Here is a 53,690-nt window from a genome sequence, read left to right on the forward strand (position 1 = left end):
GGAATTGGTAGACGCGCTGGATTTAGGTTCCAGTATCTTCGGATGTGAGAGTTCAAGTCTCTCCTTCCGCACCATGTTCTCGATAAGAACTAAAATAATTGACTACCTAGTTGGAGTATCGCCAAGCGGTAAGGCAGCGGGTTTTGATCCCGCCATTCCCAGGTTCAAATCCTGGTACTCCAGCCAATTATCTTCTATAGATAATAATTAAACATTGCGGAAGTGGCGGAATTGGTAGACGCGCTGGATTTAGGTTCCAGTATCTTCGGATGTGAGAGTTCAAGTCTCTCCTTCCGCACCATGTTTAAAATACTTTTATCTCTTCCTTTTTATATCTCTGTTTCATTCTTTTTTTATCCATTCAATTGCAATTTAAGCCTTCTATCTCAGCGTTAAACTATTTTTAATTACCAATCCTAATAACAGATCAGAAACAATAAAAAAGGAAGCACTGTGGCTCCCTGTTATTTTGTGTGGTATACCATTAAAAACTGCCACCCATTGCATGCTTTAAGACTTCTCTTTTAAGTGGCCCTGCATTATTCGCCAGTTTCAATGCTAAACTGCGAAGTGACTTAAGCGGTTTTAACTCGTTAGAAAATCCAAAATAACACGCATCCATCATGCTCATCATAAGTAAGTTGTCTTTACGCCGCATTTTTTCATATTGGTGTAGTCTGGCAAGTTCACCCACATCATCACAACCTAACAAGCACCCACCCAGTGCAGCAACGTCTTTAAAACCGAGATTAACACCCTGCCCCGCTAACGGGTTAATTGTGTGTGCAGCATCCCCAACCAACACTAACCGACCTATGCTATATTGGTTGGCATGCTGTCTCGCAAGTGGAAATACGGCGCTGTGTTCAATCTCAAAGTCTCCTGGTAGCTCAAAAAAGTGTTCAAGTACAGCTTCCTTCAGCTCAGCTTTTGATAACCCTTGTAAGCGCTTTAGCTCTGAACTGTGGTGATACCAGATTAAATTCGCGTAGGGAGCTTGCATCGGCAAAAATGCAATTGGACCTGTTGGTTTAAACTCCTGCCAAGTTTTTACCTGCTGTGGCGCATCGAGTTTTATCAAAATCCCCATACAGTGCTGCTGGTATTGCCACCCAGTTACACCTATCCCTGAGAGACTTCTTAGCTGCGAACGTCCACCATCTGCCGCAATGAGTAAATCGGCAGAAAAGCGCTGTTCGGGGTATACTAATTCGATACTGCTGAGATGCTGTTCAACGGCAATAGGGGCATCGCTGACTTTTACCACGTTAATCATGTGCGCTTCAAACTGTGCCCACAGCGCTGCCTGAATAATATTATTCTCGACTAAATGTCCCAAATGCGATGCAGACACTTCGTCTTTATCAAACAATAGATGTTCACTATTTTGCTCATAAGCTTCCAATTGGTGATATGGAGCATGGCGACTTGCTCTGATTAAAGGCATTGCACCGAGCTTATCAAGTAGCGCTTCCGAAAAACGGTTGATCGCCGATACTCGAATATCTACTTGGTCGCCCCCAAGTATCGCGCTTGCTTCTATCGGATTATTTTCAATGATGGTGACTTGGCAACCTTGGCGAGCTAGTTCAACCGCAGCTGCTGCGCCGACCATGCCACCACCGACTATCAACACGTTATTTTTCATAAATTTGCCTACATTTTTTGGTGTATATACATTGTATCGTAAATCCCACAAAAAAGATCTCTCACGTCGATTGTAGCCGAATAATTACAGCCGTCATTGATCCCTATTTTGAAAGATGAAATCTATACTTGGCTAGTGACTACAGGTCATATAAAATACGCCTCTTTTTAAGCTATTTTAGTAAGTGTAAGTCGGTTGTTGGGGTATTTTCTAAACTGACGAGGCGTTGTGCTGATCATCGAATTGAAAACGAGGCTTTATTTCAATGGGTAAAAAATTGCATATCAAAACCTGGGGCTGTCAAATGAATGAATATGACTCCCAGAAAATGGCGGATCTACTTGATTCCACCAATGGCTATCAGCTAACAGAAGAAGCTGAGCAGGCGGATGTGATCCTACTCAATACCTGTTCAATTCGTGAAAAGGCACAGGAAAAAGTATTTCACCAATTGGGTCGCTGGAAGTTATTAAAAGAAGATAATCCAGACTTAGTAATTGGTGTGGGTGGCTGCGTTGCCTCACAAGAGGGTGACACAATCCGTCAACGTGCACCATTTGTTGACATCGTATTTGGTCCACAAACATTACACCGTTTACCTGAAATGATAAAGCAGGTGCAAAGCAAAGAAGGTTCAGTTGTTGATATCTCATTCCCTGAAATTGAGAAGTTTGACCGTTTGCCTGAACCAAAAGCGGAAGGCCCAACGGCATTCGTGTCAATTATGGAAGGCTGCTCTAAATACTGTACTTTCTGTGTTGTTCCGTACACCCGTGGTGAAGAAGTGAGCCGCCCTCTAGATGATGTTATTCTAGAAGTCGCACAACTTGCTGAACAGGGCGTACGTGAGGTAAACCTATTGGGCCAAAACGTCAATGCGTTCCGCGGTGAAATGCACGACGGCGAAATCTGCTACTTCTCAGATCTATTGCGTTATGTTGCGGCAATTGATGGTATTGACCGTATTCGTTATACCACCTCGCACCCTGTAGAGTTTACACCAGATATTATCGAAGCATACAAAGATGTACCGGAACTTGTAGACCATTTACACCTGCCAGTTCAGAGTGGTTCTGATCGTGTACTTAACTTAATGAAACGCGGTCACACTGCGCTGGAGTACAAATCAACCATCAGGAAATTACGCAAAGTTCGCCCGAACCTGAGTATGAGCTCAGACTTCATCATCGGCTTCCCTGGTGAATCTAAAGCTGACTTCGAAGAAACCATGAACCTTATCAATGCAATTGGCTTTGATATGAGCTTTAGCTTTATTTATTCTGCACGCCCGGGTACACCCGCAGCAGACCTGCCTGACGATGTACCAGAGCAAGAAAAGAAAGAGCGCTTATATATCTTGCAAAATCGCATCAATCAAATGGCGCAAGATATTAGCCGTAAAATGTTTGATACAGAACAGCGCATTTTGGTAGAAGGCCCGTCTAAAAAGAACCCTATGGAACTTCGTGGTCGTACCGAGAATAATCGCGTAGTTAACTTTGAAGGTCCACACTCAGTGATCGGACAATTTGTAGATGTACGTATTACTGAGGCACTACCAAACTCCCTGCGTGGTGAGTTGATCAGAACAGAGTCCGAAATGGACTTGCGCCGAGATGTCGCACCATCCGATATTTTAAATCGCGCACCATCGGAACCTGAAGCGAATGAGTTAGGTGTTGCGACCTTTACGCCATAGAACGAACGTTTTGCGCCAGCTCCTTGCTGGCGCATTCAATCTTAGGAAGTCATTTTGAGCAACCAAGTAAAAAATATTGAGTTTTATCTAGAACCTGCCGACAACAACCGCCTTTCTTCTCTTTGTGGCCCTTTTGACGATAACTTAAAACAAATTGAGCGCCGACTTGGGGTAGAGGTTGCTCATAGAGACAATTGGTTTAAGGTGACAGGTAATCAAGTCACAGCGAAGGCTGCGGTTGATATTTTAAAGTCTCTATACGTTGATACTCAGCCAGTAAAAGGCAAAGCACAAGATATTGAGCCCGATCACGTTCATTTAGCGATCACTGAAGCAAATTGCCTTGAGCAAGATATGCCAAACGTTTGGGAAAAAGAAGTGTTTATCAAAACACGTCGTGGTGTTGTTAAACCGCGAAACCCGAACCAGAGCCAATACGTGGCAAATATTCTGACTCATGATATCAGTTTTGGTATCGGCCCAGCAGGTACTGGTAAAACCTATTTAGCGGTAGCCGCCGCTGTTGATGCATTAGAGCGTCAAGAAATTAGACGTATTCTTTTGACACGTCCCGCGGTCGAAGCAGGTGAAAAGCTGGGCTTTTTGCCAGGTGACTTAACGCAGAAGATCGATCCATACTTACGCCCGCTTTACGACGCATTGTTCGAGATGTTGGGTTTTGAAAAAGTTGAACGTTTAATCGAAAAAAATGTCATAGAAGTTGCCCCTCTTGCTTATATGCGTGGACGTACTTTAAATGATGCCTTTATCATTCTTGATGAAAGCCAGAATACGACAACAGAGCAAATGAAAATGTTCTTAACCCGTATTGGTTTCAATTCTAAAGCAGTGATCACCGGAGACATCACACAGGTAGATTTACCGCGTGGTGCCCGCTCGGGGTTACGTCATGCAATCGAAGTGCTCAGTAATGTAGATGAAATTTCGTTCAACTTCTTCAAGTCACATGATGTTGTGCGTCACCCTGTTGTGGCACGAATTGTGGAAGCGTATGAAGCGAAAGAAGAGCAAGAGCGTCAAGAAAAAGTGGCCAAACAAAAAGCTAAACAACAAGCTGTAGAGCAACAAGGTCCGGAGTCATGAGTGTCGATGTCGATTTACAGCTTGCTTGCGAGTTCAATGACTTGCCGACAGAGAATCAGTTTCAGAACTGGGCCGAAAAAGCATTGCTTCCGTATAGAGAATACGCTGAAGTCACAATTCGCATCGCAGATGAGACTGAAAGCCAAGAGCTCAATAGCCAGTACCGAGGAAAAGACAAACCAACGAATGTTTTGTCATTTCCTTTTGAAGCGCCACCAGGTATTGAGTTACCGCTCGTTGGCGATCTAATTATCTGTCCTCAGGTGGTTTTTCATGAGGCACAAGAACAGGAAAAAACTTTCCACGATCATTTTGCACATATGGTCATCCATGGTTGCTTGCATTTGTTGGGCTTTGACCATATAAATGAACAAGACGCCATGGAAATGGAAAGTCTAGAAAAAGAATTTTTAGCCGATTTGGGTATTGCAGATCCGTATCGGGACGATATTAATTAATTGGAGTATAAGACTACAATGAGCGACGATAACTCGCAAAGTAGCCAGGGTTCTTCTAGCAGAAACTGGCTTGGACGCATCACGCAGATGCTGCAAGGGGAACCCCAAAACAAAGAAGAGTTGGTAGAAGTCATTGCTGACGCTCAAGAACGAGCACTTATCGACCCTGAGACGAAAGACATGATGGAAGGCGTTTTAAGCGTTTCTGAGCTTAAAGTGCGCGATATCATGATCCCTCGCTCTCAAATGATAACGCTGGATGTTGAACAGGATTTAGAATCTCAGCTACCAGCTATGGTCGAGTCGAGTCACTCTCGTTTCCCCGTGGTGTGTGAAGACAAAGACCACGTCGAAGGGATATTGCTAGCAAAAGATCTTTTACCGTTGATACTCAAGCGCAATGGCGCACTTCCTGCTATAAGAGAGTACTTGCGCCCGGCTATTGTAGTACCCGAAAGTAAACGGGTTGATACTCTACTGAATGAATTCAGACAAAAACGCTACCACATGGCTATCGTCATAGATGAGTATGGTGGTGTATCCGGTCTAGTAACTATCGAAGATATTCTTGAAACCATCGTTGGTGAAATTGAAGACGAACACGACGACGAAGACGAACAACAAGATATTCGACAGCTTTCAAAGCATGTGTTTAATGTACAAGCACTCACACCACTGGATGAATTTAACGAGTTCTTTAAAACAGATTACGACACACAAGAAGCCGATACTATCGGTGGCATCATTCTGCACGCGTTTGGTCATATGCCAAGCAAGGGGGAAACGATAGATGTCGAGCCTCTTCAGTTTAAAGTGACTAACTCTGATAACCGCCGCATCTTGCAATTGCAAGTGACGGTACCTAAAACTGAGCATGTTGAAGACACAACTGAATAAGCTCCTTACCCTATGTAAAGATAAGAACGCATGGCTGGCATTGTTCGCTGGCTGTGCGCTTACTTTTGCCTACGCGCCTTTTGGTTTATGGCCTTTAACGTTTATATGCTTCGCCATTGCGGCCTATGTCACCGATCAACCTTCCCCCAAACAAGCTGCTAAATATGGTTTTTTATTTGGCTTTGGTTGGTTTGCATTAGGCATTAGTTGGGTACATGTTTCCATTGCGCAATTTGGTGGGCTACCGATTGCCCTTTCTTTACTTGCAATGGCCCTACTCTGTGCTTATTTAGCACTGTATCCCGCTTTAGCGTTTGCATTCGCTAACCGCTACAGTAAATCTCATTGGCAACGGCTGGCTTTACTCATCAGTGGTTTTGCTACCACAGAATATCTACGCGGTGCCCTATTGACAGGCTTTCCCTGGCTCAGTTTTGGCTATACCCTCACCGATTCTCCTTTCAATTATCTTGCACCTTGGGTAGGTGAATTTGGCCTAACCCTGCTGTGTGTTACGCTTGGTTATATCGGTTATTGGTTATTTAGATACAAACACTACAAAAGCGTGTTCGCTGCTCTCACTCCCGTCGTGATACTGTGCCTTTACAGCACGCACAATACAGATACTCGATACAGTGGTCAGCAGCTTAAAACTTTGCTCGTGCAAGGTAATATTGCACAGAGTTTGCGCTGGGCCCCTGAACAATTTTGGCCCACCATGTCAAAATACCAAGATATGACTAGGCCTAATTGGGCCGATGTTGACTTGGTTGTATGGCCAGAAGCCGCGATACCTGAGATTGAAGACTATGCGTTTGACTACTTAATCAATTTAGATAAGGCCGCTGCATTTAATAACACGGCTTTGATTACGGGTATTCCGGATTACCAGTTTGATACGCGCAATGTTTACAACACCCTTATTGTCCTTGGCAAAAAACAGCATGATGACAAAGATGGCCAGTATCGTTACCTTCACCGCAATCGCTACCAAAAGCACCAGTTACTTCCCATCGGTGAATTTGTCCCGTTTGAGGATTTACTGAGGCCACTCGCCCCACTGTTTGATTTGCCAATGTCTTCATTTTCACGCGGTGATGCGGTGCAAAGTAACTTGGTAGCAAACGGGATACATGTGCTACCTGCTATCTGCTATGAAATTGCTTTTAGCGAACTTGTACGTGGTAATTACACCCAAGAGTCAGATATTTTATTTACGGTGAGTAACGATGCATGGTTCGGTGACTCGCATGGCCCGCATCAACATATGCAAATAGCACGAATGCGTGCGTTAGAGCTGCAAAGACCGATGGTACGCGTGACCAACAATGGTATCAGTGGCGTATTTGACCCGCTATCTCAACAACAAATTACGATTCCGCAGTTTACTAGCGAGGTGCTCAGTACAGAATTAAAACTGATATCCGGCCATAGTTTCTTTAGTAAACACGGACATACACCTGTTTGGTTATTTGTGGGCTTACTGTTAACGTTGGTCTTTGTTAGCAATGTCAGAAACTACCTGTCTTCTAAAATGGAAAAAGCATTCTTCTAACATGTTGTTTATGGGCAATACCACATTGCCCATCCCCTATCAAATTCCCCATTTTGGTGCAAGTTTAGAAACACAGCACCTTTATGACCCAAATCAGCATCAACAAAAAACCTAACAAACTGATTTTAAAACGCATTTATTCTTGGCACTAATCTTTCTTCTTGTGATTATTCTAACAAGTGAAGAAGGGCTTCCCATGGATATAGTGACCGCAAACATGCCAGATAATTTACTCCGCGCAATACATATGGTCAATGAAAAAGGGCTCAGTATTAGCGAGAGCGCCAAGTCATGCCATATTTCTCAACAGCGCTTATATAAAGCCATTCGGGTACATAATGCGACCCAAGCACAACAATTGGCTCAGTTACAATTAAAGCGCAGTCATCTATTTAAGCAGCTCACTGATGTTGATGCACATATAGCCGTATTAGAGCGCAAGGTGACAAAGTGATAACCATTAAACGTATTGCATGCATCGACGCCACGACCCTTCAAGTGCTGCACAATTTATTAAAGGCTTGCATTGAACAAGGGGCATCATTGGGTTTTTACGCGTCCACAGCGACAGGTTTGCTGTGTTCCTATTGGCACACTGTTGCAAAAGAGGTCAGTCACAACCAAAGACTGTTATATATTTTATATGACAAAGGAGAAGTACAAGCCACTGTGCAGTTGGCATTATGTCATAAACAAAATGGTCGTCACCGTGCTGAAGTCGAAAAGCTGCTCGTCCAGCCAAGCTCTCATCGCCAAGGATATGCGTCAAAGCTGATGGCATATGTTGAGTCAGAAGCACGACAACAAGGCATTCAGCTTTTAGTGCTAGATACTCAAAGCGGCGACAAAGCTGAGCGCTTTTATCATGCAATTGGGTATAGCAAAGTTGGACAAATTCCCTATTATGTATCCGATGAATCAGGCAAACTCTTTAGCACAAGTTATTACTATAAATACCTGATAGCCCATTCCCAATGACTGCTTACTACCAGGGGTTAAGACCTAAAGCACTGAAAATGGGCTCGTCTAGAGCCCAAAAACCAGTGTACTTTTAACAGTACAGCGTTGTACAACATGCTCAGCATAGTGAGTAAATTAACGATGAGTTTGATGAGAGAGCAATCATATTCAAGCTTTCCTTATTACTTTTTGCTACTCAATATTTGCAGTTTACTGTTGGTACGAACATAAATTACGACCTCGTCATCGACCACCTCAATATGTTCCCCTTCACGTGTATGGCTAAAATAACTTCCAGGGGCAAGCGTAGACTTTTGCTTAACATGCTTTAAATAGCCTTGGATAATCACAGCATGAAAGATACTGCCTTCACTTTTAAGTTGTCCTTCAAAGCCTGCGGGAAGCTTAATAAAACTGCCATTTAATTGGCCATTAGAGGTACTCCCCCATAAAAATGCTCGCTGCACATCTTGTTGAGCATCAATCCACTTGATGTCATTCGCATCAAGCCAAACTAGATTTGACTGATCAACATTAACTGCACGTTCGCCATTATCAAATGCTTGTGATTTTGGGTGTACAAGATAAGGGCCGCTGTCTATCTCAATGTACGCAATATTCTCTTTGTCTTTCGCCGCGGTAATATGCGCTTCGCCTGCTGGCTGTGTCCAAAATGAGCCTGTCGGAAGCCACATGTTTTGTGCATCTGGATCATCATTATGTACTAAGCCTTTGATAACAACTCCTCTATAGCTCACATTATGAATATGAGGAGGTGAAATAAAGCCGGGTTTAAATTTGACTAAAAAGCCTGTGCTTCCACTTGTTTGACGATCTCCCCACAAGTCGGCTGCTTGCGGGCTAGCCTCTCCACGTAAGGGGTTCAGTGGCGTCCACTGGAGATGGTCTACAGTACGTATGCCTGACTCTTTACTACTTGCAATGTGACTATTGAATAAAAACAGACCAATTAAAATTAATTTACAATGACTTACCACGCTTACTCCTGTGTATTGAGCTGATGAGAGCACATTGGCTTTTTCCAAACTTAATAGTAATTCTCATCGCAAAATTTGATAACAACCACAAATGAGGAAACATAATTAAGATTTTATTGATAATGATGTATAACCTTCACGCCATAGCTTATTATGGCCACAATAAGCTATGGTAGATTTGGTGCCCAAGATAGACCAAATCATTACTCGCTCTGATCAAAAAGACAAAAAAGATGATACAACTAAAACGACGTGAATAAGCCTCAACAATTGCGGGGGTGTTAAAGTAAGTGAGGGGTTGAGCCTATATTAGCCCGCATTGCTTAACTGCCCTAAAGTTAAAGATATCCGAAGGTCACAACTGACATTTTAAATTTTAAAACGTGTTCATAAATACACTACTTCAATTTGTTTATGGCAGAAGGTCACCACTTCAAATGTAACGCATACACAGTACAACAAGAATGCTATAGAAAGCAGCTAGCTTGGTCTTAAACTCATACAAGTACAATGCGAAACAAAACATCGCTAGCGTGAGGCATATCATTGTAGGCACTTTCAATGATAAAGAAAAAAGTATAAAAACAATGGTAAAATAGAGTACTGCCAGTATTTGATACAGGGCTTTCATTACATGTAACTCACAACTTTATTAAAGCACTGCTGATGCCCTGCCACAACTATTACACAAGGTCTAATTTTTGTATCTGGCACTAAGTCTAATTTCATTGTGAACGCTCTACTGATGTATCGTTCAACGCTCCTGAGTTGCAATAACTTTCTCACAGTCAACATACCTGCCTTCTATTTCTGCCTGCGTATTTGCATTAACTAATGAGCATCAATGCAAAACCTACATCAAGTACAAGATTGGTTAATGCAATAAAGTTTGCAACTGGCGTAATCAGAATACGCCTTATCCATTTTTGTTTAACTGACAATGGAGTACCGCTTTCTTAGAGCACTATCAAGCTACACCTCATCCTCTTTCTATTCCACCCCATTGATAGTGATGCAAACTGAAGGTTAGCCCCTGCTCTCGAGCAAATAAAATAATCTCAATACTTACTTCCCACCCGCTAAGTCGATGAATGTACCCGTCGCATAGGACGCCTCATCACTTAATAACCAAGCAATCGCATTGGCAACTTCTTGTGCAGTACCACCTCGTTGTAATGGCAGCAACTTAGCAACCCTATCAACTCTGTCTGGCTCTCCGCCATCCGCGTGAATATCTGTATAAATACAACCTGGACGCACACCATTCACACGTATCCCTTCTGGCGCAAGCTCCAATGACAACCCCTTGGTGAAACTGTCTACGGCACCTTTTGCAGCGGCATAATCTACATATTCATTTGCGCCTCCCAAGTAAGAAGCTGCAGAAGAGACATTGACAATGGCACAACGGGTTGCTGGATAACTTGCGTCCCGCATATGCTTAATCGCCTCCCGTGCACAAATAAAATACGGTGTCACATTTTGTGTCAACATCCAATTGATGCGCTCAGCGCTCATTTCCTCGACGCGCATTTGCGCTTGCAATACACCCGCATTATTAACGAGGTGTGTGACCCGCCCCAATCGCGTTTCGATCGTCTTGAACATTGCCACGACCTGTTGCTCATCGCTAATATCAGCCTGAAAAAGCGCAGCTTTTCCACCAGCAGCCAAAATATCATTTTTTACTTCCTCAGCAGCTTGATGATTCGACTTATAGTTAATCGCAACCGCATACCCTTGGGTAGCTAAGCATCTTGCACTCGCAGCGCCAATACCGCGACTTCCCCCAGTGATCAATACTATTTTCATGCGTGTTCCTTAAATAAAAAAGGGGGCTATGCCCCCTTTGTAATGATTTATTTTATTAACTGACTAAACGGCCTTAGTCAATAAACTTCGTCGGTGCTGGCGGCACAGTGAGTTCCTTTTTCGGATTCTCTTCAAGCTCTTTTAATAGCTCTTTAACCGCACGCTCAACAGATGGATCTTTACCCGCTTGGATAAGTTCAGGACGATCGATTACCTCGATGTCAGGTACCACACCTTCATTTTCGATGATCCAGTTACCGTCGTTATCAAGAATACGGAAAGTCGCAGCAATGACCTGGCCGCCATCAACCAAACGTGGGTTACCAGAAATACCGATTAGGCCACCCCAAGTGCGTGTGCCGATCAACTTACCTAACCCTGCTTGACGGAAATAGTAAGGAATCGCGTCACCACCTGAGCTTGAATAGCCATTAATTAACATGGCTTTCGGTCCATCATGTGCAAACTGAGGGGTTTTCGTTGGTGTTACGCCACGACGTTTCCAATAGTTAAGCGGTTTACGAGCAAGCCATGTGATCACATGTTCAGGAATAAAACCACCACCGTTGTAACGATCATCGATGATCAGCGCATCTTTGGTCGTTTGAGGCATGAAATTCTTAAACATTGAACGGTTGCCTTCGTACGCCGTGTTGGGCAAGTGCACATAACCTATGCGGCCACCAGAAAGCGCTTCGACGTAAGCTTTACGAGATTCAACCCATTGTAAGTAGCGCAGACCAATTTCGCTTTTCACAGGTTTAACGCTGACTTTCCAACTGTCTTCAAAACTTGGAGATTTACTTAGGATAAGCTCGACCTGCTCACCTTGGGTGTTTTCCAGTAGTTCGTAGAAGTTGCTCACTTCATTGACGTTACGGCCATTGACGGCGAGGATGAAATCACCTTCACTTGCACGCACGCCCGTTTCATTTAGCGGTGAGCGGAAGTCCTCATGCCAATTTTCACCTTTGAAAATGTGCTGAATAGTCACAAAGCCTGAACGATGACTGGCGACTTCTGCGCCCAATAGACCGTGTTTCTTACGCTTACCCTTTGGTTCATCTCCAGATTGCACATAGATGTGACCTGCGTTGATCTCACCCGCAATTTCACTGAGTACATAATCAATATCTGTACGGTGTGCCGCGGCATCCGCCATTGGCTGGTAGCGCTTTAAGATGGCATCCCAATCCTGACCGTGATGATTTTCGTCATAGAACCAATCACGCAATGTACGCCACCCTTCAGTGTACATTTGTGACCACTCGATACGCGGATCGATCTTCAAGTTCATTTTGCTTAGATCAAGCTGGTTCGCTTTCAAATCTTGCTTGGCTTTTGGTTTGATTACGCTGTATTTATTTCCAGCGCGCACAATAACATGCTCTCGATTTGCAGATACTTTATATGCGCTGACGCCTTTGGCAACCGTTTTAACTTTGCCATCGATTTTGTTTTCAACCAGCTTAAGTGCGCCGCTTGACAGGGTTAGTACACCGCCTTTAACGCCCGTCAATGCTCGGTAGTTACCCGCAGGAGCGGGCAGTGATACCACGCGGTCCATAAATCCATCAACTTGAATGCTGGTATCTAAATCGGCTGTGTCGGTCTCGCTCTTGTCATCACTAACAATGCGCGTTTCATCACTTTTCGGCGTATTAATTGGGTCGATCGAATCATTCACCGCCACTGAGTAAATACGTGTCGCTTTGTTAAATAAATAATCAAACTCGTATGAACTGAATGCCAGATTGTAATCACGCTCAGAGGTAAAATAGATATACTGGCCATCTTCAGAGAACGTTGGGTTTCGCTCCGAAGTCATATCATCTGTCAGACGGCTTAATTTTTTACTTTCAATATTGTAGTGCCACAGTGAGGCATAGCGGTTCTCGTTATTTTTAACGAAAACTAGGTCTTTACTGTTTGGTGACCACGTATATTGAGTGATGCTGTTCTCGTCATGCAGGCCACGATCAATGTTAGTCAACTTACCTGTTTTAACGTCTAATAACCAAACAATGTGATCTTTATCTGCAAATAAGAGTTTGGTGTTATCTGGCGACCAAATTGGCTCAAAGCGCCAAATTGTGCCATTGTCTGTAAGCTGTTTAACTTGGTTATCGTTGGCACGATCTTTTAGGTAGATCTCGTACTCACCTGTGGCATCACTCAAGTAAGCGACATAGCGTGCATTTGGCGACCAAGATGCAGCAATTTCACGGCCGTTTGGCGTATGGGATAAATTGCGGGTTGGGCCATTTTTCACGGGCACTGAGAATATTTCACCACGGGCTGTGAAGATCGCGCGCTTACCATCATGAGAAATGTCCATTGAGTCGATAAATTTACTGACATTTTTGCTGTAGGGCATCGCATACTTGCGGACACCGTCAATGTTAATAGTCAGTTTTTCAGTCATCTTATTCGCTTCATTAAAACGATATAAGTAACCGCCATTTTCATACACAATCGCATCTGGACCGGCAGATGGCCAAAGCACATCAAACTCGGTGTGATCCGTCATTTTTACTGGCTTTTTTCCTTCACGGTATTTGTAAAGGTTGAGTGTATAGTCTCGGTCTGACACAAAGTAAATACTGTCATTAACCCACGTTGGTTGCTGATCAGTTGCACGGTGAGTTGTCAGCTGTTTAGAGGTGTTCTGCTCTAGGTCATACACCCATACATCTTGCGCACGACCACCGCGTGAGCGCTTCCAAGTTCTAAACTCTCTGTCAATCGGCGTATAAACAAACTTACTGCCATCCCCAGAGAGCATACCGCCGCCCCCTTCAGGGATCGCAAGTGGCTGCTCTAGGCCGCCTTCAACAGGCACCATGTATGGGCGCCCCATGCGCTTACCCCAAGGAGTACGGTTGGCGCGAAAAACAATGTGCTTGCCGTCTGGCGTCCAGTCAAGTACACGGTAGTCAAAACCACCTCTTGGCGGCATTGGGCCCACATCATTGTAGTAAGTTAGCTGCTTTAGACCTGAACCATCTCTATTGATCACATAAATCTGGCGACTGCCGTTATATTCGGCTGAAAACGCGATTTTTTCGCCATCAGGAGAGAACTTTGGAAATGTTTCAAAGCCGACATGATCGGTTAAGCGTGTGCTTTTACCTGTTTCTGTGTCAGCGACATAAATATCGCCTGAATATACAAACGTAACATGCGTTTTGTGAATGTCAGGAAACCTCAATAAACGGGTATCTTCCGTGCTATAGGCATTTGCCATTGGGCTCGCTAATGGCGCAAGCACCGCAGCCACCGCTGCAAATAAATGCTTTATTTTCATTATATTCTCGTGTTTAGCTAGTACTGTTACATAATAACAAGTTCAGAGATAATGTCAGTTTCATGCGATAAAAAGCAAAAAACCGCTATTAAGTGATAGTAAGGAAGTGGAATGGCCTTGTAGATGGCTTACATAGATCGTCGTAAGCCATCTCAGTGGTGTTAATTTCTACGCTTTATCAAAAAAGCGAGTCACGCTAAATGGGGTTAAATCTAGGGAGGTGGGCTGGCCGGTCACCAGTTCGGTCATTAATTTACCTGTGATGGCAGACGTTAAAATCCCCGTTCTAAAGTGGCCGCACGCATTAAGGTATCCCTCAATACCTGGTACTTTTCCCAAAATAGGCAATTCGTCTGGCGTACCCGGTCTAAGTCCAGCCCAGCAGCGCTTGATATTAGATTCATTTAAGATAGGCAAACACTTCATCGCCCCACGCGATAATTCTTGGATCTTGTCTAGGCTATTGGTGGTATCAAATCCCTTTTCTTCTGTGGAAGAGCCAATTAATACTTCTCCATTATCTTTTTGCGCAATATAACAATCACTCGTACTGATACAGCCATTGAGGATCTTAGGCATGCGCTCAGAAAGTACGATCTGGCCCTTGACTGGATAAACAGGCATATCCAAGTCTGTTGCTTGCTTAAATATCGTGTTTGCCCAAGCACCTGTCGCATTGATCACAGTATCACAGCGTAGCTCCCCTGCCGCCGTTTTTAACCCCAGTACTTTGTTCCCTTCACGTATGACCTGCTCAATTTCAGTGTGTAAAAACAACTCCACACCATTTTGTCTTGCAGCTTCCGTATACGCTTCGACAAGACGATAAGGATTTACTTGATGATCACACTTAAAATCAATGGCACCAATTGCGTCAGGTGTGACGTAAGGTTCTTCCGCTTTTAGCTGCTCAGCATTCAGCCAACGGATCTGATCACTCAGGTGGGGGATCCCACTGACAATCTGATCGGCGTATAACTCATCATCGCGGTTATACATAATAAACTTGAGCCCTGTCCGTTCAAATTTAAAGTCGACATTATGCTTAGTACGAAGTTCTTCATAGAGGTCTGGATACATCGCGTTAGATTTCAATGCCAGTTCAAAGAAGCAATCTGGTAATTGGTGCGGACGCATTGTGGGTATTTCTTCACCTTGCGCTTCACTTTGGAGCTTTGATAAGGTTTTAAAAAATATCACACCACAACCGAGTCCAACAGACTCCCCTATCGCCCAAAGCCCACCAGCAGAGGCACGGGATGCATTACCCGGCTTCTTTATGTCAACTAAGGCAACCTTAAGCTCAGTATCACGGCTTAAAAAGTAGGCACATGCAGCGCCGATAGCGCCGCCACCAGCAATAATGACATCATATTTGCTCATCTAATATTTCTTCCATAAAAGTAAAGGGGATTGGGTCCAAAGGGAATCGAGGTTTTATTACCCCTGTTTTTGAATTTTGTTGATGACCGGCTTTGTGCAATAAATCTAACGCATAACTACTGCAAGTCTTTCCTTGGCAGTCACCCATACCAATTCGCGTCCGCATTTTTAACGTCGTGAGGTCTTTTACCCCTTGCTCAATTGCATCATCGAGTTGCTTTTTGGTGGCTTGCTCACAACGGCATACCACGGTGTCATCTTGTGCCAAATTAAGCAAACCATCTTGTCGTTCGCTAAAGCGATCAAAACCAAATCTAAATCGTGCGATACGAGCATGTTTACGCATCACCTTGCGCTTCTCTTTTAGTGCCACACTCGTCGTGACAGCTCCTCGCTGTAAGGCAATATCAATTGCCGCAATCTGACCTTCGCAAATAGCAGCATCAGCGCCCAGCAAGCCACTGCTGTCTCCCACTACATACAGGTTGTCTTGGTTACTGAGAAAGTTACTATCTAGCTTAGGTACGTAACCACTTACTTTTGTATATTTATGCTCAACACCAAGTAACATGGCCAACTGCGTACGTGCAACAAACCCATAGCCTACGCCGATGGCATCCACATCTATGGTTTGCGTATGGCGATGATCTGCTTGCCACTGCTCATCATAAGGCGCAACGGTGATGCGCTCTAATTTCTCGCTACCTTGCGCATTAACAATGCCATGACCATAATAAAAAGGGATTTGATGCTTTTTAAGATACCCCATCATACTCAATCCAGAGAGCGTTAATTTAGGCTTATTAAGCAGTGCAACGGCTTCCTTGGCGAGCTTATTAAATGAGCTCGCCTCAAAGACACCTACAACATTAACGCCCGCTTTGTGTAATTGACATGCAACAAGCGGCAGCAATGGGCCAGTGCCTACGATCGCCATTTTTGCTCCAGGCTTCACCAAACCACTTTTGATTTGCAGCTGTACACCCCCTAACAGCATCACACCTGGTAACTGCCAACCGGGAAAAGGAACACTGCGCTCGTGACAGCCTGTCGCCAGTATCAACTCATTGTATCCTTGCGTGGTAAGTTCACCATTCTCGCTTAGTAATAATTGCTGCTTACCTTCAGGACCGAGCACTCGAGTCTGTAATTTAAGATCTATCAAATGCCGATTATTTTCATATCGGGTGCGTAGCGCACTCATTGCACGTTGCAGATTGTCATCTAGATGAGGTACCGAAGCCGTTTTTCGCAGTGGGCCCCGATAAATCACGCCGCCTATTTTTGGCGCCTCTTCAACAATGATCGATGGGATTTGGTACTTTCCGAGCATCGCCGCGGCCGCAGTCCCAGATGGACCCCCCCCGACGATTACGACTGGGTTAGATTTCACCATTACCCAACCCCTCTTCTTTAAAGCGATTGCTGAGCGTCTCAATTTGCATATTTGGCTGTACCAAAGTTTGACAAGCCCGTTGTTTGTGTTGCTTGTTAACTTTTACATGACAGCAATGACAAACCCCCATAGAGCAATAAGCGCCAGTGACGACTTGTCGATCGTTTTCACTGATGCGCTTCATATTTGTCGCTTGCAATACAGACAGGACTGTTTCACCTTCGCAGGCTGTGACGGGAGTATCATCGATAAGTACTTCAAATTGGATTGAGTCTAAAGGCGTAATATCCTTTGTACGCGTCGCTGTTGTCATTTTTTTACCTTACTTTGCCAAATTCTATAACAGATTAGGGTAAATAATTGCCAAAAAAAAGCCCAAATTTAACAATAGTTAAACTTTTGTTGATCCAAATTAAGCTAGTAATAAAATAGGTACAACTGTAATGCGCTGTAATTTATTTTTATCAGTTTTTATGATCTAGGAATAATAAAAACAAATAAAAAACGAATATATACATACCCTTAAAAAATAAACTGGTAAGAAACAGGTACTTAACGCCCCATCATCAGTACTTTATTGTATAGTGAGTACTATTAAATAAAACATGATAAAAAATGGATTTTTCATAAATAAAAAGGATAAACAAGAATTAAATGTTAACAATTTGGCAAGATTTTTACACCTGCATCCTGCTTTACATGCTCGATAACCATATAGGTATGATTAGTCCCTACTCCGGGTATTTCCACAATTTGACCCAAAACTTCTCGATATTGATGCATATCCGATACACGGATCTTTAATAAATAGTCAAATCCCCCAGCAACCATGTCGCAAGATACGACATGCGGTATTTCAATTATATGCTGTTTGAATGTGTCAAAAACTGACTCAGTTGAACTTTTCAAGGTGATTTCGACATGCGCAACTAACTTCTGACCTAATTTTTCCGCATTTAACCGTGCTGTATACCCTTCTATGTACCCTTCGGATTCTAGTTTTTTTACTCTATCAAGACAGGGACTGGGGCTTAAATTAACCGCTTTTGCAAGGTTAACATTTGAAATACGGCCGTTTTTTTGCAGCTCTTCTAATATAGCTACGTCGATGCGGTCTAAAACTCGAGTCTTAATTGATGTGGTCATACAGCATAAAGTTCTGTGTGAATGTGAATATACCCACAAATTTACCGTAATTAGTCAAAATAGAACAGCATATTCTGCTGGTTCTTCTATACAATGCTCTCAAATTCTATGGCGTTCCTAGGATAAGGGCAAAGTTGTTTCTTATCATTGAGGGACTAAAATTTAACCACCGAAAATTTACACAGCAGCTTGCTCTTTGAGCTGTAGAAGACACGTGCTGTCTTCGTAGTACTTAGGTTTTTATATTGAGGGTTTAACCTATGCTATTTCAAGGCGATTTAACAACCCAGTGTCCGATCCGTCAAAAGATCCGTGACTTCTACCGCATTGATGAAGAAACTGTCATCGATCACATTTTACCGCTTGCTGAAGTCGGTGTTTCTGCTCGTACTCGCGCATGGGAACGTGCTCGTCAAATGGTTTTAAATATCCGTAAAGACCAACATGGTCAAGGCGGCGTAGATGCATTATTAGAAGAGTACTCACTGTCTTCTGAAGAAGGTGTTGTACTGATGTGTTTGGCTGAAGCACTTTTGCGCGTACCAGATGCACAAACACAAGACATGTTAATTCGCGACAAACTTAGCAAAGGTGACTGGAGCTCGCATTTAGGTAATAGTGATTCACTATTTGTAAACGCGTCGAGCTGGGGCCTGTTACTCACTGGTAAAATGGTCAACTACGCTGATAAAAACAAAGAAGAGCAATTTGGTTTACTAAAACGCACGATGGGCCGTATTGGTGAGCCAGCTATTCGTAAATCAGTGCAATATGCGATGAAGATCATGGGCCAGCAGTTTGTAATGGGCACCACCATTGAAGCTGCACTTGAGCGCGCGAAAGAGAAAGAGGCCACAGGCTACGCATATTCATACGATATGCTAGGTGAAGGTGCACGCACAATGGCTGACGCCGAGCGTTACTTCAACAGCTACATGACAGCTATTCACGTGATTGGTAAAGCAGCCAACAACCGTGGTCCAATTAAGAGTCCGGGTATTTCTGTCAAACTATCTGCCATTCACCCTCGTTATGAGTTTACGCACCGCGACCGTGTGATTGCGGAGCTTGTGCCTAAACTTAAAGAATTAGCACTGGCTGCAAAACAGTACGACATTAATTTCACAGTAGACGCTGAAGAAGCCGATCGTTTGGATATCTCACTTGATATCATCGAAGCGGTATTCTCTGATGATGCGCTAGGTAACTGGAATGGCTTCGGTCTTGCTGTGCAAGCCTATCAAAAGCGTGCTATTTGGGTCATTGATTGGCTTGAAGCACTATGCCGCAGAGTTGGTCGCAAGATGATGGTACGTCTTGTAAAAGGGGCTTATTGGGATACTGAAGTTAAACTCACTCAAGCTGATGGCCTTGAAGACTTCCCTGTGTTTACGCGCAAAGCAACCACCGACGTTTCTTACAAAGCATGCGCAGTCAAGCTCATGAACGCACGTGATGTGATTTTTCCTCAGTTTGCAACACACAACGCATATTCTGCTGCCACTATCCTTGAGCTGGCCAATGGCGAATTCAATAACTTTGAGTTCCAATGTTTACACGGTATGGGTGACTCACTGTACAACCAAGTTGTCACAGAAGATAAAGTACAATGCCGTGTTTATGCACCGGTTGGTCAGCACGAAGACTTACTTGCTTACCTCGTTCGTCGTCTCCTTGAAAACGGTGCAAACTCATCATTCGTAAATGCGATTGTTGATGAGTCTATGCCTGTTGAGTCACTCCTTGAAGATCCGGTAGAAAAGATCCAGCGTGTTAAGCATAAACGCAACATGCAGATCACACTGCCTATCGACCTTTATGGTGAAGAGCGTAATAATTCTAAAGGGTTAGATTTAACCAATATTAATCACATCACGCCAATGCGAGACAACTTACAGAAGTGGGTTGAGGACAACTTAATGACGGCTTCAGATGTCCCAGCAGGTCATGAAGCGGTGTTAAACCCAGCCAATCACGATGAGGTGATTGGTTCTATTCGCCATCAAGACGCTGACGAAATGAAGCAACTTGTGGCAAATGCTGAATCTGCTTTCGCGACATGGTCGCAAACATCAGTCAATGAACGCGCTGAGATTTTGCGTCGTACAGGTGATGTGCTTGAGCGTCATCGTGACGAGCTTATCGCGATGTGTATCAAAGAAGCGGGTAAAATCACGCAAGACGGCATCGATGAAGTCCGTGAAGCCGTTGATTTCTGTCGTTACTACGCAGCAAAAGCTGAAGAGCTTGCTCTTGATGAGCGCTTTAGTCCGCGCGGTGTGATCTTGTGTATCAGCCCTTGGAACTTCCCGCTGGCCATCTTCCTAGGCCAGGTTGCTGCCGCTATTGTGACTGGTAACACCGTTATCGCAAAACCTGCTGAGCAAACATCATTGGTTGCGCTTCGCACAATCGAACTAATGGAAGAGGTAGGTTTACCAAAAGGCATCGTACAGCCAGTTATCGCACGTGGAAGTGAAGTTGGTAAGCACATCGTTCCTGATACACGTATTCAAACAGTGATGTTTACCGGTTCGACTGAAACGGGCACACGTATTTCTCAAACATTGGCTGAGCGCGGCGGTGATCAAGTACCACTCATCGCAGAAACCGGTGGTCAAAACTGTATGATCGTTGACTCAACAGCACTGCCTGAGCAGGTTGTTGATGACGTTATCTCTTCCGGTTTCCAAAGTGCAGGTCAGCGCTGTTCTGCACTACGAGTACTGTTTGTACAAGAAGAGATCGCAGACAAAGTGGTCAACATGATCAAAGGCGCAATGAAAGAGCTACACATCGGTGACCCAGCGCACCTATCTACTGACGTAGGCCCTGTGATTGACCAAAAAGCGCTAAATGCGCTCAATGAGCACGTTGAATACCTAAAAGGCAATGCAACACTGCATTATGAGTGTTCACTGCCTGATATGGGAGATACGGGTCACTTCTTCTTTGCACCACGCTTATATGAAATTAGCGACCTTTCCGTGCTGAAAAAAGAAGTATTCGGCCCGTGTGTTCACGTGATCCGCTTTAAAGGCAGTGATATCGATAATGTGATTGACCAAGTAAACAGCACAGGCTTTGGTTTAACAATGGGTATCCACACGCGTATCGAAGAGCGAGCAGAATATCTAGCTAAGCTATCTCGAGCAGGTAACATCTACGTCAACCGTAACATGATTGGTGCCGTGGTAGGTGTGCAGCCGTTCGGTGGTCGCGGTCTATCTGGTACAGGTCCAAAAGCAGGTGGTCCAAACTACATTGCCCGTTTGGTAAAAGAAAACCAAGCAGAACAAAACGTCCAAGCGACGAATGTTAAAGCTGATAACGAAGAGATCGCAGCTTATCAAGGCGCACAAGAGCAAGTTTCACGTATGATGAATGTCTCAAAACGCGACGAAAAAGCGTGGCGTGCCATGCCGTTAAACAGCCGTGTATCTGTAGTACGTCAGCTCCTTGCTAAGCTCGCCAAAGTTGAGATCCTTGATACGCTTGCTGATGACTTAAACAAAACGCTTGCCGATGCACGTGAGCAACTTATTCGTGTTGAAAAGCGTTTAGATACGGTGATTGAATTACCAGGCCCGACAGGCGAATCAAACACGCTTCGCTACGAAGCTCGTGGTTGTGTTGTCTGTTATGCAGACAAAGATACCTCATTTAACTTCTGGGTATTGTCTGTCATTACTGCCCTAGCAGCCGGTAACACCGTAATCACCGTTGTTTCTGACTTATTCCATGAAGAGGCAATTGCATTTAGAGACAAGCTATTGAGCAGTGGTGTGGCAGAAGGCGTACTTCAGGTTGCTAAGCTTAACCAGCTTCCAGCACTGCTTGCACACGAACACCTAGCAGGTGCTGTCGTAGGAAATGGCTGTGAGCGTAAAGGCTATGTCAGCACACAGCTTGCCGCACGCAGTGGTGCAATTCTGCCTGTTATTAGCGCAGAATATTACGACACGTTACTGGGACGTCTTGTTACCGAAAAGACAATCAGTATCGATACAACGGCTTCTGGCGGTAACACATCGCTTATGACGCTAGTCGAAGATGACGCGTAAACCCCAGTACAGCCGAATCGTACACTAAATTGAAAGCCAGCCTTTGCTGGCTTTTTTATTTTTAAACTAAATCAAAACCGCTCCAGAGAGCGCCATATCTAACAACAAGTTATCTTCACTAAAAACAAAATAAATTAACTTTTGTAAGACATAAATTACAATCCTTTACTTTGATTTTCGGTCAAACTATTTCAATTTTGTTCAGACCGTTATATTGTGCCTGTTTCTCTCACAAATATAGGGGCAATTTGTGCTTAATAATAAAACACTGGGCAGTATGCTGATTGTCGCAGGCACCACAATTGGTGCAGGTATGCTCGCTCTGCCAATTGCATCCGCGGGGCTCGGATTCACCACTTCGCTCATTTTAATTATCGCAACTTGGTTGTTAATGACTTATACCGCCCTGCTCATGCTTGAAGTCCACCAATTTGCAAATCAGGAAGCCACATTAAATACCTTAGCCAAACAAATATTAGGGACCAAAGGGCAATATATTGCCAATTTCTCTATGGTGTTTTTATTTTATGCCCTGTGTGCCGCCTATATCGCTGGTGGCGGCTCCCAATTAGGAGAAAAACTCAGTAACCTAGCCGGTGTGAAAATAGCGCCGCAAATAGGCTCAGTTGTTCTCGCCGTCGTTGTCGCAACCATTGTTGCGCTAGGAACCAGCACCGTAGATAAACTAAATAGAGTATTATTCACAATTAAAATTATTGTGCTTGCGAGTTTGTTTTTCGTTTTAACACCTTATGTTCACGGTCAACATTTATTAAATATGCCAATTGAACAGGGGCTTATCTTGTCGGCCATCCCGGTCATCTTTACCTCATTTGGCTTCCATGGTTCCATTCCCTCTATCGTTAAATATGTCGGATTAGACATTAAAACCTTACGTCGCGTGATGATCGCCGGTGCCGCGTTACCGTTGACTATTTACGTTTTTTGGCAGTTGCTGAGTCAAGGTATCATGGCTCAAGAGGCACTGATCCAAAGTGAAAACCTACAGGGCTTAGTTAACGCGATTTCAGGTATCGCGCATAGCACTAGAGTACATACCTTTGTCACGATTTTTGCTGATTTAGCACTCGCAACATCCTTTTTGGGCGTGAGTCTGGGGTTATTTGATTTCTTTGCCGATGCTTTCAAACAAAACAATAACGGCATGGATAGAGTGAAAACGGCATTGATAACGTTTATACCACCACTTGGCTTTGCACTTTTTTACCCCCAAGGATTTATTATGGCGCTAGGGTACGCGGCCATTGCATTGGTTGTGCTCGCTATTTTCCTACCTGTTGCCATGGTCTGGCAGCAGCGTAAAGACAATACTGCGGGGTATCAAGTACGTGGCGGCAACATTGGGCTCGCCTGCGCCGGTTTATGTGGCGTACTTATTATTTCTGCACAATGCCTACAGATGTTTGGGGTGATACCCGCGCTAGGCTAATAGTATGCCTGTTTAAGCGCCTTTATAAGGCGCTTAAACTCCGCTGTTACAACTGTATTTTTTGTATTTCTCTTCACCGAGCTTCTCCGACGAAAACAAACCAATTGCGACTACTTTCTTACAAATCTATTCTCGATTTTCTCTTTCACCAATGTATATAATGTGGCTAGTCATAAAGGAGTGAAGTATGAAACAGGCGACATTGGCAATTGTGCCATTACTATTTCTCACGGCGTGTGGCGGTGAGAACGACACACCGCTGCAGAGGGATAACAGTACGACACCAGACACACCCGATACTCAGACACCAAGTTCAGGGAGCGATTGTGGTGCCAATTTTAGCGCCGAACGTTCACTCAACAAGTTCGAATTCTCCAGTGTGTTTTGGCAAGTAGAAGGCGAACGACTACAATCCAAACCCGAGCTCCGGTTTTATTCGGACAATCGTTCGCTGGGCGCAACCCATACACTTACCTCTGACAAAACGCTTTGTTTATTAGCAGCCAGTGTTTTTGGTTCACTTAACGCCGAAACATGGGAAGGGGATGACAATGCGTCGTTTAAAAAGGGGGAGCTTTATTATTACTCGCCCGAATTTAAACTTAAGGCTGGGCTACCTGACATAGCTTCTTTGACTGACTGGCGTTCTAAAGGCCAACCAGAAAAAGTATCTATGCCACTGAACAATGCAAATCTCACCATTCATTATCGAGATAAAGACAACAACCTTATCACCCTTGGTGATGTCGAGACGAATTTAAACCCAATCATACTGAATTGTAATCAGAGCGAATTTGATATTTCACTATCACTACAGCAGGTTGCCAGCTCGGCATTGGCAACACTAGACCCGTCATACTGTGAAACACAAACTGTGGGCATTAATACAGAAACATTTTGCCTAACGGCAGGATTCAGCCAAGATACGGGATTGGAAAGCTGCAAGTTTGACTTAACAAAAGTGTCCCTACCAGATCAAAGAGGAAACAAAACCTCAGTACAGGTATCTGGATTATTGACGTTTTCTGACTCAAATGCCCAATTACAAATATCAGACATCGACTTGTAAACTCGCAGGTGGGTATACTGGCTGCATTAGCTCTTGAGGGACCTATCTTTCCACTTGAGCTTTTGCCCAAAATGCCATAATAAAGGCACAAAACACAATGCCACAGTGACTGTATTCACAATTGGTAACACTGATTTATATAGATAAGTAGAGTAACTCAGATCCATTAAATGTCTGTCGACCAAACGGAACAGTTGAAGAAGAGGCGCTGGTAATACGACAAGCTGAACCATAATACTTTGCCACATGTACATTTTGTCTTTTAATGCCCAATACGCCACGATAGCAATAAAGATAATGTCATTAAGTGCCCAGAGTATGTAACGGTAAACCTTGTCGTCATCAAATGCTTTTATTGGTTCAAAGGTAAAAGCACCGACAATATAAAAAACGAGACACAAAAAAGAGTACCTAAAGGCCTGCTTGTCTTTAATAACAACAAATGCAACACAGGCCAAAAAGGTAAGTAGAGTAAGCGAGTCATCTAAGATAGCTATAAAAGAAGCATGGAACTCATAGCTATTCAAATACGATGATAAATCAGAGGAATTCAATTCGATTTGCTTATCTAATAAAGAAGAAACTACTTGTCTTCTTTGTCATTGTCACCATCACTACCTGAACCGTTACCACCAGGCATATCTGCAAATTTGTATAGCTTAGACATAATAAACTCCCTTAAAATTATAAAATTAAAAGCCAACATACGTTAGCTCAAAATTCCCAATCACGCAATGTTTTCTAGTTATTTTCCCTTCTAACTTCAATGGGATCGGATTCTTTTGCTTTACCTTGTAGAATTGAGATTTCAACGCGTCGATTGCGTTTTCGGTCCGTATCGTTAGCATTTGGTACTAAAGGACGAGTACCTGCATGACCTACTACTACCATCCGAGTTTTGTCAAAACCACTGACCGTTTCCATTTCACTCGCCACAGCGACAGCACGAGTTGCTGACAAGTCCCAATTATTGTAATAAAGCTCATTAGACACCTGAAAATCATCCGTGTGTCCAGAGACAGTGATTTCACCTGGCACATCTTTGAGCAAATCAGCTATATCACGAATGATCGGTTTAAACTTCGGCTGTAAAAATGCACTGCCCGACGGAAACGAGCCATTCTCTTGGATTCGAATAATAATTTGCTGTCCAAGTGACTCTAACTCAATTGCCCCGTCCATGATTTGCTTTTCAAGTTGCTGAGATATCTTTTTCACAAGCTCATTCACTTGCTCTTGATCTGCAGCAGCAACAGCTTGGGTCATGGATTGCTCTTGCGCGGTACTGGCAGATTCCCCGCCGCGTTTGTTGCCTCGCTGCTCTTGCCTGCCCCCCGCGGAACTCTCTTCACCGGCTTGAAACTCAAGCATTTGTTGCGTCATCTCAACGGTTTGCTGTTGAATTGTTTCTATTGGTGTCGGTTCTGGTTTACCCGGCGTAAACTCCATCGCAATAACACTGGTACCTTTGGGAATATCTTTGACTTCTATTTTATTTTGTACACCAAAGGCAAACTTCATCGAGCCCGCAATTTGCTTGAACTTAAGCACGTCCATTTCTGAAAACGCCAAAAGTAACACGAAAAAGCACATCAAAAGTGACATCAGGTCCGCAAAAGTCCCCATCCATGCAGGTAAACCTGGGGGGGGACATTTACATTCATTTTCGTCAGCCATAATCTACTCCTCTGCGCCGTCACCACGTTTTGACTCAGGTAAGTAGTTTTTCAAAATACCTTCAATGACTTTTGGATTTTGACCATCTTGAATACCCAGAATTGCATCGAGAATTAAGCGCTGATTACGTTCTTCTTCATCCTTTCTCAGTTCTAATTTAACTTGGATAGGGATAGCCACTACGTTTGCCAAAAACGCACCATATAAGGTTGTTAACAGCGCAACCGCCATCGCAGGACCAATCGCTTTGGGGTCATCCATGTTTGATAGCATCGCAACCAAGCCAATCAAAGTACCAATCATCCCCATTGCAGGGGCAATGTCAGCCAGCGACTTAAACAGTCCAGCACCCAGTTCATGTCGATTCGCAGTCAACGCAATGTCTTTTTGCAAAGTCGCACGCACCACATCAGCATCATGACCATCGACTAACATATCAACCCCTTTTCTCATAAATGGGTTTGGTATTTCAGCCTCTTCCAAAGCAAGAAATCCACCTTTACGCGCTGAGTCTGCTAGTTCTACAGCCTTTTCGATAAGCTCTTCAGGCGTTTCAATTTTAAACATGAACGCCTTTCCAGCGACTTTACCAATGCCTAAAAATTGCGCCATTGTAAAGTTCGACAGCACGATAAATATTGAGCCACCAAATACAATGACCACAGAAGGGGTATTGTAAAACATGGCAAGTTGACCATCACTACTTAGAACCATTGACATGACGATCAAACCAATGGCACCAAGGATACCTATAACGGTTGCTAAATCCACACACCCTCCAAAGGTATTTATCCGTGAAATATCACGCAGTTATTGTTATACGTTGAGTTATCGGCAGGTTTTGCAATAACTTAATTCAATTATATTAAAAACCCTTTAAATTGCGAGAATATACGTAAAGTTTCAATTCAATTTAAGCTATTAGGTTAATAAAAAAGTCTATCAGATACTTTGACCTCTATCTTTAATAACCATAAAATTGGGACCTTAAAAGTTTTGCGTGAAAGTGAAGAGAAGATATGGCAGTCAAAAAACCTGAAAATATGAGCTTTGAAGAAGCTGTCACTGAGCTAGAAACCATCGTACAAGAGATGGAGCGCGGTGAATTGACTTTAGACCAATCCCTAAAGCAATTTGAACGAGGAGTGAAACTGGCCCAGGCATCTAATCACAAACTTCAACAAGCAGAACAAAAAGTGTCAATACTGCTCGCCAATGACGATACAACCACGCCAAGCGAGTTTGCGGATCAAGTGGAATAATTGCGTGGACTTACAACAAAGACTTAGTATCGCAAGACAAGATGTCGAGCAAACAATTAGAAATTACTTTGAGCAAGATTTAAACACAGATCCAACTGCGAAAGCCGCGGCACTTTATTCTGTCAGCAATGGTGGTAAACGACTAAGGCCATTTTTAGTTTACATCACTGGTGAAATGCTAGGCGCATCTAAACAAGATTTGGATGTGGCAGCCGCTGCTGTTGAGTGTATTCATAGTTACTCTTTAGTACACGATGATTTACCCGCCATGGACGACGATGATCTTCGACGTGGAAAACCGACTTGTCATATTGCATTTGATGAAGCACAAGCAATTCTGGCCGGCGACTCGTTACAGACTTTGGCATTTGAATTATTATCATCTCATCAATTCGTTGTTTCTGCTTCCCAACAAGTTTTGATGATTAAGGCATTAGCGCAAGCCTCTGGCTTGCAAGGAATGGTCGGCGGTCAAGCGCTCGATATTGCAGCGACAGATAAGTTGATCGACATCGACCAGTTAGCGCGTATTCATAGGCTTAAAACTGGTGCATTACTCAATTGTGCGATTGAATTGGGGGCATTGTGTGCACCCAATGTTTCAGAATTAACGCGAAGTCAATTGCAAGAGTTCGGTTTAGCTATTGGACTGGCTTTTCAGGTGCAGGATGACATTCTCGATATTGAGGGTGATACAAGTACTTTGGGTAAACCACAAGGCTCAGACTTACAGCATAATAAATCTACCTACCCAGCTTTACTTGGCATGGAAGGGGCGAAAAACAAAGCTCAAATGCTGATAAAACAGGCTTTGCAAGCTTTAGAAAAAATAGACGCTGACACACAGTTACTGGCAGAACTTGCAAAGTACATCATCGCCAGAGACCATTGATTTTGGTCCTGTTCAAAATGACTAGGTAATGACAAGTTCCCTTTAAATTTATAAAACTATTGGCAAGCTTTGTATATAATTCAGCAAGGTTTGCTAAGGATATTACAAATAATATGACTCTTGATAGTAGCAAGTACCCTTTACTGGCATTAGTTGACCAGCCTCAACAATTACGCCAATTGCCGCAGCAAAAGTTAAATGACTTTAGCGCGGAGCTGAGAGGTTATTTATTAGACTCAGTTTCCCAAAGCAGTGGCCATTTTGCCTCAGGGCTAGGCACCGTTGAATTAACTGTCGCACTTCATTATGTATACAACACGCCGATCGACAGATTAGTGTGGGACGTGGGCCACCAAGCTTACCCGCACAAAATTCTGACTGGTAGAAAGAGTCAAATGCACACAATCCGTCAAAAAGACGGACTTCACCCATTTCCTTACCGTGAAGAAAGCGAGTTTGACACCTTTAGTGTTGGGCATTCCAGTACCTCTATTTCTGCCGCATTAGCGATGTCAATTGCCGCAGAGAAAGAAGGCAAAAATCGTAAAACCGTTGCAGTGATTGGTGACGGAGCAATGACTGCGGGTATGGCTTTTGAAGCCATGAACCATGCGGGAGATGTCAAATCTGATATGCTCGTTATCCTCAATGACAACGAAATGTCAATTTCTGAAAATGTCGGGGCACTCAATAATCACTTTGCGCGTATTTTATCTGGTAGCTTTTATACCAATATACGTGAAGGTGGTAAAAAACTATTGTCTGGTGTGCCCCCCGTCAAAGAGCTTGCCAGTAAGATGGAAGAGCATTTAAAAGGCATGGTGATACCTGGCACCTTTTTTGAGGAACTCGGTTTTAACTACATTGGCCCAATTGATGGTCATGATGTCAATATGTTAGTGGATACGCTCCGCAATATGCGTAACCTCAAAGGTCCCCAATTGCTTCATGTCAAAACCCAAAAAGGTAAAGGCTATCAACCCGCAGAAGCTGACCCTATCGGCTTTCACGCAGTACCAAAGTTTGACCCAAGTGTACACACCTTGCCAAAGTCTAAACCCAGTGCACCGACGTTCTCAAAAGTATTCGGCGACTGGCTGTGTGATATGGCAGAGCAGGATAAGCATCTGATGGCCATTACACCAGCTATGAGAGAAGGCTCTGGCATGGTGCGGTTTTCTAAGGAATACCCGTCTCAGTATTTTGATGTTGCGATTGCTGAGCAACATGCTGTCACACTCGGCGCGGGCTTCGCATGTGAAGGCCTAAACCCTGTCGTGGCAATCTATTCTAGTTTCTTACAACGCGCTTATGATCAGCTGATTCACGATGTTGCCTTGCAAAACTTACCGGTGCTATTTGCCATCGACCGAGCTGGCATTGTGGGTGCAGATGGAGAAACGCACCAAGGCGCCTATGATCTGAGTTTTATGCGCTGCATTCCAAATTTAGTGATCATGACACCCAGTGATTTAAATGAGTGTCGTCAAATGTTATTCACGGGTCATTTATTAGACAAACCTGCTGCTGTTAGGTATCCGAGAGGCTCAGCTGGCAGCGCTGAAATAGACGCGACGATGACACAGCTTCCTATCGGTAAAGCAAACACCATTCGTGAAGGACAAAAACTCGCCATCCTAAACTTTGGTACATTATTGGAAAATGCACAGCATGTCGCTGAACAATTAGACGCCACGCTAGTTGACATGCGATTTGTAAAACCTTTAGACACAACGCTATTACAAACGCTTGCTAACACTCATAGTCACTTTGTTACATTGGAAGATAATGCGATTGCTGGTGGTGCAGGTAGTGCAGTCAGTGAGTATTTCGCTGCAAATCAGATCCCACACCCAGTGATGCATTTGGGTATACCTGATGAGTTTATCAAACATGGAACACAAGCAGAAATGCACAGTGAAATGGGCTTAGATAGCGATGGTATATTAGCCAGTGCTAAAAAGTGGCTTGATGCCTAATTTAAAATATAAGCGCTGCCTTTATTTGGCAGCGTTTGTTATTTATTGCTTTCATAAAATTAATTACACAGTTTTGAGCATATCCAGTCGATAACTTCTTATTAAACTAAAACAATTGCACAATTCACAACAAAAAACCCAAAGCTTGCTCATTTTATGGAAATACTTATATTCGCTGGTATAACCAGATGATAAGGTATGATTTTACATACCATTTAAGCAAAGACGTAACCGAAGCAATTAAATAAATCATAAAAAACCCAGCACTATCATTAAGATATAGAGAAAAACTGATACTTACGCTTGCGACGCAAGGCTATTTCCCCCTTACCTAACCGATAAAATAATTGCGTAATTTATGACTCACCTTCGTTTATAAATGATATTTTCAGGGAATAACATTAGAGCTATGAAACATTTCATATAGTTGAATGAACAATAGACAGTATTAATTTTATGTGATAAAAATCTGTGAAAATTACAATCTATATACGAATTGATTTTTAATACCGTACGCATTTTAGGTTGTAGTTATTCATCATTGAAGCAAACATTTATTCTAAGCAATGCGAATGTCTTACTTAGCTATTATCTGGAATAGCAAGCAACGACCGATATTGTGACCTTTAATTTATGGCTTCAAAATAAACTTTCGTCTTTAAAATGTTGTAAGTTGGTAACGGATTAGGTATTAAAGTAAGGGGAATATAGTGGATTTTTTTGCAAGATATATCACAGGGGATGACCTTAGAGCGCTGCGTAAAAAGAAAGGTGTTACAACGGCAATCATGGCGAAACATTTAGGCGTATGTCGTAAAACATACGAAAACTGGGAACGCGATGTGGGGCAGCCAAAACTGAATCAATTCTTTGCTATTTGCGCATACTGTTCTATTGATCTAACAGACTTAATTGCAAAAATCCGGGGTCAACAAAGCTCCTAATTTAAAGGACAGCTTGCGGTGAAAGATTTTCATTTTCAGTATTCGATGCAACGCTATGTTTAGCTCGAAAAGACTCTATGAAAAAGGGCGAATAACCCCTTCAAGAAACAGAGTGTCATACTGGCTACACCGCGCTTTTAAAAACTTAAAGGCAAAGCAAGTGATCCTTTTAGGTAGCCTACTTAATAAGTTTTAGCAATGAAAGTTTTCGCAATTCTGCTCTCGGCTACGCTTATCATGTATCTAACTACGAATGTATTGGATGCAGTGAAAGCAGAGATACTCTATGTCAGTGTTATTGCATTTATTGGCGCTTGGTATCGAGAAAATATTAATATCGCTCATATTTGCGCGTTGTTAGCGGCTCAGCACGTTATTTCTATCGTTATTTTTCATTTTAATTTTTTCTCCGTTGCACCTGATGCTCCCGCGGTTTGGCACAACGCGCGTGCATTTGCTATCCACTTTTTTCTCGACCTTACCTTATTTTTCGCGATTGGTCTGCGGCCCGCGATCTCTAGATGGATTACGAGACGCCAAAATAATGTGAAGCAGACTATCTGTATGACTAATGCTGATATCACATTACTCAGTATCTTTGGCTTATTTATACTTGCAGATAGCCTTGCACTCATTGAAAACTTTTTACGAAATTTGAGATTCTTAGGCGTAACAGGCCCACTTTCGACGATGTTCCAAGGCTGGACAGGTATTTATTACAATTACGTATTAATAAAGTCCTTTATTCTTGGCTTAGAAATGATAGCGGTTCTTTCAATAGTGAAACCCTCGGTACGTAAAAAGTCGCATGTCAAACTTCCCTTTAATGGACCTAGCCCACAACCCCCGTTATAAATACAATGACACTATGCGCATTGGCTCATTAGCAATGCGCGACAGTATGAATACTCAATGCATTGCTACCGACCTCAAATTGATAAACTTTCATGTTAGTAAAAAACAATAAAAACATGAACTTATCAGCCTGCCTTAGTTAAAACACACACACCCTATTGCATTTAATTTTCAAATTTAACAAATATAAAAATGGATACAACAACAAAGGAAATTGACATGACACGCTATTCTCTGGTGTGCTGCGTCGTTGCGCTTTTATGTTTTGCGCACAGCAGCTCAGTCCTATCACAAGATTACCCCGTAGGGGTTACCTATATCGCTGCAACAGATTACAGCCGAATCGAAAAACTCACATCACAACACAATGACTACCGCGATATATTGATAAAAATTTGGTACCCAGCTTCACCGCGCGATGAACAACATGCCAGCTATCTGCATTTCCATACTGAAGAGTTCCCTTACTCAAGCGCAACACCCAGTCCCGACGATTTACAGTTTCATGCTTACTTGAAAACTCTGCCATTTAAAACCTTTAAAAATGCGCCAATGGCTCAATCTGCGGAGTCATTTCCAGTGGTGCTATATTCTCATGGTTACCAATCTACGCTGGAAGACAAAGAAATTCTTATGATTGAACTAGCTAAAAGAGGCTATATTGTCGCAAGCGTTGGCCACCCTCATCACGCGGGGTTTGTCACTCAAAGTTTTGGCCGCAGTGCAACGTATGATAGTGAAGCACGTGCGAACGACTTCTATATCAGCGATCAGGCAGATGTTAGCTTTGACGAACTAGTCGCAGAGTTACTTCAACTTGCAGGTCGCCCTCTAAATGACACAGAAACAGCCCGAGTTTATCAACTAATGAAATGGACAGAAGGTGACCGCGTCGCTTTGGATACTTGGGTACAAGACATGCACTTTGCTCTGGACCAATTAACCCGTCTTCAATATGGTCAATACTGGGGGATCAACTACCTTAAACCACACCTTAGTACCTTTAAGGGTCGCCTTGATTTAACTCACCTTGCCGCTGTGGGGCTGTCGTTTGGTGGGCCGACGGTTGCTGCATTTTGCCAGCAAGTCTACCAGTGTAAGGCGGCTGTCAATCTGGATGGTATACACTACAATTTGTCACCGACAATGCCACACTCAAAGCCTTATCTCATGATGCACTCTGATACTCCGCTCAGTGCTGACTTTCCCATTGTCTTTAAACAGCAACAGGCAGATACATACATGATGACCATTGAAGGCGCTTTGCACTGGGACTTTTCAGACACACCTTACATACTGCCTAACGATAGAAATCAGGATTATCTTGGTACCATTGACCCCTATTTAGTCACTGAACTGGTGAATACTGCAAGCCTAGCATTCATTGATTTATATGTTAAAGGTCTCGGCACACGCGCAGAGTATCTCACTACTTTAAGGCGCTTTACACAAATACGATTACAAACAAAAACCAGGGAGCGCGATGATACCCAATAAAGTGAACACAAAAGCTGAGCGAATAAAAAGCACCTCAATACGCTGGATGCATCATAAAGTATGACCAAAGACATACCTAAACCAGCGTTTAGGGAGAGAGCTTTTCGCGCCTGTCATAACTTACTTGCCGGCATTCTGAGATTGCCCTTCATCAATCTTGAGGGGCATGTTTAGCGTATTAAAACTAAATAGCTTTTCTGGCAATTTATATAAATCGAACGATACTTAAGACTCCACCGCCTATAGACAACTAGGGTTCTGTTTATGCCAAACCAAACAAAAGACATGGAAGAAATGCTGTTCTTTAGCCAAATGCTCAATGAATGCTCGCCACTAACGTTATTACAGCAGATATTAATGCATTCCCACCATGCCATTGTAATTACTGACGCTGATGACAAGGCGGGTTACCGTATCGTGTATGCTAATCCCGTATTTTGTCGCCACACAGGGTATGAACTGGCTGAGTTAGTGGGTATATCACCTAAAATCTTACAGGGGCCAAAAAGTAACAAACGCATAATTGAAAAGCTCACCCCAGCACTGAAAGAAAGAGGGTTTTTCTATGGCGCATCCATCAATTATAGAAAAGACGGCAGTATGTACCCCGTTGAGTGGAATATCTCTGAGATTAAAAATGAACAGGGCCAAGTTACTCATTATATTTCAATGCAAAAAGACCTCAGTAACTTCAAACGTTTGGCTGAAAAAGTTAAAAAGTCCAATGAGAATTTCAAAAGCTTTTACCTCTCAACCACTAAAAAAGATAAAAGTGCTGCGAACAATGAGGTCGTAGAGTCTTTAAAAAGTAACGAAAAAATCTACGCTGGTGGACTCAGAAATGATGAAAAAGCGGATTTGTTTGAAGATGCGTTTTTTGATTTTTCGCCTGATGAACTCGGCGCCCTTGGCAATAAAGTTGATAAAGGAGCACTGAGCGCCACAGACTTTTGGGTAGAGAATCCAATCGACGAAGAAGATATTTCGGGCCTCGTCGAGTCTATTCAAGAAGTCGATGTTGAGCTTGGATTACTGCAATCACAAGGGCAAAGCAAAGAGCGCTTAGAGAACATCGCCAATGGCTTTAAAGAAGTGGCCAATAACCTGTACTTTTGTGTTGAGTTTAATGATGGTGCTCTGATTATCGATGAAGTTGCTAATACTTTAATGACGTTAGAGGAAGAACATGAGTTTCCTGTTGAAACACTACTCACATTCAATAAAGAGGTTTACGAGTGGCTTGACGGGGCAGTGATAAGCAAAACGACGGACAACATTTTTGAGGGAGAAAATAATGCCATTGCAGCGGGAAATCAGTTGCTACTCTTTCTCAAATAAAATGCTTTTGTCGCTCAGCACAGTCTCGAGACTGTTTACTGAGCGACCATCACTTCACTCATTGATCAGTGTTTATGACGTAACTTAGCCAAAAACTTGCCTTTTCTTTGCGCTATTTTCTCGCGCTGCTCTTCGGTCAAAATGTGGTGAATCGCATGCCTCGCTTCTAGCATGGTAAGCATAAACGCTTGTTTTTTAGGCGCATGCTCTTCTAGCAAAATTTGCGCTTGCGCTTTATCAAAAGTTTCTGCCTCAATAATTTCCTTAAATGCCTTGTGAGGCTTTGCCTGTGGCTGCGTCTCTTTTAGTGCCGCTAAACGGGATTTATATGTTTCAAAAACAGCCTTTAATTCTGTTTGCTGACTGTCACTCAAATCAAGATGTTTGATTGCTTTATCAGACAATAAACGTTTTTCAATATGCGCCAATGGCTTCATATGGTGACGCTTAATTTTATGTACTTTATGCGCGCCTTCATCAGCGAACGCAGTTGCAGGCACTAGTCCCACGCTAATACAACTTGCTAGTAATAAGCTGGCGAATTTTTTCATCGTAATATCTCCGGTTGATTTTATTTACGTTCAACAGTCGTGCTTAGGACTGTATGCTCCTTAACACCTGAACTCATGACATGATTTAATTTAGCAAGCTCAAAGCAAAGCAACGTCAAGTCAGAGTAAAGTTTTGTCAACAGTGATTACAAAACATCTTGGTACATAGTGTTCATCAGAAATGTGCAAAAAGAATTGAAGCTCAATAAACCATTGGATAGTTTTTCGAGTCGATGTTCTAATCGCTTAAAACACGTAAAGAAGTGTAAATTCCATCCCGTGCACCTTATAGTTAAGTACAATAGAAATTATCTACCTCCAAGTACGCTGCCCTATGAGTAATTCAGTATTAATCATTGACGATGACCAATCTTTATGTGAGCTATTAAGTGAGTATTTAGAGAGCGAGCAACTTTCTGTTATAGCCAAACATGATGGTGAGGCCGGATTAGACGCCGCTTTAAACGAAGACTTTGCGGTTATCTTATTGGATGTAATGCTGCCAAAGAAAGATGGATTTGAAGTCTTAAAAGCGCTAAGAATAGAAAAAATGACCCCAGTAATCATGCTCACAGCCAAAGGGGACGATTTTGACCGAATCTTTGGGTTAGAGCTTGGTGCGGATGACTATATTCCTAAGCCTTTTAATCACAGAGAATTATTAGCCCGAATAAAAGCGATTACACGTCGAGTGGCTCACCTTACGCAGACCGTAAAAGATCAAAAAATGGTCTTCCATGGCCTTTCCTTGGATATCGCAGCACGGAGTGTGTCGCTAAATAGAACTCCGATTGTACTTACAGGGACAGAGTACGAAGTACTTTATCAGCTGATGAAATCTGCCGGTGAGGTCGTGAGCAAACAAGCTTTGTGTCAAAGTGTCTTAGGTCGACCTTTGGTGCCTTATGATCGCTCAGTAGATATGCACGTCAGCAATGTCAGGAAAAAGCTTGCACAATATAGTGACCATACCTTTATTAAAACCCTGCGTGGATCTGGATACGTATTTTTAGCAGCATAATATGAAAAGATTTTTAGCAATAAAAGTATTTATTTGGTTTTGGTTAACCGTGATCAGTACGCTTGCTATTTTGGTCAGCGTGAGCTTTCTACAGCCTGATGTGCTTGCATCCAAAGACATTTCTCCGCCGATGCTGAAGAACTTATTCCATGTAAAAAAGTCTTTAGATAAACATATTGAGCGTATGCCCGATAAAACTTTAGAAGAAATTTTAAGACATCGAAGACATGGAAAGCGCTCAAAGATTTACCTAAAACATCCTGATCCTGAAAAAAGTCTGATCAGCAACCCCGACCTCAACCAATTCGACCTCGCGCTATTAAACTTTGCTGTCGGCGGTGAACCAAAAGTCATCAATACAGAAAAATACAGAGCCTATGGCCCTGTCAGTATTCAAATACACAATGATGATTATCAATTGTTTATGATCTTGGACAATCGTGAAGGCGACTTATTTCTTAAAGTCAGGCTCATGCCCAGATGGATGAAGCTCGCCATTTTGTTAGTCGCGAGCCTAGTCTTAAGTTACTGGTTTGCAATGGGCTTATTAAAACCAATTAAGCAGTTGCAACGCGCCGCGTCTCAGCTGGCACAAGGCAAACTAAACACACGTGCAAACGTGGACAAAACAAGACAAGACGAACTCGGCCAACTTGGAAAAGACTTTGATATTATGGCTTCTCAACTAGAAGCGCAGGTTTTAAGTCAAAAACGTCTACTCGCCGATATTTCCCATGAATTACGCTCTCCACTTACGCGCCTGCAAATGGCCACAGGGATTGCCTCAAGTAAAGCGACGGGAGAATTGGATAGTTATTTGCTAAGAATTGAGAAAGAATCTTACATGCTAGAGCATATGTTGAGCGATATTTTGCAGCTGTCTCGGTTAGAGTCAGGCACCAGTTGCGTAGAAATGCACCGAATATGTATCGCAGAATTGCTAGAACCGATTATCAGTGATGCACACTTTGAGAGCCAACAACTAAGTAAAACACTCATTGCTGGTGAACTACCTGAACAACACCTGCTAGGCGATACCGTTTTACTGAATAGAGCTATTGAAAATATCATTCGCAATGCACTTAAATACGCTAAAAAAACAGTCAGAATACAGTGCAAGATCGACAATGCGCAGTTCGTATTAAAGGTGTCTGATGATGGTCCCGGTGTAAGTGAAGAGATGCTCAATAAACTCTGTATTCCTTTTTATCGCGCTTCACAGTCCAGAACACCAGACAACACTCAAAAAGGTGGTTTTGGCCTTGGATTGGCAATTGCACAGCATGCGATAAAAGTGCATCATGGCCACATTCTTTTCCAGAATAACCAAGGACTGGATGTCACCGTGCGCATCCCTTTACAACAGCCACATGTTTTACAGCAATAGTAACAAACTTTCACAGAATTGGACGGCCATAGCGCGCCATTGGCAGTGCTGTAAACAAGGTAAGCTCAGCTCGGTTCATGGCGACATTTTTTACGCACACTATACACCTCGAAACCCTAGGTTTACGGTAGTGCTCGTAAATGGCCGCATAGAATCCGCGATTAAATATCAAGAGCTGCTGTGGGAGTTGATACAAAATGACATCGAAGTGATTACTTATGATCACCCTGGACAAGGGCTATCTTCGCGGTTGCTGAACAACCCACAAATAGGACACATTGACGATTTCGTTCAGTTTAGCGAAGTATTACACCTAGTTATTCAAACGTTGGTCCTTCCAAATACGGACAAGTGGCTGTTTATGGCGCACTCCATGGGCGGTGCGATTGTTTGTGATTATCTTATAAAACATCCTGAATCCCCTGCTAAAGGGGCGTTTTTGTGCGCACCAATGTTACAAATAGAGACTGCCCCCTACCCGTTTTGGATTGCCAGTGGTATTGCCAAATTCGCCTGCTACTTAGGTTTTGACAAACACTATGCGATTGGACAAAACGACTATCAGGCTAAACCTTTTGCAGACAATGAACTCACCCAATGTGAACAACGCTATCAACGATTTCGAACACTGTACCAACAGCAACCCGAATTACAACTTGGCGGTGTCAGCTTTGGCTGGCTAAATGCGGCATTTCCAGTGACTCAAAAATTGAGTAAGGCAATTATCTCTAAACCACTGAGTATTGCCAGCGCCAAGTACGATACGATTGTAAAATCAGAGGCACATACCAAATTCGCCAATAAACACGAACAATGTACTATACAGACATATGCGGGAAAGCATGAACTATTGTGTGAAGTAGACCCAATACGCCGCGCAGTTTTGATGCAGTTCTATGAATTTGCCGACTCTGTCACACTCAATGAAACCGGATCTTGATGCACTAGCACATCAATTTCCCCCTCGCTTTGAGCCTGGATCTGCGCAACCACTTCATCAGCAACTTGGTGCGCACGCATCAGAGGCATATCGTCATCCAGCTCTAAGTGCAATTGAACAAATTTTACCTTGCCACTTTGGCGCGTCCTTAGGTTATGGACACCATAAACGGCCTCATGTGACGTTGCAATGCCAACTATCTGTTCTTTCTCTGCTTCAGGCAACTCTTTATCCATTAAATGATCAGCACTTTCTCGGGCGATATCCCAGCAGTTATAAAGTAAATAACCAGCCACTCCGATCGCAAACACAGAATCAGCCCACATAATGCCGTAATGACTCAGCAACAATGCAACCAATACCGCAATATTGAGCAATATGTCGCCTTTGTAATGCATCGAATCCGCTTTGATGGCGATAGAGTGTGTTCGCTTTACCACTTGATGCTGCACCAACACCACGAGCAATGTACAAAATATAGCGAAAATACTGACCCATACTCCCATCATACTATGGTTTATGACGACAGGGTTAAACAAGCGTTCCACGCCATGAAAGGCTAAAAAGCATGCAGAGCCTGAAATAAAAGCCGCTTGTCCAAGGCCAGCCAACGCTTCTGCTTTGCCATGACCAAAGCGATGATCATCATCAGCAGGACGTAGTGCGTAACTTAGGACAAAAAAGCTCATTAGTGATGCTGTTACGTCCAACATGGAATCCGTGAGAGATCCCAGCATCGCGGCACTCCCAGACGACAGCCATGCCGACGCTTTCGCGACAATCATGAGTCCCGCCATTGCGATGGTAAAGACACTTGAAAAACGAACCAAAGAATCATAACTACGCGTCACAGATACTCCCCCTTATGTTACGCGCCAACCTACTCATCATACGCTAGAACCATAATAAAATAGAAATATTAGATTGTATAAACTTGATTTTAGTAACTTTGATTTGAGATAAATTATCAAAGCGGTCGTCATTGAACACCTTCCTCACTACGCTAGTTGTTAAACTTTGGATGAGCTATACTGCGCTCAAATTGACTTAGAGGTTAACCATGTTAGACATCGTTTTATATCAACCTGAGATCCCACCTAATACGGGGAATATCATTCGCCTATGTGCAAACACTGGCTATTCTTTGCATTTAATTGAACCGCTTGGATTTGATTGGGATGATAAACGCGTCAGGCGCGCGGGACTTGATTATCACGAATTTAGTGAAGTTAAACGCTACCCTTCTTACGAAGCTTATTTGGAACAACGCCAACCAAAACGCGTTTTTGCGTGTACAACAAAGGGCAAGGCATACCACCATGCTCCACAATATCAAGCTGGTGATTGTTTGCTGTTTGGTCCTGAAACGCGCGGCTTGCCAGATGATATTATTTTCTCTTTGCCTGAGGCGCAACGCCTTCGCATTCCAATGAAGCCTGATAGTCGTAGTATGAATTTATCTAATGCCGTTTCTGTGTTTGTTTATGAGTCATGGCGTCAATTCGACTTTGATGGTGCTGTTTAAGTCGTAACAAACCAGACAATAACACAAACAAGCTATGGGTTCATCGCATGGTATAAACTAGAAAAGCCACTTATCTAATAAGTGGCTTTTTTCATTGAAGATGCGCTAGTGTTGGAGACTTATAGCTGATCTTCTAAGTCTGCAAGACCTTTGTCTTCACCTTCTTCATCTTTGATTGTGGCTTGAAGAAGTAACATTTCACGTAGTTTGCCTTCAATCTCGTCAGCAATTGCCACGTTTTCTTTTAAGAACTTAATTGAGTTAGCTTTACCCTGGCCAATCTTATTGCCATTGTAGCTAAACCAAGCACCCGCTTTATCCACTAATTTGTGCTTCACACCTAGGTCGATTAGTTCGCCCTGCTTAGAAGAGCCTTCACCATACATGATGATAAATTCAGCTTGCTTAAATGGCGGTGCAACTTTATTTTTCACAACTTTAACACGAGTTTCGTTACCAACGACCTCATCACCCTCTTTTACAGAGCCAATACGACGAATATCTAACCGAACTGATGCATAGAACTTAAGTGCATTACCACCAGTCGTAGTTTCAGGGTTACCGAACATCACACCAATCTTCATACGGATCTGGTTAATGAAGATACATAATGTGTTTGAACGCTTAATGTTACCTGTCAGTTTACGCAAAGCTTGTGACATTAAACGTGCCTGAAGACCAACATGAGAATCACCCATATCACCTTCAATTTCCGCTTTTGGCGTGAGGGCAGCAACTGAATCAACAACCACAACATCTACCGCACCAGAGCGTACTAGCATGTCACAAATTTCAAGCGCCTGCTCACCTGTATCTGGTTGAGATACCAATAAATCATCGACATTCACACCAAGCTTTTCAGCGTATACTGGGTCTAAGGCATGCTCTGCATCCACGAATGCACAGGTTTTACCCATTTTTTGTGCTTGTGCAATAGTTTGCAGTGTCAGCGTTGTTTTACCTGAAGACTCAGGACCGTAAATTTCTACAATACGACCAGTTGGCAGACCACCGATACCCAAAGCAATATCCAGTCCCAATGAGCCCGTTGACACTGACTCTATGTCCAAAGCTTGGCTATCACCCAGCTTCATGATTGATCCTTTACCAAATTGACGCTCAATTTGCGACAATGCAGCATCTAATGCTTTTTGTTTGTTATCGTTCATCTGTTTCTCCAATCTAGCGTGTTGCGGACAAGTATACTGTATAGAATTACAGTATCAAGAGACTTTTACTGATTTATTAAAGAAATTATTTTTTCCAAAATAAATTCAATAGCTTGCAATCTAACTTCTGCACGTTCCCCTGGAAATATCTGCATAAAAGTGTGGGTCTGCTGCTGTATATCGACGGCAAACCATACAGTACCGACAGGTTTTAACTCACTACCACCAGAGGGCCCAGCAATGCCAGAGACAGATACCGCTACATCCGCCTGAGCTTGTATACTCGCCCCCTTAGCCATTTCAATCACCGTCTGCTCGCTTACGGCACCAAATTCTTTCAGTGTCTGCTCTGCAACATTTAACAATGCTTGCTTGGCCTCATTGCTATAAGTGACGAAACATCGGTCAATATAGGCTGAGCTACCAGGCGTGTCGGTCAGTGCGTAACTAATTCCTCCGCCAGTACACGACTCAGCAGTAGTGATCGAGAAGCTTTTATTCGTTAGAATAGCGCCCAATTGTGCCGCCAATGCGGCGATATTAGTGTGTATTTCCATACAAAAAACCTTAGGTAGAAGCATGTCATTAGATCTTTATTCTGAACATACTATAAAGCAACAAACACCTATGATGCAGCAGTATCTTAGGATCAAAGCCCAACATAAGGAGATTCTGCTATTCTACCGAATGGGTGACTTCTATGAATTATTCTTCGATGATGCCATTCGCGCAGCCCAGCTCCTCGACATCTCACAAACCCATCGCGGTAAAGCAGGTGGCAACCCAATCCCAATGGCGGGTGTACCTTATCACGCAGTAGAAAACTACCTTGCGCGTTTGGTCCAAATGGGCGAGTCGGTAGCCATTTGTGAGCAAGTTGGCGACCCTGCGACCAGTAAAGGCCCAGTTGAACGCAAAGTTGTGCGTATTGTAACGCCAGGCACAGTCACGGATGAAGCCTTACTCCAAGAGCGCCAAGACAACTTACTTGCTGCGGTTTGGCAAGACAAAACTAAGTATGGTGTTGCCTATCTTGATATTAATTCTGGTCGCTTTAACATCGTCGAGCTCGCAACCGATGAAGCGCTCACATCGACACTACAAAGATTGCAACCGGCCGAATTGCTCTACCCTGAATCTTTTCAAAACCTCATCGTGTTGGAGCAAATCAAAGGCAGCCGTAGGCGACCAGATTGGGAGTTTGACTTAGATACAGCTAAACACTTACTCTGCCAACAATTTGAAACAAAAGATCTTATCGGTTTTGGGGTTGATAATGCGAGCGCAGGCTTAATTGCAGCTGGCTGCGTGATGCAATACGTTAAAGACACTCAGCGCACGGCTTTACCACACATAAGAGCGATCACTTTAGAGAAAAATGAACACGCTGTGATCCTTGATGCCGCGACACGTAAAAACCTTGAATTAACCATGAACCTGTCGGGTTCGATTGACAATACCCTTGCTCAAGTGCTGGATAAAACGGCGACTCCAATGGGATCGCGCCTGCTGAAACGCCGTATCCATACTCCGGTCAGAGATAGAGAAGAACTCAATGCCCGCCTCAATGCAATATCGAGCATCCTAGACCTTCAGCTAGGTATGGATGTCTATGATGCCTTGCGTCAAATAGGTGATATCGAACGTGTCGTTGCAAGATTAGCATTGTGTAACGCAAGACCACGTGATCTCACTCGTTTACGCAGTGCATTACAGGCATTACCGCCGCTTCATCATTTAATGAACGAAAGCCAGGATCAGCGTATACAACAAATTAAAGCGCAATCCCCGCAATTGCCCCATCTTCAAGAACTACTGGAACGCGCCATTATTGACAACCCCCCTGTATTGATCAGAGATGGCGGCGTGATTGCGAAAGGGTATTCTAGCGAGCTTGATGAGTGGCGAGCGCTCAGTGAAGGCGCCACAGACGTGCTGGAGCAGTTAGAGGAGCGAGAACGCGAGAGAACCGGGATCAGCACACTAAAAATTGGCTATAACAAGGTACATGGATTTTACATTGAAATTAGTAAGGCCAATTCACACTTAGCACCACCAGAGTATATTCGACGCCAAACATTAAAAAACAATGAGCGTTATATCATTCCGGAGCTTAAAGAGCATGAAGACAAAGTATTAGGCAGTCAATCGAAAGCCTTAGCACTGGAGAAGCAACTTTATGAACAACTGTTTGAGCTGATTGCTCCTTATATTGAGCAACTTCAAGTCATGGCAGCTGCATTAGCAGATTTAGACGTGCTTAATACTTTGGCAGAACGCGCCCAGGCACTTGACTACTGTAAGCCAGAGCTTACCGCGGGAGATGAAATCCATATTGAGGCAGGGCGTCACCCAGTTGTAGAACACGTTAGCAGTGAGCCCTTCATTGCCAATCCAGTTCACCTTAACAGTGGCCGAAAAATGCTCCTGATTACAGGCCCTAATATGGGGGGTAAATCGACCTATATGCGTCAAACGGCCCTTATCGTATTGATGGCGCACATTGGCAGTTTTGTTCCTGCCAGCAGTGCGCAAATTGGTCAGATAGATAGAATTTTTACCCGTATTGGTGCTAGCGATGATTTGGCTTCCGGGCGTTCAACCTTTATGGTAGAAATGACAGAAACTGCAACAATTCTCAATAATGCAACAGACCAGTCTTTGGTCCTTATGGATGAAATAGGACGTGGAACAAGTACCTATGATGGTTTATCACTGGCCTATGCCACAGCAGATTACCTGGCCAACAAAATCTCTGCTAAAACCTTGTTCGCCACGCACTACTTTGAACTAACGGAGCTAGCAGAGCAACAGTCGGGATTGGTCAATGTACACTTAGACGCAGTTGAGCATAACGATACGATTGCATTCAAACACACTGTGCTCGATGGCGCAGCCAGTAAGAGCTTTGGTTTGCAAGTTGCGGGGCTTGCCGGTGTCCCGAAGGCTGTTATTAAACTCGCAAAACAAAAACTGACACTATTAGAGCAGCACCAAAGTGTGGTTGAAAGTACCTCGGGCACAGCACCTCAACAACAAAACTTACTGTTAAATAATACACCGTCAGACGTGGAACTGCTTTTAGAATCGATCGATCCAGATGAGTTAACGCCGAAACAAGCCCATGCGCTACTTTATCAATTGAAAGACAAACTGTAATAAAACAAAAGGCTGCAAATTAGCAGCCTTTTTCACCCTCAATGATGTTTTTTTATGCCTTTTTATAGCGTGCGGTTGTATTGTAAACCGAACACGGAAGCATGCCCTTTTGACTTAAAACCCCACTCACTGCCTGCATTATCTTTTTCAACGAATCGCTGAGTTTTACCACGGATAATACTGACACCAAAATCGATGCTGGACACTTTGCTTAACTGATATTCTGCACCAAAAGCGTACCATACGCGATCCGTATCAGGGATTGAAATGGACATGTGATGCTCATCAGCTGGAGATTCATCATAGGCAAAGCCTGCACGAAGCTTTAATGCTTCATTCCATTGATAATCTGAGCCTATTGAGTAGCGCAATGAATTACTGAAGTTTTCGTCTTTGCTGAACACAGTCCCCACATTCTCTACTTGTGCGGATAAAGTCTGAAAACTATTCCACCCAGTCCATAAAATACTGTAATGGACGCTCGACTGGTCATTCAATTTATGCGAACCGGAAACCTCAGCAATTGCAGGCAGTGTTATTGCAACGCTGCCAGGTAACTTTTTACCAGCAGTTCCGTTGAATGGTGTAACCGCAGGCAGCTGATTGCTAAATGTGCCTTCAAAAGTAATATCTGTTTCACTACGGAAATGGAAGCCGAAACGATTATCAGCGTCAATGTTGTATACAACCCCAATATTCCAACCAAAACCTGAGTCGTCCCCTTCTAAATTCACAACTTCCGTGTCACTGGGTACCCCAAGGTTATTTGCACCCAAGTTGCGGATAATTTTCGCATCTGCATAGACATGGTTTAACCCAAAAGCCAAACTCCACTGTTCATTCACTTGATAAGAAGCCGCTAGACCAGTATTGATGGTTACTATTTCTGTTTCACCAGCAATTTGACCCGCAACATAATCCGCATCAAACTTAGTTGCAAGGCCAAATTGAGAATACACTCCGCCCCCCACTGACCACTGTTCATTTATTGAGGTCGTTATAAAGGCACTAGGGACAACTGCACTCGGCGCAATACTGCTGTTGTTCAATGCTGAAGCAGGAACACCATTATTCGTACTGATACCTTGCAGGCTAACATCTGGCTTGACATACATAGCCGCGACGCTCAATTGCGTACCTTCAAGCTTATTCATTAATGCTGGGTTTCTAGACACCACTGAGGCATCATCCGCAACACTGGCTTCTCCAGCATAAGCACGACCTAATCCAGAGACGTTTTGCTCCGCTAATTGGAACGCAGCTGCGAAGCTTTGTGATGATGTCATCAACACCCCTGCGCCACATAACGCGACCATGATTTTGTTCATTCATAACCCTTAAATCAAATATACGATTAATATGTTGCGCGACACAGTACAGAATTAAGCGTTAAAAATCTTCAATTTTAGCGCTTTTAACACCCTAATATAGAAAAATAAAAGCTTTTGATTACTTTTAATAACAAGTAAGACCAGTAATTGAGCAATAACTCAACCCAGATATAAATGAGACTAATTCTCAATATCATTGAACCATTTCAGAGTTTCACTTATACTGTTCGCCATTACTTGGAGGGAGATGATTATGATAGTGTTGTTGATATTGGCAGCGCTGCTATTTGCTGGAGTCAGTGTTTACTGCCTGTGTAAGGCGAATTATTGTGCTTGCCAACGTGCTGGGCAATGTGACAACCCAGTCAATCATTATTGGCTTGGTGCCATCATGGCAGCACTTGCGGCATTGGCGTGCTGCTGTATTGCACTTCACAGCGAAAAAGGTACATTAATGTGGATAGTCTTGATGTCAAGTTGCCTTGCTGGCGCTTTACTTTCAGCAAAAGTTCAGAAGCTCAAAAGATGCAAGCAGGCTAAACAAGCAGATTCTCTTGTAACAGACGGGATAAATTAATCTGGTAATCGAGAGGCTTCACATTGGCAATGATTTTAATATCATCGCTGTCATTTAGGTCCACATCTTTCATGGTTACATGATGCATGTGCTTTGCATTGTAGAATACCCTCACTATAGGCGCTTTTGGGTTTTCCTTATTACCGGCCATAACCAGTCCGAGTCGGTCATTGGTCAACTTAACGATGGTACCAACAGGATGGATCCCGATACACCGAATAAACTTATGTACCAGTACTTCGTCAAACTTGTCTTTATTCGCCAGCAGAATACGCAAAGCATGAACAGGCTCGAGAGGCTCTTCATTACCCTGGGCGGCGGTTAAAGTCGCATATTCATCTACGATTGCCATCACCCTCGCTGCTTTACTTAATTTTTCTGCGTTCAACCCTCTAGGAAAGCCACTGCCATCTAGCCGTTCATGATGATTAACAATCATATCAATAATTAAGGGCGTAATGCCTTTTTCTTCTTTAACCATAGCGACTGAGTACGCAACATGTTTTTGCCAATGGCGTCTCTCAAGCTCGGTAAATGGTGTTGCTTTCTCTAAAATACTTTGCGTGACTTTACTTTTACCTATGTCATGCAACATTGCAGCCATGGCCATTTGTGTAACAACATGCGCCTTCAACCCTAAGTATTTAGCAAAGATAGTCATTAAAATTGTACAGTTGATCATATGACGCCAGTTAAAGCCACGCTTGTCTTTTAAGCGCGTTAAAATGGCCATTACATTGCTATTTTGAGTGACCGATGCAATTATTTCTTGGCTAATGTCATTTACTAAATGCAGCTGCAGAGCCTCACCACCCAATATATTGCCATACAAAATCTGTAGTTTTTTATTTTGTACTTCAAATTGATTTAAAGCCGCAGCAAATACTTCAGCGGTGGGCACACTTGTGGGTACTTGAGATAACGCAGCTTCGCCTTCTCCCTCTTTGATTTGTTCGGTGCTTGAGCGAGCAGGCGTCGTATCCGGGAGATAATGTGCCGGTACGGGTACTTGGCTCTGCTGGATATCAATATTTAATTCAAGTACACCATCAGCCTCCAACTTTGCAATGATCGCTGAATTACGCACCATCCCTCGTGACTTCAATTTTAGATCAGCATCAGATCTCAGCTTATGGACACTGTCCACAAACATGCCTGGCACAAGTTCATTAATGGGGATTGTCGCGTGCATAGTTCCTAAGAGAAGCTTTTTTACTCAAACCGCAATAATATGCATAGTTACGACTAAATTGTCTACTACATGTTAAAAATATAGGGATAAAGGATTAGATTTTATGAGAGAGAAGTCCGTTTCTTTCTAGCGTATTGACACATGCGCTGGGATTAATCTTGGAAGTACGTGCCCCAACCGTCGTACTCAACACCAGCCTGCACAGCCACAGCAACCAATTTGTTCACGTCTTCCATAATGACTTCAGCATTGAGTTCAGCTTCAACCACAATATCAAAGCCCCAAATCTTGCCGCCATCTTCTAGCTCTAGTTCTGCAGGCTCTTCAACGTCATAGCCTAGCTTAAATGCTGCCAGTGCTGCTTCTTCTAGTTTATCAAAGTCTTCACACACAAAGTGGTGTTCAACTTCGTATAACTTTTCAGGGTTAGAGCCATCTTCAAGTAACGACTCTACAATCTCTTCACTGATCTCTTGCCAATTTTCCATCAGCCTTACTCACCTTTATCTAATTGTGCGATTTTTTCAGCCATTTTAGCATGAATGTTATTTGCATGCTCTCTTGCGGAACAGTCCTTCGATAACTTAATCGGCGCCAGCATAGATATATAGACTTTTCCGTTGTCCCAGCGGTTTAGCTTAATTTTGTTTTGAGTTGAGCTCATACATACTGGAATCACTGGGACTTGTGCACTCATCGCCGCGTGAAACGCACCCGTTTTAAAGGGTAACAAGCCGCGTCCATAACTACGAGTTCCTTCTGGGAACATCCACAGAGACAGCCCATTCTGTTTAATTTTTTGTACTGCTTTATCCAACGTGCCAACCGCCTTTGTGCGATTTGCCCTATCAATTAAAATATTACCAGATAACCAGTAAAGCTGACCGAAGAAAGGGAGCCACTTTAGACTTTTTTTCCCCATACTTACGGTATTTTGAGGCACTACAGCAGGTAAGGTAAACAAATCATAGTTATTCTGATGGTTAGCCACATACAAAGCTGGACCAACATCACTCACATCAGGTGCTCTCTCAATCACTAATTCTACGCCAATCACTTTCGCCATTGCACCAAACCAAGAGGCGATAATATGTACATTGTTGCGATGGAAAGGTCTCACGATACACAGCGCTAACCCAAAAATACAACTAAAAATAATAAATATGGCCATTGCCATAATGCGCAATAAAGCTAACAATCTTAGAGCTCCTATTTCATGAACAGTGCATTATAATCAAATAAGCGTACACTTGTAAGCTCAATTTTTTATGACACAAAAAAAACCGCCCCTAAAAGGAGCGGCATTTATTGAATCTTTTTTTAGTACTTAGCTCATAGCAGCTTGTAGCTTTTTCATCGCTGACTTTTCTAACTGGCGAACACGCTCCGCAGAAACACTGTATTTATCAGCTAAGTCTTGTAGCGTCGCTTTATCTTCAGCTAACCACCTTGCAGCCACGATATCTTGAGAGCGCTCATCCAGGGTTTTCATCGCAGCAAGTAGACGGTTTTGAGACTGCTCTTGCCACTGTTCCTCTTCGATCACTTCCGCTATATCACTATTTGTGTCAGTCAAATACTGAACGGGTGAAAAGGTAGTGCTAGTGTTGCTATCATCATCATCAGCGCCTAAATCAAAGCCCATATCTTGACCGCTCATACGCGATTCCATCTCGCGCACTTCTTTTTCACTGACACCGAGCTCAGTGGCAACTGTACTGACTTCTTCTTGATTGAACCAACCTAAGCGCTTTTTGTTTTTACGTAGATTAAAAAATAATTTACGCTGTGCTTTGGTTGTCGCAACTTTAACAATACGCCAATTTTTTAATACGTATTCGTGGATCTCGGCTTTGATCCAATGTACAGCAAAAGAGACTAATCTGACGCCCACAGTCGGATTGAACCGCTTGACAGCCTTCATCAAGCCAATGTTACCCTCCTGGATTAAGTCCGCTTGCGGCAAACCGTAGCCTGAGTAACTCTTTGCAATATGAGCAACAAATCTGAGGTGAGACATAATAAGCTGTTTAGCCGCATCAAGATCGCCATTTTCATGAAGGCGCGTAGCAAGCTTATGCTCTTTTTCAGCGTCTAGCATTGGAATCGTACTGACAGCTTGCAAATATCCCTCAATGCTTGCGCTTTGTTGTCCAGCTGTTAATGCCATTGCATATATGTCTTTACTCATTTTTCACCTCAGTGATAAATTCTTTAGTTAATTTTAGCACTCTAACCCTTAGAGTGCTAAATGCAATCTACTACTTTTTAAGACCAAAAATCAAGCTTTTTATTATTCCGATAAAAAGAATAAATAACTCTTTGATTTTTATATGATAATACAGACAGGTTTAATGCAAGATGAATAATGATGCAGGCCTCAAAAGGTACAAGACCTGCTAAAACTGACAGGTTATACTTTTTCCGGTTCAATTTCGCGAATGTACTTTCTTACAGAAAGGTATGAGCCAATAAAGCCCAATAGAATAGCTAACCACAATAAAAACATGAGTTCAGATAAGTTTAACCCCTCTAATACAAAGCTACTTTGATACACGCCTACAACTAGGGAAACGGCTGATTCTAGCCACCATAACATCAAGGTTACACATATAAATGCGACTAACCCCCCAACGATCCCATACCAAATCCCAGTCCACAGAAATGGTGTATGAATAAAGGTATTGGTCGCACCCACTAGTTTTAGTACCTGAATCTCTTCCTTCTTATCCATAATCGACAACCGAATTGTATTACCAATAATGAGCACGACTGCACTGAGCAGCAGCACACCCACGGTGAATACGCTTTCTTTTAAAAGCCCCAATAATGCATTGAGCCGCTCTAACCACTCTATATCAAGTTTACCAAACTCTATCTCTCGCTCACTTTCTAGCTTTTCAAGTAGCAATTGAGCGCTTTCTGCACCTCGATGGCGCTTTGTCGGTGTAACTAGCACGACACTGGGTAATGGGTTTTCTTCCAGATAATCTAAAGCCTGCCCAAACCCTGAAATTTGTTTGAATTCATCTAGCGCTTGAGCTTGAGAAATAAAGTTAACGGACTCCACTTCTGGATAGAGCCCCAAACGCTTAACCAATGTTTTCGTTTCTTGTTCACTTATTTCCTCTTTAACAAACAGGGAGATTTCTGCCGCTTCTTGAAAACCACTACTCACCTTTTGAACATTTTTTACTACAACGAAAAGAGTTGTCGGCAAGGTCAAACTCAGCCCCAGTACCAAAATAGTCATTATTGACGCCATTGGCGTACGCCACATTTCACCTAAACTGTGAACCCCATGGCGAAATAAGGTCAATACGAAGAAGTAGAGTTTTAGCACAGCGGACTTTTCTTGGCTGGCAGCTTGGTTACCACGCCCTTTAAATAACAAGCTCATGCATGCCCTCCTAGAAAGTCATCTTTTAAAGGGTCAATAGCAAGTGGATCTTGAAGCATCCGGCCATGCTCAAGGGTTAGACTACGATACTTCATACGTGCAATAAGGCCCAAATCATGAGTGGCGATAAGTACTGAAGTGCCATGGCGATTAAAATCTTCAAACAGCGATAGGATCTCCATCGACAATTCAGGGTCTAAGTTACCCGTCGGCTCATCTGCTAACAGTAGCGGGGGAGAATTTACAATGGCACGGGCAATGCCCACGCGTTGCTGCTCACCACCAGATAATGTACTTGGCTGGCATTTTACTTTATCTAATAGCCCGACCTTATCGAGTGCGGCGTTTACGCGCTTGGTAATGTGTTTGCGGTGGGTACCTTCAATTACTAAGGGAAGTGCAACATTGTCAAAAACATTGTAGCGCTCAAGTAAGCGGTGATTCTGAAATATAATACCAATGTCACGCCGAACAAATGGCACTTGACGATTTGAAATACTATTAAGATCAACATCATTAATCGACACTTTTCCCGCAGAAGGCCTTTCCATCAAGCTAATGAGCTTTAACAGGGTGCTTTTACCTGCGCCACTATGTCCAGTTAAAAATGCTAATTCCCCTCTACCGAGTTCAAAACTCACTTTCTCTAGGGCCATATGGCCGCCGGGATAAGTTTTGCTTACTTGATCAAATTTAATCATATCTAACCCGAAAAATGCCGATGCAATTGCCAACTAAAAAGCGCCTTTAAAAATAAGGCGCTTTTACTTAATTATTAATTTTTATGTTCGTCTTCTTGGCTGAATAACGCTTCGATAAAGTCATGACTCTTGAACGTTCTCAAATCATCAATGCCTTCACCAACACCAATATAACGGATAGGGATCTTAAATTGATCTGCAACCGCAAAGATCACCCCCCCTTTAGCAGTTCCATCTAACTTAGTGAGTGTGATCCCCGTTAGTCCAACCGCTTGGTCAAACAATTTAACTTGGCTGATGGCATTTTGCCCCGTACCAGCATCAATCGTAAGCATAACTTCATGAGGCGCATCAGGATCAAGCTTCTTCATAACTCGTGCTATTTTTTCTAGTTCCTGCATCAAGTTATCTTTATTCTGAAGTCGACCAGCCGTATCCGCAATTAGGACATCTACATTTCTTGCTTGCGCAGCCTGAAATGCATCGAATACAACAGAGGCACTGTCAGCGCCGGTGTGCTGTGCGACAACCGGAATGTCATTTCGCTCACCCCATACTTGTAACTGTTCAACCGCAGCCGCACGGAAGGTATCACCTGCTGCTAGCATGACGGACTGGCCTTGCGCTTGAAATTGCTTTGCCATTTTACCAATGGTTGTCGTCTTACCAACACCATTGACACCGACCATTAAAATCACAAATGGTTTTTTACCTGAATTGATTGCTAATGGCTGCTCAGCATCTTTGAGGATGTCAGCCATTTCATTTTTCATCAACTCATAAAGCGCATCACCATCTTTTAGCTGCTTACGATCCGCAGCATCAGTCAAGTTATCAATTAGCTTCATGGTTGTATCTACACCCAAATCAGCTGTGAGCAATTGCGTTTCTAGCTCTTCAAATAGTTCATCATCAATTTTTTTACCTTTGAAGATAGAAGCAAAGCCTGACCCAATATTTTCTTTCGTTTTTAAAAGCCCTTGCTTTAGACGCGCAAAAAAACCCTTTTTCTTCGGCTTATCTTGATCTGCTTGCTCTTTGGCTAACCGCTCAGCTTCTTCACGCGCTGCCTGTTCTTTGGCTACCCGCTCGGCTTCTTCACGCGCTGCCTGTTCTTTGGCTACACGTTCGACTTCCTCACGCTCGGCCTGCTCTTTGGCTACCCGCTCAGCTTCTTCACGCGCTGCCTGTTCTTTGGCTACCCGCTCGGCTTCTTCACGCGCTGCCTGTTCTTTGGCTACCCGTTCAGCTTCTTCACGCGCTGCCTGTTCTTTGGCTACACGCTCAGCTTCTTCACGCGCTGCCTGTTCTTTGGCTACCCGCTCGGCTTCTTCACGCGCTGCCTGT

Annotated in this window: 47 protein-coding genes and 2 tRNA genes; 25 read left to right on the forward strand and 24 right to left on the reverse strand. The window is 43.2% G+C overall.

Going from position 1 to position 53,690, the window contains the following annotated elements; all coding sequences use genetic code 11:
* The first annotated feature begins 111 nt into the window (after positions 1 to 111).
* Positions 112 to 186, forward strand: a tRNA-Gln gene (locus L1286_RS21965).
* Between the two features lie 30 nt (positions 187 to 216).
* Positions 217 to 301 (forward strand) — tRNA-Leu (locus L1286_RS21970).
* 183 nt (positions 302 to 484) lie between these two features.
* Here L1286_RS21970 and L1286_RS21975 read toward each other — a convergent pair.
* On the reverse strand, positions 485 to 1,648 hold the full coding sequence (locus tag L1286_RS21975; protein ID WP_235409189.1) for an FAD-dependent oxidoreductase: 1,164 nt from the start codon (positions 1,646 to 1,648) through the stop codon (positions 485 to 487).
* 265 nt (positions 1,649 to 1,913) lie between these two features.
* On the opposite strand from L1286_RS21975, the gene miaB reads away from it, so the two are divergent.
* The 7 genes from miaB (at position 1,914) to L1286_RS22010 (ending at position 8,339) form a co-directional block, all read left to right on the forward strand.
* Positions 1,914 to 3,347 carry a tRNA (N6-isopentenyl adenosine(37)-C2)-methylthiotransferase MiaB gene (gene miaB, locus L1286_RS21980; RefSeq protein ID WP_063358990.1) on the forward strand — a complete coding sequence of 478 codons (1,434 nt, stop codon included), beginning with the start codon at positions 1,914 to 1,916 and terminating at the stop codon, positions 3,345 to 3,347.
* Between the two features lie 54 nt (positions 3,348 to 3,401).
* Positions 3,402 to 4,451 (forward strand): PhoH family protein, encoded by a 1,050-nt coding sequence (locus tag L1286_RS21985; protein WP_235409190.1) that lies wholly within the window; start codon positions 3,402 to 3,404, stop codon positions 4,449 to 4,451.
* On the forward strand, positions 4,448 to 4,909 hold the full coding sequence (gene ybeY, locus L1286_RS21990; protein ID WP_235409191.1) for an rRNA maturation RNase YbeY: 462 nt from the start codon (positions 4,448 to 4,450) through the stop codon (positions 4,907 to 4,909). The genes L1286_RS21985 and ybeY overlap by 4 nt, the downstream gene beginning before the upstream one ends.
* Positions 4,910 to 4,927: 18 nt before the next feature.
* Complete coding sequence (gene corC / locus L1286_RS21995) at positions 4,928 to 5,806, forward strand: CNNM family magnesium/cobalt transport protein CorC (protein WP_235409192.1); 879 nt, start codon at positions 4,928 to 4,930, stop codon at positions 5,804 to 5,806.
* Positions 5,784 to 7,361, forward strand: coding sequence for an apolipoprotein N-acyltransferase (gene lnt, locus L1286_RS22000; RefSeq protein ID WP_235409193.1), 1,578 nt, complete (start codon positions 5,784 to 5,786; stop codon positions 7,359 to 7,361). Before corC ends, lnt begins: the two co-directional genes overlap by 23 nt.
* 196 nt (positions 7,362 to 7,557) lie before the next feature.
* Entirely contained in the window at positions 7,558 to 7,815 is a 258-nt protein-coding gene (locus L1286_RS22005) for a hypothetical protein (RefSeq protein WP_235409194.1), read from the forward strand.
* On the forward strand, positions 7,812 to 8,339 hold the full coding sequence (locus L1286_RS22010) for a GNAT family N-acetyltransferase (RefSeq protein ID WP_235409195.1): 528 nt from the start codon (positions 7,812 to 7,814) through the stop codon (positions 8,337 to 8,339). Before L1286_RS22005 ends, L1286_RS22010 begins: the two co-directional genes overlap by 4 nt.
* Before the next feature lie 164 nt (positions 8,340 to 8,503).
* On the opposite strand, the gene L1286_RS22015 is transcribed toward L1286_RS22010, so the two are convergent.
* The 7 genes from L1286_RS22015 to L1286_RS22045 all read right to left on the reverse strand — a co-directional run bounded on the left by L1286_RS22015 (position 8,504) and on the right by L1286_RS22045 (position 18,363).
* Positions 8,504 to 9,319 (reverse strand): DUF4437 domain-containing protein, encoded by an 816-nt coding sequence (locus L1286_RS22015; RefSeq protein ID WP_235409196.1) that lies wholly within the window; start codon positions 9,317 to 9,319, stop codon positions 8,504 to 8,506.
* Positions 9,320 to 10,384: 1,065 nt separating this feature from the next.
* On the reverse strand, positions 10,385 to 11,131 hold the full coding sequence (locus tag L1286_RS22020; protein ID WP_235409197.1) for an SDR family oxidoreductase: 747 nt from the start codon (positions 11,129 to 11,131) through the stop codon (positions 10,385 to 10,387).
* Positions 11,132 to 11,204: 73 nt separating this feature from the next.
* Entirely contained in the window at positions 11,205 to 14,438 is a 3,234-nt protein-coding gene (locus tag L1286_RS22025; RefSeq protein ID WP_235409198.1) for a S41 family peptidase, read from the reverse strand.
* A 168-nt stretch (positions 14,439 to 14,606) separates the two neighbouring features.
* The gene (locus L1286_RS22030) at positions 14,607 to 15,821 is read right to left on the reverse strand and encodes an NAD(P)/FAD-dependent oxidoreductase (protein WP_235409199.1); all 1,215 of its coding nucleotides are present in this window, start codon (positions 15,819 to 15,821) and stop codon (positions 14,607 to 14,609) included.
* Entirely contained in the window at positions 15,808 to 17,217 is a 1,410-nt protein-coding gene (locus tag L1286_RS22035) for an FAD/NAD(P)-dependent oxidoreductase (RefSeq protein ID WP_235409200.1), read from the reverse strand. The genes L1286_RS22030 and L1286_RS22035 overlap by 14 nt, the downstream gene beginning before the upstream one ends.
* Entirely contained in the window at positions 17,204 to 17,530 is a 327-nt protein-coding gene (locus L1286_RS22040; protein ID WP_235409201.1) for a 2Fe-2S iron-sulfur cluster-binding protein, read from the reverse strand. The genes L1286_RS22035 and L1286_RS22040 overlap by 14 nt, the downstream gene beginning before the upstream one ends.
* A 344-nt stretch (positions 17,531 to 17,874) precedes the next feature.
* Positions 17,875 to 18,363 carry a winged helix-turn-helix transcriptional regulator gene (locus L1286_RS22045; RefSeq protein WP_235409202.1) on the reverse strand — a complete coding sequence of 163 codons (489 nt, stop codon included), beginning with the start codon at positions 18,361 to 18,363 and terminating at the stop codon, positions 17,875 to 17,877.
* Positions 18,364 to 18,623: 260 nt separating this feature from the next.
* On the opposite strand from L1286_RS22045, the gene putA reads away from it, so the two are divergent.
* The 3 genes from putA (at position 18,624) to L1286_RS22060 (ending at position 24,946) form a co-directional block, all read left to right on the forward strand.
* Complete coding sequence (gene putA / locus L1286_RS22050; RefSeq protein ID WP_235409203.1) at positions 18,624 to 22,427, forward strand: bifunctional proline dehydrogenase/L-glutamate gamma-semialdehyde dehydrogenase PutA; 3,804 nt, start codon at positions 18,624 to 18,626, stop codon at positions 22,425 to 22,427.
* Between the two features lie 250 nt (positions 22,428 to 22,677).
* Positions 22,678 to 23,877, forward strand: a complete 1,200-nt coding sequence (locus L1286_RS22055) for an aromatic amino acid transport family protein (RefSeq protein ID WP_235409204.1) — start codon at positions 22,678 to 22,680, stop codon at positions 23,875 to 23,877.
* Between the two features lie 187 nt (positions 23,878 to 24,064).
* Positions 24,065 to 24,946, forward strand: coding sequence for a hypothetical protein (locus tag L1286_RS22060; RefSeq protein WP_235409205.1), 882 nt, complete (start codon positions 24,065 to 24,067; stop codon positions 24,944 to 24,946).
* A gap of 26 nt (positions 24,947 to 24,972) precedes the next feature.
* Here L1286_RS22060 and L1286_RS22065 read toward each other — a convergent pair whose 3' ends face one another.
* The 4 genes from L1286_RS22065 to pomA are packed head-to-tail and all read right to left on the reverse strand — an operon-like array spanning position 24,973 to position 27,394.
* Entirely contained in the window at positions 24,973 to 25,500 is a 528-nt protein-coding gene (locus L1286_RS22065) for a hypothetical protein (RefSeq protein WP_235409206.1), read from the reverse strand.
* Positions 25,501 to 25,529: 29 nt separating this feature from the next.
* Positions 25,530 to 25,652: a hypothetical protein gene (locus L1286_RS24170; protein ID WP_268832722.1), complete on the reverse strand. Its 123-nt coding sequence runs from the start codon at positions 25,650 to 25,652 to the stop codon at positions 25,530 to 25,532.
* Between the two features lie 35 nt (positions 25,653 to 25,687).
* On the reverse strand, positions 25,688 to 26,623 hold the full coding sequence (locus L1286_RS22070; protein ID WP_235409207.1) for a flagellar motor protein MotB: 936 nt from the start codon (positions 26,621 to 26,623) through the stop codon (positions 25,688 to 25,690).
* 3 nt (positions 26,624 to 26,626) lie between these two features.
* Complete coding sequence (gene pomA, locus L1286_RS22075; RefSeq protein ID WP_063373007.1) at positions 26,627 to 27,394, reverse strand: flagellar motor protein PomA; 768 nt, start codon at positions 27,392 to 27,394, stop codon at positions 26,627 to 26,629.
* A gap of 248 nt (positions 27,395 to 27,642) precedes the next feature.
* On the opposite strand from pomA, the gene L1286_RS22080 reads away from it, so the two are divergent.
* The 7 genes from L1286_RS22080 (at position 27,643) to L1286_RS22110 (ending at position 35,390) form a co-directional block, all read left to right on the forward strand.
* On the forward strand, positions 27,643 to 27,885 hold the full coding sequence (locus L1286_RS22080) for an exodeoxyribonuclease VII small subunit (protein ID WP_235409208.1): 243 nt from the start codon (positions 27,643 to 27,645) through the stop codon (positions 27,883 to 27,885).
* Positions 27,886 to 27,889: 4 nt separating this feature from the next.
* Positions 27,890 to 28,777 (forward strand): (2E,6E)-farnesyl diphosphate synthase, encoded by an 888-nt coding sequence (gene ispA / locus L1286_RS22085; protein WP_235409209.1) that lies wholly within the window; start codon positions 27,890 to 27,892, stop codon positions 28,775 to 28,777.
* Positions 28,778 to 28,890: 113 nt separating this feature from the next.
* Entirely contained in the window at positions 28,891 to 30,756 is a 1,866-nt protein-coding gene (gene dxs / locus L1286_RS22090; RefSeq protein WP_235409210.1) for a 1-deoxy-D-xylulose-5-phosphate synthase, read from the forward strand.
* Positions 30,757 to 31,466: 710 nt separating this feature from the next.
* Positions 31,467 to 31,700 (forward strand): helix-turn-helix transcriptional regulator, encoded by a 234-nt coding sequence (locus L1286_RS22095; RefSeq protein WP_063357530.1) that lies wholly within the window; start codon positions 31,467 to 31,469, stop codon positions 31,698 to 31,700.
* Between the two features lie 198 nt (positions 31,701 to 31,898).
* The gene (locus L1286_RS22100) at positions 31,899 to 32,555 is read left to right on the forward strand and encodes a hypothetical protein (protein WP_235409211.1); all 657 of its coding nucleotides are present in this window, start codon (positions 31,899 to 31,901) and stop codon (positions 32,553 to 32,555) included.
* A 219-nt stretch (positions 32,556 to 32,774) separates the two neighbouring features.
* Positions 32,775 to 34,052: an alpha/beta hydrolase family protein gene (locus L1286_RS22105; RefSeq protein WP_235409212.1), complete on the forward strand. Its 1,278-nt coding sequence runs from the start codon at positions 32,775 to 32,777 to the stop codon at positions 34,050 to 34,052.
* Positions 34,053 to 34,316: 264 nt separating this feature from the next.
* A complete protein-coding gene (locus tag L1286_RS22110; RefSeq protein WP_235409213.1) occupies positions 34,317 to 35,390 on the forward strand; it encodes a PAS domain-containing protein in 1,074 nt (357 codons plus the stop codon).
* 65 nt (positions 35,391 to 35,455) lie between these two features.
* Here the strand turns inward: L1286_RS22110 and L1286_RS22115 are convergent, their stop codons facing one another.
* Positions 35,456 to 35,941, reverse strand: coding sequence for a Spy/CpxP family protein refolding chaperone (locus L1286_RS22115; RefSeq protein WP_235409214.1), 486 nt, complete (start codon positions 35,939 to 35,941; stop codon positions 35,456 to 35,458).
* A 334-nt stretch (positions 35,942 to 36,275) separates the two neighbouring features.
* On the opposite strand from L1286_RS22115, the gene L1286_RS22120 reads away from it, so the two are divergent.
* Genes L1286_RS22120 through L1286_RS22130 form a run of 3 tightly spaced genes read left to right on the forward strand, consistent with a single transcriptional unit; the run spans position 36,276 to position 39,289 of the window.
* Positions 36,276 to 36,962 carry a response regulator gene (locus L1286_RS22120; RefSeq protein ID WP_235409215.1) on the forward strand — a complete coding sequence of 229 codons (687 nt, stop codon included), beginning with the start codon at positions 36,276 to 36,278 and terminating at the stop codon, positions 36,960 to 36,962.
* A 1-nt stretch (position 36,963) separates the two neighbouring features.
* Positions 36,964 to 38,349 (forward strand): ATP-binding protein, encoded by a 1,386-nt coding sequence (locus tag L1286_RS22125; protein ID WP_235409216.1) that lies wholly within the window; start codon positions 36,964 to 36,966, stop codon positions 38,347 to 38,349.
* On the forward strand, positions 38,333 to 39,289 hold the full coding sequence (locus L1286_RS22130; RefSeq protein WP_235409217.1) for an alpha/beta fold hydrolase: 957 nt from the start codon (positions 38,333 to 38,335) through the stop codon (positions 39,287 to 39,289). Before L1286_RS22125 ends, L1286_RS22130 begins: the two co-directional genes overlap by 17 nt.
* Here the strand turns inward: L1286_RS22130 and L1286_RS22135 are convergent.
* A complete protein-coding gene (locus L1286_RS22135; RefSeq protein WP_268832734.1) occupies positions 39,244 to 40,086 on the reverse strand; it encodes a cation diffusion facilitator family transporter in 843 nt (280 codons plus the stop codon). The two genes, L1286_RS22130 and L1286_RS22135, sit on opposite strands and share 46 nt — an antisense overlap.
* Positions 40,087 to 40,349: 263 nt before the next feature.
* On the opposite strand from L1286_RS22135, the gene trmL reads away from it, so the two are divergent.
* Positions 40,350 to 40,814, forward strand: a complete 465-nt coding sequence (trmL, locus tag L1286_RS22140) for a tRNA (uridine(34)/cytosine(34)/5-carboxymethylaminomethyluridine(34)-2'-O)-methyltransferase TrmL (protein ID WP_235409218.1) — start codon at positions 40,350 to 40,352, stop codon at positions 40,812 to 40,814.
* A gap of 119 nt (positions 40,815 to 40,933) precedes the next feature.
* On the opposite strand, the gene recA is transcribed toward trmL, so the two are convergent.
* Complete coding sequence (recA, locus tag L1286_RS22145; protein ID WP_065793011.1) at positions 40,934 to 41,983, reverse strand: recombinase RecA; 1,050 nt, start codon at positions 41,981 to 41,983, stop codon at positions 40,934 to 40,936.
* Positions 41,984 to 42,048: 65 nt separating this feature from the next.
* The gene (locus L1286_RS22150) at positions 42,049 to 42,540 is read right to left on the reverse strand and encodes a CinA family protein (RefSeq protein WP_235409219.1); all 492 of its coding nucleotides are present in this window, start codon (positions 42,538 to 42,540) and stop codon (positions 42,049 to 42,051) included.
* Between the two features lie 22 nt (positions 42,541 to 42,562).
* Between L1286_RS22150 and mutS the strand changes: the two genes are divergently transcribed.
* Positions 42,563 to 45,142, forward strand: a complete 2,580-nt coding sequence (gene mutS, locus L1286_RS22155) for a DNA mismatch repair protein MutS (RefSeq protein WP_235409220.1) — start codon at positions 42,563 to 42,565, stop codon at positions 45,140 to 45,142.
* A gap of 62 nt (positions 45,143 to 45,204) precedes the next feature.
* On the opposite strand, the gene L1286_RS22160 is transcribed toward mutS, so the two are convergent.
* On the reverse strand, positions 45,205 to 46,470 hold the full coding sequence (locus tag L1286_RS22160) for an outer membrane protein transport protein (protein ID WP_235409221.1): 1,266 nt from the start codon (positions 46,468 to 46,470) through the stop codon (positions 45,205 to 45,207).
* Positions 46,471 to 46,726: 256 nt separating this feature from the next.
* On the opposite strand from L1286_RS22160, the gene L1286_RS22165 reads away from it, so the two are divergent.
* Complete coding sequence (locus L1286_RS22165) at positions 46,727 to 47,050, forward strand: hypothetical protein (RefSeq protein WP_235409222.1); 324 nt, start codon at positions 46,727 to 46,729, stop codon at positions 47,048 to 47,050.
* Here the strand turns inward: L1286_RS22165 and L1286_RS22170 are convergent.
* From L1286_RS22170 to ftsY, 7 genes are all read right to left on the reverse strand, one after another.
* The gene (locus tag L1286_RS22170; protein WP_235409223.1) at positions 47,010 to 48,242 is read right to left on the reverse strand and encodes an HD-GYP domain-containing protein; all 1,233 of its coding nucleotides are present in this window, start codon (positions 48,240 to 48,242) and stop codon (positions 47,010 to 47,012) included. The genes L1286_RS22165 and L1286_RS22170 overlap by 41 nt on opposite strands.
* A 152-nt stretch (positions 48,243 to 48,394) precedes the next feature.
* Positions 48,395 to 48,730, reverse strand: coding sequence for a ribonuclease E inhibitor RraB (rraB, locus tag L1286_RS22175; protein WP_235409224.1), 336 nt, complete (start codon positions 48,728 to 48,730; stop codon positions 48,395 to 48,397).
* Positions 48,731 to 48,735: 5 nt separating this feature from the next.
* Positions 48,736 to 49,413 carry a 1-acylglycerol-3-phosphate O-acyltransferase gene (locus L1286_RS22180; RefSeq protein ID WP_442961766.1) on the reverse strand — a complete coding sequence of 226 codons (678 nt, stop codon included), beginning with the start codon at positions 49,411 to 49,413 and terminating at the stop codon, positions 48,736 to 48,738.
* A 156-nt stretch (positions 49,414 to 49,569) separates the two neighbouring features.
* The gene (gene rpoH / locus L1286_RS22185; protein ID WP_235409226.1) at positions 49,570 to 50,433 is read right to left on the reverse strand and encodes an RNA polymerase sigma factor RpoH; all 864 of its coding nucleotides are present in this window, start codon (positions 50,431 to 50,433) and stop codon (positions 49,570 to 49,572) included.
* Between the two features lie 222 nt (positions 50,434 to 50,655).
* A complete protein-coding gene (gene ftsX / locus L1286_RS22190) occupies positions 50,656 to 51,642 on the reverse strand; it encodes a permease-like cell division protein FtsX (RefSeq protein WP_235409227.1) in 987 nt (328 codons plus the stop codon).
* Positions 51,639 to 52,343 carry a cell division ATP-binding protein FtsE gene (ftsE, locus tag L1286_RS22195; RefSeq protein ID WP_235409230.1) on the reverse strand — a complete coding sequence of 235 codons (705 nt, stop codon included), beginning with the start codon at positions 52,341 to 52,343 and terminating at the stop codon, positions 51,639 to 51,641. Before ftsE ends, ftsX begins: the two co-directional genes overlap by 4 nt.
* A 74-nt stretch (positions 52,344 to 52,417) precedes the next feature.
* Positions 52,418 to 53,690 (reverse strand): signal recognition particle-docking protein FtsY (ftsY, locus tag L1286_RS22200; protein WP_235409228.1); only part of this gene is annotated, 1,273 nt, incomplete at its 5' end.

It is taken from the genome of Pseudoalteromonas sp. SMS1 (assembly GCF_021530565.1).
Lineage (GTDB): Bacteria > Pseudomonadota > Gammaproteobacteria > Enterobacterales > Alteromonadaceae > Pseudoalteromonas.

What these genes read in the sequence shown, in the direction of transcription:
- L1286_RS21975 (WP_235409189.1), bottom strand. Translation starts at nt 1,648, where the DNA reads ATGAAAAATAACGTGTTGATAGTCGGTGGTGGCATGGTCGGCGCAGCA.
- miaB (WP_063358990.1), top strand. Translation starts at nt 1,914, where the DNA reads ATGGGTAAAAAATTGCATATCAAAACCTGGGGCTGTCAAATGAATGAA.
- ybeY (WP_235409191.1), top strand. Translation starts at nt 4,448, where the DNA reads ATGAGTGTCGATGTCGATTTACAGCTTGCTTGCGAGTTCAATGACTTG.
- corC (WP_235409192.1), top strand. Translation starts at nt 4,928, where the DNA reads ATGAGCGACGATAACTCGCAAAGTAGCCAGGGTTCTTCTAGCAGAAAC.
- lnt (WP_235409193.1), top strand. Translation starts at nt 5,784, where the DNA reads ATGTTGAAGACACAACTGAATAAGCTCCTTACCCTATGTAAAGATAAG.
- L1286_RS22005 (WP_235409194.1), top strand. Translation starts at nt 7,558, where the DNA reads ATGGATATAGTGACCGCAAACATGCCAGATAATTTACTCCGCGCAATA.
- L1286_RS22020 (WP_235409197.1), bottom strand. Translation starts at nt 11,131, where the DNA reads ATGAAAATAGTATTGATCACTGGGGGAAGTCGCGGTATTGGCGCTGCG.
- L1286_RS22025 (WP_235409198.1), bottom strand. Translation starts at nt 14,438, where the DNA reads ATGAAAATAAAGCATTTATTTGCAGCGGTGGCTGCGGTGCTTGCGCCA.
- L1286_RS22030 (WP_235409199.1), bottom strand. Translation starts at nt 15,821, where the DNA reads ATGAGCAAATATGATGTCATTATTGCTGGTGGCGGCGCTATCGGCGCT.
- L1286_RS22035 (WP_235409200.1), bottom strand. Translation starts at nt 17,217, where the DNA reads ATGGTGAAATCTAACCCAGTCGTAATCGTCGGGGGGGGTCCATCTGGG.
- L1286_RS22040 (WP_235409201.1), bottom strand. Translation starts at nt 17,530, where the DNA reads ATGACAACAGCGACGCGTACAAAGGATATTACGCCTTTAGACTCAATC.
- L1286_RS22045 (WP_235409202.1), bottom strand. Translation starts at nt 18,363, where the DNA reads ATGACCACATCAATTAAGACTCGAGTTTTAGACCGCATCGACGTAGCT.
- putA (WP_235409203.1), top strand. Translation starts at nt 18,624, where the DNA reads ATGCTATTTCAAGGCGATTTAACAACCCAGTGTCCGATCCGTCAAAAG.
- L1286_RS22060 (WP_235409205.1), top strand. Translation starts at nt 24,065, where the DNA reads ATGAAACAGGCGACATTGGCAATTGTGCCATTACTATTTCTCACGGCG.
- L1286_RS24170 (WP_268832722.1), bottom strand. Translation starts at nt 25,652, where the DNA reads ATGTTGGCTTTTAATTTTATAATTTTAAGGGAGTTTATTATGTCTAAG.
- L1286_RS22070 (WP_235409207.1), bottom strand. Translation starts at nt 26,623, where the DNA reads ATGGCTGACGAAAATGAATGTAAATGTCCCCCCCCAGGTTTACCTGCA.
- L1286_RS22080 (WP_235409208.1), top strand. Translation starts at nt 27,643, where the DNA reads ATGGCAGTCAAAAAACCTGAAAATATGAGCTTTGAAGAAGCTGTCACT.
- dxs (WP_235409210.1), top strand. Translation starts at nt 28,891, where the DNA reads ATGACTCTTGATAGTAGCAAGTACCCTTTACTGGCATTAGTTGACCAG.
- L1286_RS22100 (WP_235409211.1), top strand. Translation starts at nt 31,899, where the DNA reads ATGAAAGTTTTCGCAATTCTGCTCTCGGCTACGCTTATCATGTATCTA.
- L1286_RS22105 (WP_235409212.1), top strand. Translation starts at nt 32,775, where the DNA reads ATGACACGCTATTCTCTGGTGTGCTGCGTCGTTGCGCTTTTATGTTTT.
- L1286_RS22110 (WP_235409213.1), top strand. Translation starts at nt 34,317, where the DNA reads ATGCCAAACCAAACAAAAGACATGGAAGAAATGCTGTTCTTTAGCCAA.
- L1286_RS22115 (WP_235409214.1), bottom strand. Translation starts at nt 35,941, where the DNA reads ATGAAAAAATTCGCCAGCTTATTACTAGCAAGTTGTATTAGCGTGGGA.
- L1286_RS22120 (WP_235409215.1), top strand. Translation starts at nt 36,276, where the DNA reads ATGAGTAATTCAGTATTAATCATTGACGATGACCAATCTTTATGTGAG.
- L1286_RS22125 (WP_235409216.1), top strand. Translation starts at nt 36,964, where the DNA reads ATGAAAAGATTTTTAGCAATAAAAGTATTTATTTGGTTTTGGTTAACC.
- L1286_RS22130 (WP_235409217.1), top strand. Translation starts at nt 38,333, where the DNA reads ATGTTTTACAGCAATAGTAACAAACTTTCACAGAATTGGACGGCCATA.
- L1286_RS22135 (WP_268832734.1), bottom strand. Translation starts at nt 40,086, where the DNA reads ATGGCGGGACTCATGATTGTCGCGAAAGCGTCGGCATGGCTGTCGTCT.
- trmL (WP_235409218.1), top strand. Translation starts at nt 40,350, where the DNA reads ATGTTAGACATCGTTTTATATCAACCTGAGATCCCACCTAATACGGGG.
- recA (WP_065793011.1), bottom strand. Translation starts at nt 41,983, where the DNA reads ATGAACGATAACAAACAAAAAGCATTAGATGCTGCATTGTCGCAAATT.
- L1286_RS22150 (WP_235409219.1), bottom strand. Translation starts at nt 42,540, where the DNA reads ATGGAAATACACACTAATATCGCCGCATTGGCGGCACAATTGGGCGCT.
- mutS (WP_235409220.1), top strand. Translation starts at nt 42,563, where the DNA reads ATGTCATTAGATCTTTATTCTGAACATACTATAAAGCAACAAACACCT.
- L1286_RS22160 (WP_235409221.1), bottom strand. Translation starts at nt 46,470, where the DNA reads ATGAACAAAATCATGGTCGCGTTATGTGGCGCAGGGGTGTTGATGACA.
- L1286_RS22165 (WP_235409222.1), top strand. Translation starts at nt 46,727, where the DNA reads ATGATAGTGTTGTTGATATTGGCAGCGCTGCTATTTGCTGGAGTCAGT.
- L1286_RS22170 (WP_235409223.1), bottom strand. Translation starts at nt 48,242, where the DNA reads ATGCACGCGACAATCCCCATTAATGAACTTGTGCCAGGCATGTTTGTG.
- rraB (WP_235409224.1), bottom strand. Translation starts at nt 48,730, where the DNA reads ATGGAAAATTGGCAAGAGATCAGTGAAGAGATTGTAGAGTCGTTACTT.
- L1286_RS22180 (WP_442961766.1), bottom strand. Translation starts at nt 49,413, where the DNA reads ATGGCCATATTTATTATTTTTAGTTGTATTTTTGGGTTAGCGCTGTGT.
- rpoH (WP_235409226.1), bottom strand. Translation starts at nt 50,433, where the DNA reads ATGAGTAAAGACATATATGCAATGGCATTAACAGCTGGACAACAAAGC.
- ftsX (WP_235409227.1), bottom strand. Translation starts at nt 51,642, where the DNA reads ATGAGCTTGTTATTTAAAGGGCGTGGTAACCAAGCTGCCAGCCAAGAA.
- ftsE (WP_235409230.1), bottom strand. Translation starts at nt 52,343, where the DNA reads ATGATTAAATTTGATCAAGTAAGCAAAACTTATCCCGGCGGCCATATG.